Raw genomic sequence first — 57,671 nt, forward strand, 5'->3', positions numbered from 1 at the left:
ATCAGGCCGGCCTGGCGGTTCGTGTCGTAGTCCTCCAGCGGGGTCTTCTTCACGAGGCCGTTGCGGGTGGCGAGCACCAGGTAGGGGGCGTCGCCGTCGTAGCCGGCCAGCGGCTGGATCTGCGCGATCCGCTCATCCGGTTGGAATGCCAGCAGGTTCGCCACGTGCTGGCCCTTCGCGTCGCGGCCGGCCTCCTGCAGCTCGTACGTCTTGATCCGGTAGACACGGCCCAGGTTCGTGAAGAACAGCAGCCAGTGGTGCGTGGAGACGGTCAGGAAGTGCTCGACGACGTCGTCGCCGCGCAGCGCCGCCCCGCGCACGCCCTTGCCGCCGCGCGCCTGCGAGCGGTACTGGTCGATGCGGGTGCGCTTGACGTAGCCGCCGCGGGTGATGGTGACGACCATCTCCTCCTCGGGGATGAGGTCCTCGATGGACATGTCCCCGTCGAAGCCGGCCACGATCTCGGTGCGGCGCTCGTCCCCGTGCTTGGCCACGAGCTCGCCCAGCTCGTCCGAGACCACCTCGCGCTGGCGCTGCGGGGACTCGAGGATCGCGGTGTACTCGGCGATCCGGGCCATGAGCTCGTCGTACTCGTCCTGGATCTTCTGGGACTCCAAGGCGGCCAGCTGGCGCAGCTGCATCTGCAGGATCGCCTGGGCCTGCTCGTCGTCGATGTCCAGGAGGGTCTTCAGGGCCTCGCGCGCGACCTCGGCGGAGGCCGAGCGGCGGATGGTCGCGATGACCTCGTCCAGCATGTCGAGGGCCTTGAGCAGGCCCTGCAGGATGTGGGCGCGCGCCTCCGCCTTCTTCTTGCGGAACGCGGTGCGCCGGACGATGACCTCGATCTGGTGCTTCACCCAGTGATGCACGAACCCGTCCAGGGACAGCGTGCGCGGCACCCCGTCCACCAGCGCCAGCATGTTCGCCGAGAAGTTCGACTGCAGCTCGGTGTGCTTGTAGAGGTTGTTCAGCACCACCTTGGCCACGGCGTCGCGCTTGAGCACGATCACCAGGCGCTGACCGGTGCGGCCCGACGTCTCGTCGCGCATGTCCGCGATGCCGGCGATCTTGCCGTCCCGGACCATCTCCGCGATCTTCGCGGCCAGGTTGTCCGGGTTGGTCATGTACGGCAGCTCGGTGACCACCAGGCACGTGCGGCCCTGGATCTCCTCCACGTTCACCACGGCACGCATGGTGATCGGGCCGCGGCCGGTCCGGTACACCTCCTCGATGCCCTTGCGGCCCAGGATCTGCGCGCCCGTGGGGAAGTCCGGGCCCTTGATGCGCTGCATCAGCGCGGCCAGCAGCTCCTCGCGGGTGGCCTCCGGGTGCTCCAGGTACCACTGGACGCCCGCGGCCACCTCGCGCATGTTGTGCGGCGGGATGTTCGTGGCCATGCCGACGGCGATGCCCGAGGAGCCGTTGACCAGCAGGTTCGGGAACCGGGCGGGCAGCACGGTGGGCTCCAGCTGCTTGCCGTCGTAGTTCTCCTGCATGTCGACGGTGTCCTCGTCGATGTCCCGGACCATCTCCATGGCCAGCGGGGCCATCTTGGTCTCGGTGTAGCGCTGGGCGGCGGCGCCGTCGTTGCCCGGGGAGCCGAAGTTGCCCTGGCCCAGGGCCAGCGGATAGCGCTGCACCCAGTCCTGGATCAGGCGGACGAGGGCGTCGTAGATCGCCGTGTCCCCGTGCGGGTGGTAGTTGCCCATCACCTCGCCCACCACGCGGGCGGACTTGTTGAAGGAGCGGTCCGGTCGGTAGCCGCCGTCGTACATCGCGTAGAGCACGCGCCGGTGCACCGGCTTGAGGCCGTCGCGCACGTCCGGGAGCGCGCGGCCCACGATCACGGCCATCGCGTAGTCCAGGTAGGACCGCTTCATCTCCGACTCGAGGTCGACCGGCTCCACCTTGTCCGCGGCGCCCTCGGGCAGCACGTAGTGCTCGACGGCGACGTCCTGGCCGATCTGCGGGGTCTGATCGGCGTCATGGCCGTCCTGGGGGGTGCCGGGCGCGGTGCCCGGGGTGGTCTCGTCGCTCAACGCGATTCCTCTCCTGCTCCTGAAGTCTCTGGGTCAGCCGGTCCGGATCAGATGTCCAGGAAGCGGATGTCCTTGGCGTTCTGCTGGATGAAGTTGCGGCGCGACTCGACGTCCTCGCCCATGAGCATGGAGAAGACCTGGTCCGCGGCGGCGGCGTCCTCCATGGTCACCTGCAGCAGGGTGCGGTGCTCGGGGTCCATGGTGGTGTCCCACAGCTCCTGGTAGTTCATCTCGCCCAGGCCCTTGTAGCGCTGCACGCCGTTGTCCTTGGGGTAGCGCCAGCCGCGGGCCAGGCCGGCCTCGATCGCGGCGTCGCGCTCCTCGTCCGAGAACACGTAGTCGTGCGGGGCGTTGGACCACTTGATGCGGTACAGCGGGGGCTGCGCGAGGAACACGTGCCCGGCCTCGATGAGGGGACGCATGTACCGGAACAGCACGGTCAGCAGCAGCGTGGTGATGTGCTGGCCGTCCACGTCCGCATCCGCCATGAGCACGATCTTGTGGTACCGCAGCTTGGAGATGTCGAACTCCTCGCCGATGTTCGTGCCGAACGCGGTGATCATGGACTGGATCTCCGCGTTGCCGAGGGCCTTGTCCAGGCGGGCCCGCTCGACGTTCAGGATCTTGCCGCGCAGCGGGAGGATCGCCTGGGTGTCCGGGTTGCGGCCCTGCTTGGCGGAGCCGCCGGCCGAGTCGCCCTCCACGATGTACACCTCGCAGCGGGCCGGGTCCTTGGAGGAGCAGTCCGCGAGCTTGCCGGGCATACCGAAGGACTCCAGCGGGGACTTCCGACGGGCGTTGTCCCGGGCCTTGCGGGCGGCCATGCGCGCGTGGGAGGCCTGGACTGCCTTGCGGATGATGTCCTTGGCCGGGCCGGGGTTGCGCTCCAGCCAGTCCCCCAGGTGGTCCGTGACCACCTTGGACACGAAGCCGCGGGCCTCGGAGTTGCCCAGCTTGGTCTTGGTCTGGCCCTCGAACTGCGGCTCGGAGAGCTTCACCGAGACGACGGCGGTGAGGCCCTCGCGGATGTCCTCGCCGGAGAGGTTGTCGTCCTTCGCCTTGAGGATCTCCTTCTCCCGCGCGTAGCGGTTCACCAGCGCGGTCAGCGCGGAGCGGAAGCCCTCCTCGTGGGTGCCGCCCTCGTGCGTGTTGATGGTGTTCGCGTAGGTGTGCACCGACTCGGAGTAGGCGGTGGTCCACTGCATGGCCACCTCGAGGGCCATGCCGCGCTCGGCGTCCTCGGCGTCGAACGCGATGACGTCCTCGTGCACCAGCTCCGCGCGCTTGGAGGAGTTCAGGTGCTTGACGTAGTCCAGCAGGCCGTCCTCGTAGAGGTAGGTGACGCAGCGGCGCTGGGGCGTCTGCTCGTCGTCGAGCCCGTTCTCCGCGGCCGCGTCCTCGCCGGCGGTGCCCTCGCCGACGATCTCGTCCTCCTGGACCTCGTTGTCCTCCTGGACGCGCTCGTCCGTGAGGGTGATGCGCAGGCCCTTGTTCAGGAACGCCATCTGCTGGAAGCGGGCGCGCAGGGTCTCATAGTCGAACTCCACGGACTCGAAGATCTCGGGGTCCGGCCAGAAGGTCTGGACGGTGCCGGTCTCCTCCGTGGCCTCGCCCTTCACGAGCTCGCCCTGCGGGATGCCGCCGTTCGCGAAGGACATGCGCCAGGCGTGGCCCTGGCGCCGGATCTCCGTCTCCACACGCGTCGAGAGCGCGTTCACCACGGAGATGCCCACGCCGTGGAGGCCGCCGGAGACGGCGTAGCCGCCGCCGCCGAACTTGCCGCCCGCGTGGAGGATGGTCATGACGACCTCGACGGTGGGCTTGCCCTCGGTCGGGTGGATGTCCACCGGGATGCCGCGGCCGTTGTCCTGCACGCGCACGCCGCCGTCGGCCTGGAGGGTGACGTCGATGCCGTCCGCGAACCCGGCCAGGGCCTCGTCCACGGAGTTGTCCACGACCTCGTACACCAGGTGGTGCAGGCCGCGCGGACCCGTGGAGCCGATGTACATGCCCGGGCGCTTGCGCACGGCCTCCAGGCCCTCGAGCACGGTGATCGCGGACGCGCCGTACTCCTGCACCTGGTGGGCGGGGTTGGTGTCCGGTGCGGGGGCGGACGGCTGCTCGGGCTGCTCGGGTGCGGCGTCGACCACGGGGGTTCACTTCCTCGGAACGGGACGGGGCCGTCCCCGGGGACCTCGCGCGCACGCACGCGGGAGGACCGGCGCGGGGGCGGAGGCGGGAACGGACGGGAGCCCCGGACGGGCCGGGGCTCACCTTGTTCACCGCCCACTCTAGCGGAATCGGCGTGTGGGCGCGGGATTCCTGCGGTCCGCGGACGTGGATCATGCCCTGGGAGGTCGCACAGGCCTCTCAGGACGACCGCGGACGGGTGCGCCCCGGTCCCATGCCCTCCCCGGGGTCTTCAACGCGCCAGAGGGCGTCCACGCGGTCAGCGGCACGCGTCCACGAGCACCCGCCCGCCCGGGCCGGCGTCCCCGAGGTCATGGGCGCGGGCGGTCTCCCCCAGCGGCAGCACCTCGGCCACCGGGATCACCAGGTGCGCGGCCGCTACGGTCACCTCCCGCACAGCGGCCGCCTTGGACGGGGCGGGGACGTCGTCGCTGCCCACGAAGCGGATCACGTGGTTCTCGAAGAGCATGGGCCAGAACGGCAGGCTCGGGTGCTCCTTCCGGGAGGCGAACGCCGCGATCACGCCGCCGGTGCGCGGTGATCCCGGGGATCCCCAGGCAGGCGGCGGTCTCGTCCGAGACGTCCACCGGCAGGTCCACGGCCAGCTCCTGGGGCACGACGACGGCCTCCGCCGCCGTCCCGAACGGGCGTCCGGACTGGGCCCCCCACAGCCACACGCGGCGGCCCGTCCGTGCCGGGTCCACCCCCTCCCCGACCGCGTCCACCGTTCCGACGCCGTCGCTCTGGGGCACGACCAGCGGGCCGGCCATCGCGGAGCCCTGCCAGCCGGCGCGCTTCTTGGTGTCCCCGGGGTTCACCCCGGACAGACGGACGCGGACCCGGACCTCACCCGGACCGGGCTGCGGGTCGGGCAGCTCGCCCATCCGGATGACCTCGGACGCCGGGCCCTGCCGCTCGTATGCGCCCAGCATGGACCCGGGCGGGGAGCGCGTCCAGGGTTCGGCGGGTGGGCGGCTCAGCCGTAGGTGTCCCGCGGACCGCGCCCGCCGCGCACCGTGCGCGGGCCGTGCCGCCAGCTCGGTGCAGCCGGGCCCGCCACGTCGATCCGGGTCACGACGCCGGGCCCCAGCGCCTCGTCGAAGCGGCTCAGCAGCATGGGGCTCATCAGGCGCAGCTGCGTGGCCCACGCCGTCGAGCTGGTGCGCACCCGCACCACCGAGTCCTCGAAGCTCTCCGGGCGGCAGTGCAGCGCGATCTCCGGGCCCACCAGGTCCGCCCAGCGGGTGAGCACCGAGCCCACGGCCACCGGGGTGGACCAGCCGCGGTCCCGGATCAGCCGGCCGAAGACGCTGGAGACGACGGCCGGGTCACGGTCGGCCGGGGCGCCGGGGCGCCGGTGTCCCGACCGGGCCACGGCCCCGCCGGCCGCCGCGGCCGCCTCCGAGCCCGCCATGGACTGTGCGAGGCCGGCCGCGGTGCCCCGCCGGTTCAGCGGCGCCTCGCCGCGCTGCCGGGCGGCGTCGCGCACCCGGCGCAGCTGCACCAGGGCCAGGTCCGGACGGTCCGGCGGCAGCTCCGCCAGCGCGTCCGGCTCCGGCGAGCGCTCACGCACGGGCGTCGCCGTCCTCGGGCTCCTCGGCCTCCGACGCCGCCGCACCCGGCGCAGCGCCCGGGCGGGGCGCCCGGATGTCCCCCTCCACCGGCTCGGCCGCGGCCACGGCCTCGGAGCCCTCGGCGTCCTGGCGGATGAGGACCCGGTGCCCCGCGAGTGACGCGGGGATGTCCGCGAGCGCCGCCGCCGTCACGATCACCTGCTCGGCCCGGCCCACCAGCCCCGCGAGCCGCTCGCGCCGCGCGGCGTCCAGCTCGGCGAAGACGTCGTCGAGGATCAGCACGGGCCGCCCCTCCGGGTCCGAGTCGTCGGCGACGAGCACGTCGTAGGCGGCCAGGCGCAGCGCCAGCGCCAGGGACCAGGTCTCCCCGTGGGAGGCGTAGCCGCGCGCCGGCGCGGGGCCCAGGAACAGGGCGAGCTCGTCCCGGTGGGGGCCGACGAGGGTCAGGGCGCGGGCACGCTCCTCCTCGCGCTGCTCCACGAGCGCGGCGTGCATGCTCGCGGCGAGCTCGGCCACGGGTGGGGCCTGCACGTGGGTGCCGCGCGCGGCGGGCACGGTGGACTCGTAGGAGTACGTGGCGGTCTTGGAGCCGTTGGTCAGGGCCGCGTAATCCTCCTGGAGCGGATGGGCCAGGAGGCGCAGCACGTGCAGGCGGCCATGCAGCAGGCGGGCGCCGGCGGCGCACAGGTGCTCGTCCCACACGGCCAGCGTGGCGTCCTCCTCGGCGCCCCAGCGGCGGGCCTTCCGGGCTGACTTCAGCAGGGCGTTGCGCTGGCGCAGCACCCGCTCGTAGTCCGCGGCGGCCTGGCCCAGGGCGGGGCGCAACTGCACCATGAGCTGGTCCAGGAAGCGACGCCGGCCGCCCGGGTCCTGCGTGACCAGGCCGAGGTCCTCGGGGGCGAACACCACGGTCCGCAGGATCCCGAGGCCCTCCTTGGCGCGCACGGGGGCGCCGCGGTTGATGGCGACGCGGTTGGAGCGGCCGGGCAGGATCTCCAGCTCCAGCGCCACGGAACGGGCTCCGCGGTGCACGCGCCCGGCGATCCGCGCCCGGTCCTGGCCGAAGCGCACCAGCTGGGCGTCCTGGCTGACGCGGTGGGACTGGTGGGAGCCGAGGTAGCCGATGGCCTCCACCAGGTTGGTCTTGCCCACCCCGTTGGCGCCCAGCAGCACCGTGGAGCCCGGGCTCAGCTCGAGGTCTGCCCAGCGGTAGGAGCGGAAGTCCTGGACGGTGAGGTGGGACAGGTGCACGTCTGCGCTCAGCCCCCGCCCGTCAGGTCAGGCGGACGGGCATCACGAGGTAGCGGTGGTCCGAGACCGTGCCGTCCTCCTCGTGGACGCCGGTGAGCAGCGCCGGCTTGGGTGCGGCGGTGAAGGAGAAGCGCACCTGCGGCTGGTCGACCACGGCCAGGCCCTCGGAGAGGTAGGCGGGGTTGAACGCCACGGTGATCTCCTCGCCCTCGAGGGTGCAGGGCACGGACTCGTTGGCGGTGGCGTCGTCGCCGGTGCCGGCGTCGAGCGTGACCTGCCCGTCCGTGAACACCATGCGCAGCGCGGTGTTGCGCTCGGCCACGAGCGCGACGCGGCGGGAGGCGGCGATCAGCTCCTCGGTGTCCACTGCGGCCTGGATGGGGCTGGTCTCCGGGAACAGGGAGCGGATCTTGGGGTACTCGCCGTCCACGAGCACGGACGTGGTGCGGCGACCGCCCGAGGAGAAGCCCACGAGGTCGTGGGAGGAGCCGAACATGATCTCCAGCCGCCCGCCGCCGCCGAGGGACTTGGCGACCTCGGTGAGGGTGCGGGCCTTGATCAGCAGGGAGGTGGAGATCGCGGGGTCGGCCGGGTTCCAGCGGATCTCGGTCATGGCGAGCCGGTACCGGTCCGTGGCCAGGAAGGTCATGGTGTCGCCCTCGATCTCCACCTTCACGGCGGTGAGGATCGGCAGCGTGTCGTCCTTGGAGGCGGCCACGGTCACCTGGTTCACGGCGTGCGCGAAGGCGGCGCCGTCCACGGTGCCGGCGGGTTCGGGCAGCTCCGGGAGCGCCGGGTAGTCCGCCACGGGCATGGTGGCCAGCTGGAACCGGGAGGAGCGGCAGGTGACGAGGACCTTGCCGCCGTCGAGCTCCAGGGTGACGGGGGCGTTCGGCAGTGCCCGGACGATGTCGTTCAGCAGCCGGCCGGAGACGAGGACCTGGCCCTCGTCCTCGACGTCCGCCTCGATCTGGAGGCGGGCGGAGGTCTCGTAGTCGAAGCTCGCGATGGAGACGAGGCCGGCCTCGGCGGTGACGAGCAGGCCGGAGAGCACGGGCACCGGGGGCCGCGGGGACAGGGAGCGGGCCGCCCAGGAGACGGCGTCGCTGAGGATGTCGCGTGCCACGGTGAACTTCACGGTCTCTGCACTGCCTCTCTGGGGGTGTCGCGGTGGGAGTGGGGCCCTGGCCGCTGCCGGGTCGGCGCCCCGGACGGAGTCCGCCTCGAATCACAAGGATCTCCGAGAGGCAAGGAGGCGCGCGCACGTCAGCATATGCGGTCCGTGAGTCCGGTGTCAGGTCGAGGCGGGCGTCCTGTGGACGCCCGATTCCTGTGATTCGACCGGGTGTGCGGGCGTCGGGGTTGATGTTGCTTGGCGGGATGTCTTCGGAGGGATCAGAAGTGGTGGTAGCAGGTGTGGATTGTGTGGAGAACCGCCTTGAGCCCCGCCATTCCGCCGATGCCGCTGGGGGAGCCGTGTGGATTCCCGCCCGTGCGGCATGTGCATGGCCGGTGGACGACGCCGACGCCGTCACCGCGGTCTTCCACAGGCGTCGTCGGGCCGGTCCCCCGCGCTCGGCGCCTCATCCCCCGGTTGTCCACATTCTTGTCCACATCAGGGACTCCGATATGCCAGGATCCGCGGAATCATGCCGCTCAAGCCTGTGGACAACGGTGGAAATCGGTGGACAATCGAATCACACCGATGTCGTTCCTCCCCATGTGGACACCTCCCGTCCCCAGGTCTGTGGATCATCGGGGAGGGCGTCGTTCGGCGGATTCGAGTCATCCACAGGCCTGGAGATGTCCACAGTCGCCTGGGTTATCCACCGAGTTGTCCACATCGGTGGACAATGTGGACCGACCTTCGAGTGCGGGTCGAAGAATCGTGGCCGCTCAGGCCCCGCGCTGCTTGCGCTTGATCTCGTTGGTGAGCTCCGTCACCTGGTTGAAGATGGTGCGACGCTCGGCCATCAGCTCGCGGATCTTCCGGTCCGCGTGCATCACGGTGGTGTGGTCGCGTCCGCCCAACTCCTGGCCGATCTTGGGCAGGGACATCTCCGTGAGCTCGCGCAGCAGGTACATGGCGATCTGCCGCGCCGTCACCAGGGTCCGGGTGCGGGACTTGCTGGTGAGCTCGTCGATCGTCAGGTTGAAGTACTCCGCCGTGGTGTGGACGATCAGCTCCGGCGTGATCTCCTGCGTGGCGTCGTCCGTGATGAGGTCCTTGAGGACCTGCTCGGCCAGCTCGATGTCCACCGGCTGGCGGTTCAGGGAGGCGAACGCGGTGACGCGGATGAGCGCGCCCTCGAGCTCGCGGATGTTGGTGGAGATCCGCGAGGCGATGTACTCCAGCGCCTCCGGCGGCGCCACGAGCCCCTCCGCCTCCGCCTTCTTGCGGAGGATCGCGATGCGCGTCTCCAGGTCCGGCGGCTGGATGTCCGTGATCAGGCCCCACTCGAAGCGGGAGCGCAGCCGGTCCTCGAAGCCGGAGAGCTGCTTGGGCGGCAGGTCGGAGGTGATCACGACCTGCTTGTTGTTGTTGTAGAGGGTGTTGAAGGTGTGGAAGAACTCCTCGACCGTCGCCTCCTTGTCCGCGAGGAACTGGATGTCGTCGATCAGCAGGATGTCCACGTTGCGGTAGACGGCCTTGAACGAGGCGCCCTCGTCGTGGCGGATGGAGTTGATGAAGTCGTTGGTGAACTCCTCCGAGTTCACGTACCGCACCCGCAGGCCCGGGTAGAGGCGTCGGGCGTAGTGGCCGATCGCGTGCAGCAGGTGCGTCTTGCCCAGGCCGGACTCGCCGTAGATGAACAGCGGGTTGTAGGCCTTGGCCGGGGCCTCGGCCACCGCGTTCGCGGCGGCGTGCGCGAAGCGGTTGGAGGAGCCGATCACGAACGTGTCGAAGTGGTAGCGGTCGTTGAGCCGGCTGGTCTCCGAGGACGTCGACGGCGGCGCCGGGGTGGGCGCGCCCGCGGCGGGGGCCGCCGCGCGGGACGGGGCAGGCTCCTCGCGGGGCGCCGGCATCCCGGGCAGCTCCTCCGCAACGCCGCGGTGCATGCCGGCCGCGGGGGCCGGGGCGGGAGACGTCTCGGCACGGGCGGCGGCCAGGTCCGGGAGCTCCTCGGCGCGGCGGTCGTCGGCGGACGGGGTGCGCGGGGGCTGCAGGCTGGAGTCGATCGAGATGGCGAGGAGGATCTCCTCCCGGAAGACGGCGGTCAGCGCGTCTGTGAGGGCGTCCGCGACCTGGGCACCCTGGAGGGTCTCGCGCGTCGTCTCGTTGGGCACCGCCAGCAGGAGCGTGTTGCCGATCAGCCCCTGGGGCTGGGCCAGGTAGACGAAGCCCATGAGACGCGCGCTCACGCGGGGGTCGTCGTCGAGGGCCGTGACCACCTCGCGCCACCGGTCCAGCAGCTCCTGGTCCGCCGCCATGGGCACGTCCTTTCCCGGGGCAGCCGGCCGCCGGGCGGTCCGCTGCGAACTCGAACAATCGTGCTGGCGAGTCTAGCCGTTGTCCACAGGGTTGTGCACAAGGGGTGGACAACCCCTATCCTGCTGTGGACGACGCGCTCGGGGGTCCTCCGCGCGCGGTGCTCGCGCACCCGTTTGACCCCCGTGCGCGCCGACGACTACAGTTGCCTGGTCCCCCGGGCGTCGGCACCGCCGTGCCCGCCGGGGATTTCATGTCAGAGCCTCATCGGTCCTTCCCCCTGGTTGCACGTCCTCAGGTCGACGATCGCAAGGCACACCCAACACGTCGTGGAGAGATCACAGTGACCAAGCGCACTTTCCAGCCCAACAACCGCCGCCGCGCCCGCAAGCACGGCTTCCGCGCCCGCATGCGCACCCGCGCCGGCCGCGCCATCCTGTCCACCCGCCGCGGCAAGGGCCGCGCGGAGCTGTCCGCCTGATCCGCGCCGCGCAGGGCTGACGGGTCACCGTGCTGCCCCGTGACCGCCGGGTCCGCACCCCCGAGGAGTTCCGCCGCATCCGGCGGACCGGCTCGCGCGCGGGGCGGAGCACCGTCGTGGTCAGCGTGGCCGCGGACACCGACCCCGCCCGGCCCGGGGCGACGAGCCAGCCTCGTCGCCCGCGGGCCGGGTTCGTCGTATCCAAGGCCGTGGGCAACTCCGTGGTCCGCCACCGGGTCACCCGTCGACTGCGCGCCCTGCTGCGCGCCGAGCTGGACTCCCCCGCCCTGCGCGACCGCGCCCTGCTGATCCAGGTCAAGGCCCTCCCGGCCGCCGTCGACGCCGACCACGCGACCCTGCGGCGGGACGTCCACGGCGCCCTGGGCGCCGCCGTCCGCAAGCTCGACCAGGCCGACCGGAGTCGCTGAGATGCCCGCCTCCTCCCCGTACACGGTGCTCGAGCCCTCGCACGAGTGGGGCCCGCTGCGCGCGCTGCCCTCCACGCTGCTCGCCTGGCTCCTCACGGCCTACCGCGCCGTGGTCTCCCCGCTGTACGGGCCGGTGTGCCGGTTCTTCCCCAGCTGCTCGGCCTACGGGCTGGAAGCCGTCCACGTGCACGGCGCCGTCCGCGGCTCCTGGCTCACCGCGCGGCGCCTGCTGCGCTGCCACCCGTGGAACGACGGCGGCGTGGATCCCGTCCCGCCGGGGCGTCGCCGCTGGCCGCCGGGCCGCGAGCCGCGGATCTTCGCTCTGAACCACCCGCCCATCCCGCCTGACCCCTCGCAGGAGGACTGAACCATGTTCGACGCCATCCTCGCCCCGTTCCGCTGGATCATGTCCTGGCTGCTCGGCGCGTTCCACACCGTGCTGGACACGATCGGCCTGCCCGCGGACTCCGGCTGGACCTGGGCCCTGGCCATCCTGCTGCTGGTCATCCTGATCCGCACGCTGCTGATCCCGCTGTTCGTCAAGCAGATCAACGCCCAGCGCGCCATGCAGACCATGCAGCCGGAGCTGCAGAAGCTGCAGGCCAAGTACAAGGGCAAGAAGGACCAGCTCTCCCGCCAGGCCATGGCCCTGGAGCAGCAGGCCCTGATGCGGGAGCACAAGGCGAACCCGTTCGCCGCCTGCCTGCCCCTGCTCATCCAGATGCCGTTCTTCTTCGCCCTCTACCAGGTGCTCGTCGGCGCCCGCGGGGCGGCCGAGCGCGGCGAGAGCATGGACGCGCTGTCCGCGGAGACCATCCGCTCCTTCGAGTCCTCCCAGATCTTCGGCGCCCGCATGTCGGACACGCTGATGGGGTCGATCGGCCAGCCGGGCGGCGCCGCCGTCGTCGTGGTGGCGATCGTGCTCATCCTGCTGATGACCGGCTCCATGTTCTTCATGCAGAAGATGCTGATGACGAAGAACATGACCCAGACGGCCCTCGAGGGCCCGATGATGCAGACGCAGCAGATCATGCTGTACGCGATGCCCCTGATCTTCGGCATCGGCGGCATCAACTTCCCCATCGGCGTGCTCCTCTATTGGACGTACTCCAACTTCTGGGCCGTCGGCCAGCAGTGGTGGATCATCCGCCACAACCCGACCCCGGGGTCCCTCGCCGAGCAGGAGCTCAACGAGCGCCGCGCCGCCAAGGGCCTGCCGCCCGTCGGCAAGAAGGTCGCCTCCTCCGAGGCGAAGCCCGGCTCCGCGCACACCGAGGCCGCGCAGGGCGCCGTGGTGAACGGCGAGGTCCTGCGCGAGGGCGGCCAGCGCGTCCAGCCGCAGCGCAAGAACCGGAGGAAGAAGTGACCGCCGAGCACGAGGGCCCCCTGGCCGACGCCGCGGAGGACTCCCCCGCGGTCGAGGCCCCCGTGGAGGCCACGGCGCCCGACGCCGCCGTCGACGAGCAGGCCGAGGCGGTGCGCCGCCTCGAGGAGGAGGGCGACGTCGCCGCGGACTACGTCGAGGAGCTGCTGGACATCGCCGACCTGGACGGCGACATCGACATCGAGGTGCGCGACGGCCGCACCTACGTCTCCGTGGTGCCCGGGGAGGACGACGAGGACGACCGCCTGGCCGACCTCGTGGGCCCGGACGGGAAGGCGCTGGAGGCCCTGCAGGAGCTCGTGCGCCTGGCCGTGCTGACCGCCACGGGACACCGCTCGCGCCTCATCCTGGACATCGCCGGGCACCGTCGTCGTCGGGACGCCGAGCTGCGCACCCTGGCCGGCGAGGCCGTGGAGCGCGTCCGCTCCGGCGCCGGCGAGGTCCACCTGGACCCCATGGGCGCCTACGAGCGCAAGATCGTGCACGACGTGGTGGCGGAGGCCGGCCTGGCCTCCGAGTCCGAGGGCGAGGGCCCGCGCCGGCACGTGGTGATCAGCGGATGAGCGCCCCCCAGCTGACCGCGGAGCTGCGCCCGGCGGCCGAGGACCTGTTCGGGGAGGCCCTGCCCCTGGCCGAGCGCTACGTGGATCACCTGGCCACCACGGGCATCGAGTGGGGCCTGCTGGGCCCGCGTGAGGTGCCCCGTCTGTGGGGCCGGCACGTGCTCAACTGCGCCGTGGTGGCGCGTCTTCTGCCCGAGGGATCCCTGGTGGCGGACGTGGGCTCCGGCGCGGGCCTCCCCGGCCTCTGCCTGGCGCTGGCCCGGCCGGACTGCCGGTTCACGCTGATCGAGCCGCTGGAGCGGCGCGTGGCATGGCTGGAGATGGTCATCGCAGACCTCGGCCTCACCAACGTGGAGGTCGTGCGCGGTCGCTCGGAGCAGGTCGCCGACGAGATCCAGGTGGACATCGTGACCGCCCGCGCCGTGTCAGCATTGAAGACCCTGTTGCCCCTGACGATGCCGCTGCTGCGCTCCTCCGGCCACCTGCTGGCCATCAAGGGCCGCTCCGCCGCGGAGGAGATCACCGCCGCCCAGAAGCCCCTGCGCAAGTATGGTGGTGGCGACCCGGAGATCGTGACGGTGGGCGAGGGCCTGCTTCCCGAGCCGACCACCGTGGTGCGCGTGCCCGCACGCCGCGCCCGCTGAGCCCGCCCCTCCCCCGGGGCGGGCGGCCCGGCGGTCTCCCCTCGACGGAGCAGCCCGGCGCGTCCCGGGCGGGAGGAGCACCCATGGCCAAGGATCAGGACAGCCGCGGCGGGACCTGGAAGGCCCTCAAGCAGAGGTGGTCCGGCCGCGCGTCGGACAAGGCATCCCCCGAGGAGGCCGCGCGCCTGAAGGCGCGGCGCCTGCCCGTGCCGGACCGCACCCGCGTGTTCACCACGTCCAATCAGAAGGGCGGCGTGGGCAAGACGACGACGACCGTGAACCTCGCCGCCGCGCTCGCCCGTGCCGGCATGCGGGTCCTGGTGATCGACATCGACCCGCAGGGCAACGCCTCCACCGCCCTCAACGTGCCCCACGCCGGCGACGTCGCGTCCGTGTACGACGTGCTCCTGGACGAGATGGAGATCCACGAGGCCGTGCAGGACGCCCCGGACGTGGACGGCCTGCAGGTGGTGCCCGCGACGATCGACCTGGCCGGCGCCGAGATCGAGCTGGTGTCCATGGTGGCCCGCGAGCAGCGCCTCGCTCGCGCCCTGGACCGCTACATGGCGTGGCGTGCCGACCAGGGGCAGGAGCGTCTCGACTACGTGTTCATCGACTGCCCGCCGTCCCTGGGCCTGCTGACCGTCAACGCGTTCGTGGCAGCCGAGGAGGTGCTCATCCCGATCCAGGCGGAGTACTACGCCCTCGAGGGTCTCTCCCAGCTGCTCAAGAACGTGCAGATGATCCAGAAGCACCTCAACCCGAAGCTGCAGGTGAGCACCATCCTGCTGACCATGTTCGACGCCCGGATGAATCTGGCCGTCCAGGTGGCGGAGGAGGTCAAGGCGCACTTCCCGGAGCAGCTCCTGGAGACGGCCATCCCCCGCAACGTCCGCATCTCGGAGGCGCCGAGCTACCAGCAGACCGTGGTCACCTACGACCCGGCCTCCGCCGGCGCCGTGGCCTACCGCGAGGCGGCCGCTGAGATCGCCCGGAGGGGTGCCCCGCAGGCGCGTTGACCCGACGCAGGCAGACGGCCCCCTTTCCGGCGCGGGAGGGGGCCATCTGTTGTACCCCGCGGAGACGGGCAGTCTCCCCGTCCCCCATCGATCGACAACGGCAGTGCATTGATTTTGATTCTCTCTTGGGTGATCGCGGGGAATGGAGGGTTTCACGTGAAACGATCACCAGTCCTGCGTGCGGGGCTGGATGAGACGCGCTGAGGGGCGAATCCCGATGCATCTGTCGACTTCGTGAAGGGCGGGCGAGAGACTGTGCACGCGCACAGAGCCGCCCCTCGGAGTCGCCCAGGCGACAACGGGAGGAACCGTGGCACCGGTATTCCGGGCGACGAAGGAAGCGAGCTCGCTTGGCGTCCCATACCAGTATCAGCGTCGTTCCCCCCTGTACCAAGGCTGTGGGGCAAGGGGAATCCCGACCCGCCTGTGGAGAACCCCATGCCTCACGGGCAGATGAAGGCGAGGCGGGCGTGTTGATATGTGGATGGATCCTGTGGATAGAGTGACCTTCGGAGTCAGTTGACCGTCGGAGACCAGCAGCGTATGCCCGGATTCCGCCCCCGGGACATGCTGTGGTCTCTGCTGTGAGTCACATGTTCGCTGCGCCCTCACAGGAGAATCGAGGAACCTGTGATGCGAGTGGGTCGGCGTGGATTCGGCTGCTCCGCCGGCCGCTCGTTCGACGGACGCCTCAAATGAGTGACCTCGTGACCTTCCAACGCCCACACCTGCTCTTGGGGTCTCGAAACCCTCTCCCGCTGCACGACACGTGGTTGTCGTCGGTGGAGGCGACGGCGTGGAGGCAGCTTGTTGCCGGCATCGGAATGTTCACCGACGACGAGGGACTCCCAGAGGTGTTTCACGTGAAACCAACCAGCGTTCAGCGAGTGGCCAGACACTCGATCGCAGCGGTTCTCTATGCGACCGTCGCTTGACGTGAACCACCACCACTCTCAGCGAAGACGCACGTGGTCGATCCATCTGCGGTCACGTGAGCTGCTCGTCTTGGGAGGTGCGGTCCGATCGATCACCCAATCCCACCCCCGCCGGCTCATATCGGCGCTGTCGCCTCACGTTCAGTCAATGCCGGTGCGGCAGGTGCCGGCCCGCGCCCCCTCGGCGTCATGCCATGTTTCACGTGAAACGCACCACCTGAACCACCCCTCTACTGAGTATCGGGCGGAGCGGGGAGGGTAGAGGGTGTCACCCAGCCGTCCAAAGTCGTCGGCAGAGTCAGCGGATGGAACGGTCCCTATCCAGCGCCGTTGCGTGGAAAGCGGGATCGACGGGTGGAGCCCAACCCCACCCACGGCCTGGGTGATCCACCTGTATACCGCCCCGTTTCACGTGAAACAGGACCCTCCTGACGCGCTGGCCACCATGGGGTGTGTACCCCGGCAGGACGCCACAGCGACAACAATGCTCTCCGGTGACACGTTTCAGCAGAGGCGTTCAGTGACGTGACGGACCATGACGCAGTCCGCCCACACGCATGTCATTGAGAAGCATGTTCCCATGAGCCTGCCAGCGGTGAGCGTCACTCATTGCCCATGCGGATGCCCTCCTAGAGAGCAGTCACCACCGGCCCTCGAGGCATCCCCGGCCAACCCGCCTCGGCGCGGGCGTTTCACGTGAAACGACCCCCGGGCCACCGGGTACCGCCTAGAATGAGGGCACACCCGACCGCAGGAGGATCCATGAGCACCCGCAGGGGAGGCCTGGGCCGAGGGCTCGGAGCCCTCATTCAGAACACCGCCGAGATCGAGCAGCCGCCGACGAGGGAGGACTCCAGCCCCTCGGCGGCGTCCTCGAACAAGACCACAGCCGCCCCCGCGAAGCGGTCCACGCGCACGGCCAGGACCGCTGAGTCATCTCAGAACGGCCTGCCGGCATCGGACGGTGCCACCCAGCAAGACCACAGCTCCGACCGTGCGGAGAAGACCGCTTCTTCCGGGACCGGGTCACAGAAGACAAGTCGGTCCACTGGATCAAAGGGTGCCAAGACCCCCGAACCCACCGCGACACGGTCAGCGCAGGAGGAGGTCCCCCGCCCGGCGGACATCTTCTTCGGCGGTGGCGAGGGCACGTCGGACGAGCCCCCCGAGAGCGGCCGGCACCGCCCCACACGGTCCGCGCGCCCGTCGATGCCCACGGTCAAGGCTCCCTCCAAGCCCGCCCCGAAGTCCGAGACGGAGCAGGCAGCACCCGTCCGGAAGGACGAGCCCGAGGGCACGGTCTCTGCGGACATCGCCGTGCTGCGCGAGCTCCCCGTCGGAGACATCCACCCGAACCCGCGTCAGCCGCGCGAGGTCTTCGACGAGGACCACATGGCCGAACTCGTCGCGTCCATCACCGAAGTCGGCGTCCTGCAGCCGATCGTCGTGCGCGAGGTGGAGGGCGCCGCCACGCCCTACGAGCTGATCATGGGCGAGCGCCGCTGGCGCGCCACCCAGCGTGCCGGCCTCGCGACCATCCCCGCAATCGTCCGGCAGACCCCGGACCAGGACCTGCTGCGGGACGCGCTCCTCGAGAACCTCCACCGTTCTCAGTTGAATCCGCTGGAAGAGGCCGCCGCGTACCAGCAGCTCATGGAGGACTTCTCCTGCACCCAGGAGGAGCTCTCCCAACGGATCGGCCGGTCCCGCCCGCAGATCTCCAACACCCTCCGCCTCCTGAAGCTTCCCCCGCTGGTGCAGCGTCGGGTGGCGGCCGGCGCCCTGACGGCCGGCCACGCCCGCGCCCTCCTGGGCCTGACCGACCCCGCGGAGATGGAGCGGCTGGCCCAGCGGATCGTGTCCGAGGGCCTGTCCGTCCGCGCGACGGAGGACGCCGTGGCCCAGTTGCAGGGGGCCGTGCGCCCCGCCCCGAAGTCCACACGATCCCGCGAGGAGAGCACCCGGCACGAGCGGCTGGACTACTTCGCCACCGCCCTCACCTCCCGGCTCGACACCCAGGTGAAGATCACGCTCGGCGCCCGCAAGGGCAAGATCGCGATCGACTTCGCCTCCGTGGAGGACCTGAACCGCATCATGGACCTCATCCAGGGCGGCGGGGACTCGACCCCCGTGAAGGGCTGACGCGCCGGCGCAGACGCGACGAGGCCCCGTCACCGCATCGGTGACGGGGCCCCGTCGTCTATGGGGGAGTGGCCTCAGCCGAGCAGCGCAGCGAACTCCTTCTCCAGCTGGGCCTTGGGCTTGGCGCCCACCGACTCGGCGACCTTCTCGCCGCCCTGGAAGCCCAGGACCAGCGGGATGGAGGTCACGCCGTACCTAGCGGCGGAGGCCGGGTTCTCGTCCACGTTCAGCTTGGCGACGAGGACCTCGCCCTCGTGCTCGGCGGCCAGCTCGTCGAGCACCGGGCCCAGCATGCGGCACGGGCCGCACCACTCGGCCCAGAAGTCCACGAGGACGGGCAGCTCGGAGTCCAGGACCTTGGCCTGGAAGTCGGCGTCGGTGACGTTGATGGTGCTCATGGTGTTGCTCCTTGTCAGACGGGGTTCGAAGCGGTCATGTCAGTGTCGTTCGGCGTGTTGCCGCTGACACATGTCAGGGGTGTCGGGAAGGACGCTCAGGCGACGGAGTCGGAGTCCGGCGCCGCGGGGGCAGCCTCGGCCACGTCCGCGACCGTGGCCAGGTAGTGCTCCACGTCCTGGGCGGCCACGCAGCCGGAGCCGGCGGCGGTGATGGCCTGGCGGTACGTGTGGTCCGTGACGTCGCCCGCGGCGAACACGCCCGGCACCGAGGTGCGCGACGACGGGTGGTCGATGCGGATGGTGCCGTGCTCGGTGAGCTCCAGCTGGCCCTTCACCAGGTCGGTGCGCGGATCGTGGCCGATCGCCACGAACAGGCCGGTGACCTCGAGGGAGGACTCCTCGCCTGTCACGGTGTCCCGCAGGGTCAGGGTGCTGAGCTTGTCGTCGCCCTGGACCTCGGCCACCTCGGTGTTCCAGTGGAACTCGATCTTCGGCTCCTCGAGGGCACGCTGCGCCATGATCTTCGAGGCGCGCAACTCGCCCCGGCGGACGAGCACGTGGACCTTGGAGGCGAACTTCGTGAGGAACAGGGCCTCTTCCATGGCGGAGTCCCCGCCGCCGGCGACGGCGATCTCCTGCTCGCGGAAGAAGAAGCCGTCGCACGTGGCGCACCAGCTCACGCCGTGGCCGGACAGGCGCTTCTCGCCCTCCACGCCCAGCTCGCGGTAGGCGGAGCCGGTGGTCATGATCACCGCGTGGGCGCGGATCTGCGAGCCGTCGCCCAGGGTGAGCACCTTGGGGTCCGAGGTGAGGTCGGCCTGGACGACGTCGTCGTAGACGACCTCGGTGTCGAACCGGCGCGCCTGAGCCTCCAGGTTCGCCATCAGCTCCGGGCCCTGGATGCCCTCGGGGAAGCCGGGGAAGTTCTCCACCTCGGTGGTGTTCATCAGCTCGCCGCCGGCGGTCACGGACCCGGCCAGCAGCACGGGGGACAGGTTGGCCCGGGCCGTGTAGATGGCCGCAGTGTACCCGGCGGGGCCGGAGCCGATGATGGCGACGTTGCGGACCTGCTGGTCCTGCTCTGCGGTGGTCACGGGGACTCCTCGGATCGGGGGTGGTGTGCGCTCGTCGGGGACAACGGACGGCGCGGGGCGGCTATTCCGGCCGGCCCGCGCCGTCGTCGGGGGGAGGGGGTCAGCGGACCCCGATCTCCGTCAGCTGCAGGCCGTAAGGCCGCTGGCCGGCGCCCTCCAGCTGGGGGAGGCCCGTGATGGACAGGATCACGTACTGGCCCTGGTTCTCGGCGATGTCCACGGGGATCGTGATGGAGTCCTCGTCGAAGGTCCCCTGCCCGATCACCCGGGCGTCGCCTTCGCCGCCCTGGGCCGTGTTCGCGACGTACGCGATCCACTTGCCGCCGGTGGCGCCCCGGTTCTCCAGCTGGACCTCGCTGATCGTGGTGCGCTCCTGGAGTTGCACCACGAGGTTCATGCTGCCCACGTAGCCGCCGAAGTTCGGGCGGGCGTACGTGTAGCTCTGCCAGGCGGTGTTCGGGTCGCCGTCGATCAGGTTGGCCAGCGTCGCGTCGTTGGGGGCCTCGAGCTCGGGCATCTCCGGCACCTGGCGGGTGACGGCCACCGCCTGGGGCGCCGCGGTGGGGGCCGGGGCCGCCGCCGAGGTCGAGGGGGCCGGTTCCGTGCTCGGCGCGGCGGAGGACGACGCGGTGGGCGCAGCGGAGGACGACGCGGCCGGCGGGGCGGAGGAGGCCTGGGCGGTGGAGGGCGCCGCGGACGACGCCGAGGCGGACGGCGCGGGCTCGACGCTGCGGGTGTTCTGCCCCAGCAGGAACAGGCCCGCCAGTCCGGCGAGCGCCAGCAGCGCGAGGAGGCCGAGGACCATCAGCCAGCCCTTCCCGCTCGTGCTGCGGGCCGGGGCGGCGGTGGCGCCCGCGGCCGGGGCGCCGGCGCCCGCCCCACCCGCGACGGGGGCGGCGTGGGCCTCTTCGCGGTGCTCCGTGACGGCCGGCTCGGCCTCCGCCACGGCGATCGCGGCGGACGAGGTGGCGGTCGCCGTGGGCACGGCCTCGGGGGCGACGCTCTCCGCCGGGGCGGCCTCGGCGGCGGAAGCGCCCTCCTCGGCGGAGACGGACGCGGCCACCGCGGCGGCGGACGCCACCGCGGGCAGGGCGCGGCGCGGTGCCGGTCGGGGACGACGCACGGGCGCCGGGACGGCCTCAGGCGTGGAGGCCGGCTCCGTCACGGGGACGGCCTGCGTAGGGGCGTCCGCGGGATCGGCGTCCGCCGCCGGGGCCGCGGCGGCGAGGGCGGCCGCAGCGGCGGCCTCCTCCTCGCGACGCCGAGTCTCGGCCTCGGCGTGGCGCTGGGCCTCCCGCTCGCGGCGGGCGGCGGCCTCGGCCTCAGCGGCCTCGCGGGCGGCACGGTCCTTCTCGGCTTGCGCCGCGGCGGCGCGCTCCAGACGCTCCCGCTCCGCCCTCTCCTGGGCCTCCCGCTCGCGGCGCTCGGCCTCCTGGGCCTCCTCGCGCTCGGCCCTCTCCTGGGCCTCGCGGGCCTCCCGCTCGGCGCGCTCCTGCTCGGCGAGCTGCGCCTTGGTGGCGGCGTCGGCCGCGGCCAGGGCCGACGCACCGGCGGCCGCCTTCGCGGCCGTGCCGTCGGCCGGACGCACGCGCTCGTTGAGCTTCTCGGAGATGCGGTTCAGGAAGCCGGGGCGGCGCTGGGACTGCTTCTGGTCCGCGCGCAGTCGACGGTCCAGGTCCGCGTAGTAGGCGTCGTCGTCGTCGTACTCGTGGGCCTGCTCCGTGCGGGACTCCCCGAAGATCTCCGAGCCCAGGGAGTCCGTCTGGAAGGGCTCCACATAGAGCTCCTGGGCGTACGCCAGGCCCAGCAGGACGTCCGGGTCCGGGTTCCCGCCGGCGATCAGGTAGGTGCGGCCCTCGCTCAGGCCCAGGTCGAGGACCTGGACGTCGTCCTGCCGCTCGCCCGTGGCCAGCTCGCGCGCCGACGCCGCCACCTGCGTGGCGTTCTCCGGGGACGCCACGAGCACGGTCACCCGGCGGTTGAGCACCTGGTCCGCTCCCTGGAAGACCATGTTCTGGTCGGCGGAGGTCACCACATGGTCGGTGATGCGGTACCGGCCTCCCAGGACGGAACCGACGGCGAGGGGCTGGGGCACGGGCTCTTCTCCTGACGAACGGGCTACGGTCCCCGATGATACGCAGGCGGGAGGGCCCCCCGCTCGAGTCGGGCGGGCTGTGTTGTCGGGGCGGGTCCGCGGCCGGGCTCAGCGGGCGCCGAGCAGGCGCCCCAGGGCGGGCACCCGGCGGGCCAGCGGGGCCGCCGCGGACGCGAGCTCCGGGAAGCGCAGCACGCGCAGGGCGACCACGTACACGGGGGCCATCACCAGGCCCACCACGGCGCACGTGACCAGCGCCGACAGGATGGACCCCCACGCCCAGCCGCCGGAGTACGCGCCCAGCAGCCAGGCGACGACGGCGCCCGCCGCCCCCGCCACGACACCCGCCGCGCCCGTCGTCGCGTAGGCCGCGAGGACGTGCGTGAACCCGTAGTCGCCGAACCGGCGGACCGCGAGCACGTGCGCGAAGAAGAACTGGAAGGCGTGCGAGACGACCGAGGCCAGCGCCGCCCAGTACGTGATGGCCCACAGGGGCAGCAGGTACGCGCCCGCCGCGGTCACGGCCAGCGTGAGCAGGGACGTCGTGACCTGCACGACCATGGGGATCCGTGCGCTCTCCGCCGCGTAGAACACGCGCAGCAGGTAGAAGCTGCCGGAGCGGAACGGCATGGACAGGCTCATCAGCAGGATCACCGCGCCCACCGCCATGCCGGTCACCTGCGCGGACTCGGCCGTCGAGCCGAACAGGCGGCCCAGCGGACCCGCCAGCACGACGACGCCGGCCAGGCTGAACATGATCGGCGCGGCGAACGTGCGCAGGCCGCGCGCCGTGGTCTCCCGGACCGCCGCGTGGTCCCCGGCCGCCATGGAGCGGGCCAGCTTGTTGAAGAGCACCGTGGCCAGGGACAGGACGAACACCGAATGCGGGAGCACCGAGATGAGCATGGCCTGGTTGTAGGCCGTGAGGCCCGGGATGAGGGCGTCCGCCATGGCCGGGTCCCAGCCCTCCGTGCCCGGCACCCGCACGGACGGGTCCTCGCGGGCCGCGGAGGCGCCGTTGATGTACCGGTGGGAGAGCAGCAGCACGATGTTGCTGGCCGCCATGGTGAACAGCGTGTACCCGGCGATCCGCCCCGTGTGGCGCAGGCCCATGCCCCGCCAGCCGAACCTCGGACGCAGCCCCAGGCCCAGGCCGCGCAGCGGCAGGAACAGGATGAGCGCCTGCAGGATCACGCCGAGGGTGTGCCCGCCCGCGAGGACGAGGGTCTGCTCCGGCGTCCACCGGCCCAGCAGGTCCCCGCCGGAGTAGCGGCCGAACATCACCAGGTAGAGGCCGATCGCGGCGATCGCCACCACGTTGTTCAGGACGGGCGCCCACATGTACGCGCCGAACCGCCCGTTCGCGTTGAGGATCTGCCCCACCAGCGCGTACATGCCGTAGAAGAACATCTGCGGCAGGCACCAGAGTGCGAACACGGTGCCCAGCTGCAGCATCTCCGGGGACCAGCCGCGCGTCAGGGCCGCCATGAGGGGCGCCGCCGCCGCGGTGACCAGGACCGTGGCCGCCAGCATGACGAGCACGGCCAGCGTCATCAGCCGGGACGTGTAGTCCGCGCCCCGGTCGGCGTCCTTGGCGTGCTTGATCAGCTGCGGCACCAGGACCACGTTGAACACGCCGCCCACCAGGAGCAGGTAGATCACGTTCGGCAGGGAGTTGGCGACCTCGAAGATGTCCGCCACCGTGCCCACCGTGGTGCCGATCGCGATGGTCAGCAGCGCAGCCCGGACGAAGCCGAGCACGCGGGAGATCATCGTGCCGGCGGCCATGATCGCGGTGGACCGTCCGGCGCGGCGCTCGCCCTCCGGGACCTCCTCCTGCGCCTGGGCGGGGGCCTCGGGGTCCGAGGCCGGGAGGACGACGTCCTCGACCTCCTTCGGGCGCGGTGCGTCGTCGGCGGGGAGGGCGCGGCGGGGGGCGGTTCTGCTGCTCAAGGGTCACCCATCGGTCATCAGGGGGCCCGCGCCGGGCGCGGGTCGAGGGGGATCGGGACGTGCGGGAGGGTCAGGGGCGTCCCGGCGGGCGGCCCGTCGGGAAGTGCTGGGGGATGACCTGGCGGGCCAGGTCCACGATGCGGCGCTCGTTGGCGAAGGAGAGGCGGCGGGCGACGTCGTCGATGGACACCCAGGCGACGTCCACGGCCTCGTGGTCCGGGTCGTTCTCCGTGGTCAGCTCCCCGCCCGTGGCGCGCAGCAGGAAGTGGTGCACGGTCTTGTGGACGCGGTGCCGGGACACGGTGAACCAGTAGTCGATGGAGCCCAGCGGCTCGAGGATGCACCCGGCGATGCCGGTCTCCTCCTCCACCTCGCGCACGGCGGCCTGCCGGTGGTCCTCCGCGCCCTCCGGGTGGCCCTTCGGCAGGCACCACTCCAGGCGGCCGCCCCGGTTGTACCGGGCGATCACGGCGACCTCGAGGTCCCCGGCGTGCTCGCGGATCACGATGCCGCCCGCGGAGACCTCCTCCACGGTGGGCAGGCCCGCGCCGGACTGCGGCCGCGCGGCCGGCGCCCCGGGCGCGAGGGGGCGCGGCGGCTGCGGCGGGCGACGCCGCCAGGCGCCCAGCGCCGACGGCAGGGGGGCGCCCCGGTGCGCGGTCGGATCGGGGCTGGACATGACCTCCACTCTAACCGGCGTCCGCCCGCCCGGGTCCGGGGCCCGATCTGGCACCCTGGTGTGCATCATGGAACCCCGCACCGACACCCGCCCCCTCCCCGCCGGCTTCCCTGCGGACGCCGCCCTGCCCGCCGTCGTCGTGGAGCTGGGCCGCCGGTTCGAGGCGGCGGGGCACGAGCTGTCCCTGGTGGGCGGGCCCGTGCGGGACCTGCTGCTGGGCCGGCCCGTGGTGGACCTGGACTTCACCACGGACGCGGACCCGGACGCCACGGAGCGGATCGGCGCGGGCTGGGCCGAGGCCGCCTGGGACGTGGGCCGGCACTTCGGCACCATCGGCTTCCAGAAGGGCGGCTGGCAGCTGGAGGTCACCACCTACCGGGCCGAGCAGTACGACCCGACGTCCCGCAAGCCGCAGGTCGCGTTCGGGGACAGCCTCGAGGACGACCTCCTGCGCCGGGACTTCACCGTCAACGCCATGGCCCTGCGCCTGCCCGCCATGGAGCTCGTGGACCCCCACGGAGGCGTGCGGGACCTCGCGGCCGGCGTGCTGCGCACCCCCGGCGCCCCCGAGGACTCCTTCTCCGACGACCCGCTGCGCATGATGCGCGCCGCCCGGTTCGCCTCCCAGCTGGGCTTCGGCGTCGCGGACGAGGTCGAGGCCGCCATGACGGACATGGCCGAGCGCATCGGGATCATCTCCGCCGAGCGCGTCCGCGACGAACTGGTCAAGCTGGTCCGCGGGGACCGCCCCCGCGCCGGCCTCGACCTGCTGGTCCGCACCGGGCTGGCGCAGATCGTCCTGCCCGAGCTGCCCGCCCTCCAGCTGGAGACCGACGAGCACCACCGCCACAAGGACGTCTACGCCCACTCCCTGCAGGTCCTGGAGCAGGCCATGGGGGAGGAGGAGCGGTACTCCCCGGAGCGCCCGGACGTGGTGCTGCGCCTGGCGGCGCTGCTGCACGACGTCGGCAAGCCGGCCACGCGCCGCTTCGAGCCCTCCGGCGCGGTGAGCTTCCGGCACCACGAGAACGTGGGCGCCAAGCTGGTGCGGAGGCGGCTGAAGGCCCTGCGCTTCGACAACGACACGATCAAGGCCGTGGCCCGCCTCGTGGAGCTGCACATGCGCTTCTACGGGTACGGGGAGGCCGGCTGGACGGACTCCGCCGTGCGCCGGTACGTGCACGACGCCGGGGATCTCCTGCCCCGCCTCCACGCGCTGACCCGCTCGGACGTGACCACCCGCAACCGCCGCAAGGCCGAGCGCCTCGCCCACGCCTACGACGACCTCGAGCGGCGCATCGAGGAGATCTCCGCCGCCGAGGAGCTCGCCGCCGTCCGCCCCGACCTGGACGGCCAGCAGATCATGGCGCTGCTGGGCATCCGCCCCGGCCCGGTGGTGGGCCGCGCCTACGCGCACCTGCTCGAGTGGCGCCTCGACGAGGGGCCGCACGAGCAGGCCGCCGCCGAGGCCGAGCTCCGCCGCTGGTGGGCGGAGCAGCCGGAGGCCGCCGGGGCGTCGTCGGGAGGCGGAGCCCGGGACTGAGGTGACCGCGCCTCCGCGACATCGCCGCCGTGCAGGCCGGCGGAGATGTCGCCGCGGTGCCGACGGCGAGAGCAGGCCGGAGACCTGGGCGGCGATGGTCTGCTCCATGAGGTTCCGCTTCCGAGCGGCGGGAAGCTGCCGGAGGATGCCCCCGGCGCACAGCGTGGTGATGCCGTGCACGGACGCCCAGAGTCCCACGGCGAGGGTGAAGACCTGGTCTTCGGTGGCATCCGGCCGCGCGTCGGCCACGAGCGAGCGCAGGAGGTCGAAGGGCCCTTCGGGTCGTGGCTGCGGCCCCTCCGGCTCGATCGGGTCCTTGCGCGAGAAGGAATGGAACAGCTCGGGCTGCTCCATGCCGAAGGCGAAGTACCCGTGCCCGGCCGCCTCCAGGCGCTGCGGCGGCGCCGCGCTCGGCGGCGGGCTCGTCGCCGCGGCGCGTCGACCCTGACGCCGGACCCGGCACCGCTCCCCGTCCCCGGCCCACGGCGTCCCGCGACGCGGCCGGGCGGTGCCAGGATGGGGCCATGACCGAGGCCCCTCTCACCGACGCCCAGATCGCCGCCGCCCACCCGATCCGCCCCATCGCCCGGATCGCCGCCGAGGCGGGGATCGACGAGGAGCTGGTGATCCCCTACGGCCGGCACATGGCCAAGGTGGACGTGCACGCGCTCACCGCCCCGGAGGACGGGCGCGTCGTCCTGGTCACCGGCATCTCCCCGACGCCGGCCGGCGAGGGCAAGACCACCGTCACCGTCGGCCTCGCGGACGGGCTGAACCTGCTGGCCGGGCAGGAGGACGCCCCGGCCGCCGTGGCGGGGGCGCGCGCCGTCGTCGCCCTCCGCGAACCCTCCCTGGGCCCGGTGTTCGGCATCAAGGGCGGCGCTACCGGCGGCGGTCACGCGCAGGTGGTGCCCATGGAGGACATCAACCTGCACTTCACGGGCGACTTCCACGCCGTCACCTCCGCCCACAACCTGCTGTGCGCGCTCGTGGACAACCACATCCAGCAGGGCAACGTCCTGGGCATCGATCCGCGGACCGTGAGCATCAAGCGGGCCCTGGACATGAACGACCGCGCCCTGCGCCAGGTCGTCACCGGCCTGGGCGGGCGCGCCCAGGGCGTGCCGCGCGAGGGCGGGTTCGAGATCACCGTGGCCACGGAGACCATGGCCGTGTTCTGCCTCGCCGCGGACCTCGCCGACCTCAAGGCCCGCCTCGGCCGGATCACGGTGGGCCAGACCTTCGACGGCGAGCCCGTCACCGCCTCCCAGATCGGGCCCCACGGGGCGCAGGGCGCGATGGCCGTGCTCCTCAAGGACGCGATGCGCCCCAACCTCGTGCAGACCCTCGGCGGCACCCCCGCGCTCGTGCACGGCGGTCCGTTCGCGAACATCGCCCACGGGGCCAACTCCGTGATCGCCACCCGCACCGCCCGTCGGCTCGGGGAGATCGTGGTCACCGAGGCCGGGTTCGGCGCGGACCTGGGCGGGCAGAAGTTCATGGACCTCACCTCCGTGGCCGGCGGCTTCCCGCCCGCCGCCGTCGTGGTGGTGGCGACCGTGCGCGCCCTCAAGCTGCAGGCCGGGATCTCCCTGACGGACGTGAAGGCCGGCGTCGCCGCCGCGGCCGAGCGCGCCGGGCGCCCCGCGGCCGAGGTGGAGGCCGAGCACGTGGCCGCCCTCCGCGCCGGCACCGCGAACCTGACCCGCCACGTCGAGAACATGCAGTCCTACGGGGCCCCCGTCGTCGTGGCCGTGAACCGCTTCGCCCAGGACGCCGACGCCGAGCTGGACGCCCTGCGCGCCTGGGGCGCCGAACGCGGCGTGGCCGTGGCCGTCGCGGACGTGCACGGCGGCGGGGGCGAGGGCGCCCTGGAGCTGGCCCGCACCCTCGGCGAGGCGCTGCCCGCCCCCGGCGCGCCCCAGGCCGAGCTCACCCGGCTGTGGACCGAGGAGATGGACGTCGCCCAGCGGATCGAGGCCGTGGTGCGGCGGATCTACCGCGGCACCGGCGTCGAGTACTCCGCCGTGGCCCGCCGTCAGCTGCGCGACCTCGCGGACCGCGGCCTCGACCGCCTGCCCGTCTGCCTGGCCAAGACCCAGTACTCGTTCTCCGACGACCCCGCCCTGCTGAACGCCCCCGAGGGGTTCACCGTCCACGTCCGCGAGCTGTCCGCGAAGACGGGCGCGGGGTTCGTCGTCGTCCTCACGGGCGCGGTGATGACCATGCCCGGCCTGCCCGCCTCCCCGGCGGCGGACCGCATGGACGTCTCCGCCGACGGCGTCGTCACCGGCCTCTTCTGATCCCGGCCTGCGCGGAGGCCGGGACGGCGCGCGCGGGGGCCGGGACGGAATCGTGATCTCGGTGGCTTGGCGCCGCCGGGTGTGCGGATGGGATGATCGATGACCGTGAGCACCTCGGACCACCACGCCGCCCGCCCCGCCCCCCGCCATGCGCAGGCCGCGCTCGCGGACGGGCCGGCCCCGCGCACGGGGCTCCGCGTCAGCCGCGGCCCCGGTCGCATCACGGCCCTCGACGGGCTGCGCGGCATCGCCGTGCTCGCCGTGCTGGTCTTCCACGCCTGGCCCGAGGCCCTGCCGGGCGGGTTCGTGGGCGTGGACATGTTCTTCGTGCTCTCCGGCTTCCTGATCACCACCGGCCTGGTCCGCGGCGTGGACGCCGGCAAGGGGCTGCGGCTGCCGTCCTTCTGGATGCGCCGCATCCGCCGCCTGGTGCCCGCCATGGTGGTGGCGCTCGTGGCCTGCACCGCCCTGGCCTGGCTGGCCGTGGCGGAGTTCCCCACGGGGCTGGGGCGGCAGTGGCTGGGCGCCCTGACCTACACCAGCAACTGGCTGATGATCTTCGACGGCGGCGACTACTTCGACCGCGCGTCCCCGCCCCTGTTCGAGCACCTGTGGTCCCTGGCCATCGAGGAGCAGTTCTACGTGCTCTGGCCGCTGATCATCGGCGGGCTGTGCCTGGTCGTGCGTCCGAAGCGGGACACCTACGCCTCCGGGCGTGTGGCGGACCGCCGCCGGATCCTCGTGGTGCTGGTGGTGGCGCTGGCCTCCGCGGCGGGCATGGTGCTCGGCTCCCTCGGCGGGGCGGACCAGACCCGTCTGTACTTCGGCACGGACACCCACGCCTTCGGCCTGCTGCTCGGCGCGTGCGTGTCCATGGGCCTGGCCCACGTCCCGCGCCCCGAGCACGGCGGCCCCGAGCTCCGCACCGGCCCCGCGCGCACCGCCGCGGCGTGGCTGGCCGTCGTCGTGCTGTTCACCGGCTTCGCCCTCGTGGACGGCACCCAGGACGCCACCTACCGCGGCGTGCTCGTGGGGCTGGCCGCCGTCGTCGCGTTCATCGTGTGGCACGTGGCCCAGGGCGACCGACGCGACTCCCTCTCCCGTGCGCTCGGGAACCCGTTCCTGCGCTGGTGGGGCCGTCGGTCCTACGCGGCGTACCTGTGGCACTGGCCGCTGCTGGTGATCATGCGGATCGTGGTGCCGGTGGACGCCCCGTCCTGGGCCGAGCCCGTGGCGGCCGGCGCCGTGCTGCTGCTGACCGCCGGAATCGCCGACCTCTCCAGCCGGTACTTCGAGGAGCCCATCCTCCAGAAGGGCTTCCGCGGGGCGTTCGGCGGCTGGGGCGACGCGGCCCGGCGCGCGTTCGGCGGCGCCTTCGGCCCCGGCGGGCGCCTGGCGGCCGGGGCGACGGCGCTGGCCCTGGTGGCCGTGCCCGTCGCCGCCGTGGCGGCCGTGGCGCACTCGCCCGCGCAGACGCAGCTCCAGGAGGACATCCAGGCCGCCGAGCAGTCCCTGCAGGACGCGCAGGCGCAGCAGCAGGCCCAGCTCGAGGCGCGCCGCTCCGCGCAGGCGGAGAAGTCCAAGGACGCGGAGGCCGGCGGGGCCGAGGCGACGGGTTCGGCCGGGGCCTCCGCGAGCCCGTCCGGGTCCACGCTGGGCGACCCGCAGGTCACCCGCCCCGAGTTCACGCAGGAGGAGCTCACGGCCTCCCTGCCGCCCTCCGACGTGGGCTCTCGCACCACCCTGATCGGCGACTCCGTGGCCCTCTCCGCCGCCCCCGCGCTCCTCGAGGAGATGCCCGGGATCGTGGTGGACGCCAAGGTCGGCTTCCAGATCTGGGACGCCGCGGACAAGATCCGCGCCATGGACCGCGAGGGCACCCTCGGGGACGTCGTGGTCCTCTCCCTGGGCGCCAACGGCACCGCCGGCCGGGGGGACTGGGACAAGATCCGTCAGGCGGTCGGCCCGGACCGGCTGCTCGTCGTCGTCGTGCCCCACGGGCCGATGTCCTGGATCGAGGACGCCCAGCGGAAGGCCGTGGAGCAGGCGGAGGCCCACCCCGACCAGGTGGTCCTGGCCGACTGGGAGGCCGCCTCCACGTACGTCCCCGGCTGGTCCGCGGACGGCGTGCACCCGGGCCACGAGGGCCAGGGGATCTACGCGCAGCTGATCCGCCTGACCGTCGAGGAGCGCCTCGGCCTGCGCTGAGCCGCCGCGCCCGGGCACGGCGACGCCCCCACCCTCCGCGGGGAGGATGGGGGCGTCGCCGTCCGGGGCCGAGGGCCCGGTCAGCGCTGCGGCTGTCCGGGGCGCTGTGCCGCTCAGCGCTCGATGTCGCCGCGGATGAAGGCCTCCACGAGCTCGTGCGCCTCGTCGTCGGCGTGCTGCACGGGCGGGGACTTCATGAAGTAGGAGGACGCGGAGAGGATCGGGCCGCCGATGCCGCGGTCCAGGGCGATCTTCGCGGCGCGCACGGCGTCGATGATCACGCCGGCCGAGTTCGGGGAGTCCCAGACCTCGAGCTTGTACTCCAGGGACACCGGGGCGTCGCCGAAGTTGCGGCCCTCGAGGCGCACGAACGCCCACTTGCGGTCGTCCAGCCAGGCCACGTAGTCCGACGGGCCGATGTGCACGTCCTTCTCGGCGAGCTCGGCGGAGGTGTTGGAGGTGACGGCCTGCGTCTTGGAGATCTTCTTGGACTCCAGGCGCTCGCGCTCGAGCATGTTCTTGAAGTCCATGTTGCCGCCGACGTTCAGCTGGTACGTGCGGTCCAGGGTGACGCCGCGGTCCTCGAACAGCTTGGCCATCACGCGGTGGGTGATGGTCGCGCCGATCTGGGACTTGATGTCGTCGCCCACGATCGGCACGCCGGCCTCGGTGAACTTGTCCGCCCACTCCTGGGTGCCCGCGATGAACACGGGGAGGGCGTTGACGAAGGCGACCTTCGCGTCGATCGCGCACTGCGCGTAGAACTTGTCCGCCTCCTCGGAGCCCACGGGCAGGTAGGAGACGAGCACGTCCACCTTCGCGTCCTTGAGCGCCTGGACGACGTCCACGGGCTCGGCGGAGGACTCCTCGATGGTCTCGCGGTAGTACTTGCCCAGGCCGTCGAGCGTCGGGCCGCGCTGCACGGTCACGCCGGTGGCGGGCACGTCGGAGATCTTGATGGTGTTGTTCTCGGACGCGAGGATCGCCTCGGACAGGTCCAGCCCGACCTTCTTCGCGTCGACGTCGAACGCGGCCACGAACTCGAGGTCGGAGACGTGGTAGTCCCCGAACTGCACGTGCATCAGGCCCGGCACGGTGTCCGACGCCTGGGCGTCCTTGTAGTACTCGACGCCCTGGATCAGGGACGTCGCACAGTTGCCCACGCCGGCGATGGCGACGCGGATGGGGTTCTCGGCCACGATCAGGCTCTCTCCTCTTGTTCCGTGGGCGGGCGCGGGGCGCGGCGAGCGCGCGGGCTCCGCCAAGGGAGCTCGCACCCGGGTGTGGATCGGACCCAGCTTACGCCGCGTGACGCGGGCCGACCCGGCCGCGAGAGGGCCGTACGGAGTCCCGCGGCTTCCTAGGATGGGGGCATGTCCTCGTCCCCCGCGCCCGGCGCCGCCCCCGACGATCCGCCCGCTCCCGCCCCGCAGGCGCGGCCGGACGTCCCCGTGGGAGCGCACCGCGCGCCGCGGCACGCCCTCACGACGCCGCCCCCCGGTTCCGCTGAGGGCGCACCGTCGGCGGGGTCCGGGGCGGTGGAGTCCGACGAGGCGACCCCCGAGGGGGAGGTGGACCCGCGCGTCGTGCCGGCGCCGGGGGACCGGGGCGGACGCTTCGCGATCCCGGGGGGCCTGGCGGCCAACGGCCGGGGTCGCGGAACCGGCGCGTGGGCGGGGCCCGTGGCCCTGACGGCCCTGCTAGTGGCGCTGGGGGCGATCGCCACGGTGCTCCAGAAGTCGCCGTGCCTGCTGCACGGCTGGGGTGCGCCGAACGTCTACTACGCGGGCTGCTACTCGGACTGGGCCGCGCTCTACGGCGGGCGCGGGTTCGCCGCGGACCCCTGGGCGCCGTTCCAGGCCGGATCCACGTTCGAGTACCCGGTGCTGATGTCCCTGGTGGCCTCCGTGGGGGCGCAGCTCACGCAGTGGCTGCCGTTCCCGGCGAGCGTGGGCACCGTGGTGTTCTGGTGCGTGAACCTGCTGTTCGTCGTCGGGCTGTGGGCGGCCACCGCCGTGCTCACCGTGCGCACGGCGGGCCGGCGCTGGACGGACGGGCTCATGGTGGCGGTCGCCCCGGGGATCATCCTGGCGGGCACCGTCAACTGGGACCTGTGGGCCGTGGCGCTCATGGCCTGGGGCATGTGGGTGTGGCTCCGCGGGCGGCCCGGCTGGGCCGGCGTGCTGTTCGGCCTGGGCGCCGCCACCAAGCTGTACCCGCTGCTGATCCTCGGCCCCCTCCTCATCCTGGCCGTGCGCTCACGCCGCTTCGGGCCCTTCCTGAAGGCCACGGGGGGCGCCGTGGCCGCGTGGCTGGCCGTGAACCTGCCCCTGATGCTGACCCACTTCGAGTCCTGGAAGGTGTTCTTCACCTTCTCCGCAGAGCGCGGCCCGGGGCTCTCCAGCGTGTGGCACGCGTGGGACGTCGTCGCCGCGCAGGCCGGCTGGGCGGCGGTGCCCGACGAGCGGCTGGGCATGTACGCCTACGGCGCGTTCGCGGTGTGCTGCCTCGGGATCTTCGTGCTCGGCGTGGTCGCGAAGCGCCCGCCGCGGCTGGCGCAGCTGACGTTCCTGGTGGTCGCCGCGTTCGTGCTGACCAACAAGGTGTACTCCCCGCAGTTCGTGATCTGGCTGATCCCGCTGATGGCGCTGGCCCTGCCCCGCTGGAAGGACTTCTGGGTGTGGCAGACCGTGGAGGCGCTGCACTTCTTCGCCGTCTGGATGTACCTGGCCAAGGGGGCCTCCGGGTCCATGCCGCAGCACTCCATGGACGACTCTGTGTACGTGGCCGCGATCCTCGCCCACATGCTGGCCGTCCTCTGGCTGTGCGCCCGCGTGGTCCTGGAGATCCTCGACCCCGACGACGACCTCGTCCGCGGCCCGGGCGGCGATCCCGCCCGGGACCCCGAGGACCCCTCCGCGGGCCCGGCAGACCCGGGGATGACGGGCGTGCGCCCGGTGCGCGAGGCCGTGGCCGCCGGGGTGGGGGCGGCCTCGGCTCAGGCGTAGTCCCAGCGGTGCACGGGACAGTCGGGGTCCGGGACCGCGCCGTCCTCGCACGTGCAGCGGGCGCCCGAGGCCACGGTGGCGGCCTTCATCTGCTCCCGCCACGCCGCGTGCGGATCCTGCGCCGGGTCCGCGGGGAGCCGGCCGGGGGAGGGGGCGCCGTCGCCGTCGGGGAGCGCGGAGGCGTGCCCGGGGCCGTCCGGGAGGCGGTCCCGGTCCCGGGTGAAGCCCATCCGCACGATCAGCCACCCGCCCACGGCCCACAGCACGAACAGCGCAGCGCCGACGCCGGCGACCAGCAGGACCTCGTTCGGCACGGGCGGGCTCCTTCGGGAGGGGACGGGGTCCCTCCAGCGTAGGCGCGCGGTAGCGTCAGGACCATGAGCACCGTGACCTCCGAGAGCACCGTGACCGCCGCCGTTCCGGGCGCGCCCGCCCTCTCCGCGCACCTGCAGGACCTGGCCGCGTTCGTGCAGGCCTCCCCGTCCAGCTTCCACGCGGCCGCGGAGGTCGCCCGCCGCCTCGAGGCCGTCGGCTTCACCCGCGTGGACCCCGCGCAGGACCTGCCCGCCGCTCCCGGCGGCTACGTCAGCGTCACCGACGGCGCCGTCCTCGCCTGGATCCTCCCTGAGGCCCTGGCGGAGCGCGCCGCCGACGCCGTGCCCGTGTTCCGGCTGCTCGGCGCGCACACCGACTCCCCCGGGTTCAAGCTCAAGCCGCAGCACCTCACCGTCACCGCCGACGGCTGGGTGCAGGCCGGCGTCGAGGTCTACGGCGGGCCCCTGCTGAACTCCTGGCTGGACCGCGAGCTGCGGTTCGCCGGGCGGCTGGCACTCGCGGACGGCCGCCAGGTGCTGGCCGCCACCGGCCCCGTGGGGCGCATCCCGCAGCTGGCCATCCACCTGGACCGCTCCGCCAACGACGACCTCACCCTCGGCCGCCAGCGGCACACCCAGCCGATCGTCGCCGCGGTGGCCGGCGCCCCGGACGCCGCGGGCACGGACGCCGCCGACGGCGCCTCGGCCGATCCCGTCGTGCGCCTCACCGGCGACATCCTCGAGCTGCTCGCCGCGCAGGCCGGCGTCGACCCCGCCGAGGTGCGCGGGGCGGACGTCGTGGTCGCGGACGCCCAGCAGGGCGGCGCGTTCGGCGCCAACGGCGAGTTCTTCGCCTGCGGGCGGCTCGACAACCTCTCCTCCGTGCACGCCGGGCTCCGCGCCCTCGAGTCCCTCGCCGCCGACGCCGACCGGGCCGGGCGGGGCGTCGTCGTCGCCGAGGGCGTGGCGGGGGAGGCCGCGGGCGCCCCGGTGATCCCCGTGCTCGCCGCGTTCGACCACGAGGAGGTCGGCTCCGCGACCCGCACCGGAGCCGGCGGCCCGCTGCTGGAGGAGCTCATGGGCCGCCTGCTGTCGGCGTGCGGGGTGACCGGCCAGGGCGCGGCGCGCTCGCGGGCCGGCTCCTGGCTGCTCTCCGCCGACGCCGGCCACCTCGTCCACCCGAACTACACGGAGCGGCACGACCCCGTGAACCACCCGCGCGTGAACCACGGGCCGCTGCTGAAGATCAACGCGAACCAGCGCTACTCCACGGACGCCGCGGGGGAGGCCGCGTTCGCGCGGTGGTGCGCGGCGGCGGGGGTGCCGTTCCAGCGGTTCGTCTCGAACAACGACGTCCCGTGCGGGTCCACGATCGGCCCGATCTCCGCGACGCGCCTGGGCGTGCGCACCGTGGACGTGGGCATCGGCCTGCTGTCCATGCACTCCGCGCGGGAGATGTGCGGCGCGGACGACCCCGCCCGCCTGGCCGCCGTGGCGCGCGCCTTCTTCGCGGGGGTGTGAGGGGGCGGAGGCTGAGGGGGCGGGACCGCGCGGCGGAGCCCGGCCGCGTACCTCCCCATCGAGTGGCTTCGCGTTCCGCCTGATCGGCGCGATCCGGTGGAACGCGAAGCCACTCGACGTCAGCATGACCACCGGGCGAGGGCGGCGCCCAGCCGGCCCAGGAACACCTCCCACCCCTGCGGCGTCCAGACGTCGCGGTCCACTCGCAGCACCACCCAGCCCAGGGCGCGCAGCTCCTCGTCACGGCGCATGTCCCGCCGGTACTGGTCAGCATCCTCGAAGTGGTGGGCCCCCTCGTACTCGATGGCGACGCGCGCCTCGCGCCACACCAGGTCACGGGGCCCGTCCACCTCGTTGCGCCCGTCCGTCTGTCCGGGCCCAGGGGCACGCGCACGTTGAGTTCCGGCTCCGGCACTCCCGCCGCCACGAGCCGAAGCCGCAGGCGGGACTCCATCGGAGAGTCGGAGCCGGAGCGCGTGTGCTCGAGCGCCGCGAGGATCCGCCGTTTCCCGCGCAGGTTCGCCCTCCCCTCGACGACGGCGCGCAGCCCGGTGAGGTCGGCGAGCGGGTGCGCCACGGGGAGGGCGGCCTCGCCGCGGGGGCCGTCAGGCCGGCGCAGCAGGGAGTCCCCGGCGATGGTCAGCTCCTCCACGCCGAGACCGCCCGCTGCGAGATCGGTCCAGGTCCACGCCGGAGACGTCACTGACCATGCCGCCCGGCCCGCGCCCATCTCCCAAACATGCTCCGCCGCCAGTGTCATGCGGTGGCCGACGACGCCCGCGCGCAGGGGCCGCTGCCGCCCGCGCAGCCGAGTCACGTGGGCCTCCTGCGGACTTGCCGAAGGGAGCCAGATGCCCCACAGTGCGGCGGCGGTGGCGTGGGTGACGACGACGCTGCGATCCGCACGGGCCACCGCGACCGCCAGCTCGGCCGGGGTCGGCTCCTCGCCGCGGCGCCGCGCATCGCGGGGGTCGACGGGCCGGGCGTCCGGGGCACCCCGGCCCGGCCGGCCCGGGTGGCATAGTCCACAGCCCACCCGGTTGCCGCCGGTGGTAGACTTGCCAGGATTCCCTGCGTGCCGCCAAGAGTGTGGACTGACGCGCGGGGGACGAGCACAGAACCTCCTGCCACGGAGAGACCGTGGCCGCAAGCCCAGAGGAGGTGGGTTCGCATGCGTGCTTATGAGCTGATGGTGCTGATCGACCCTGAGGTCGACGAGCGCACCGTGGAGCCGACCCTGAAGAAGTACCTCGAGGTCGTCACGAACGCCGGCGGCACCGTCGAGAAGATCGATGTGTGGGGTCGTCGCAAGACCGCCTACGAGATCCAGAAGAAGTCCGAGGCCATCTACGTGGTCGTCGACTTCACGGCCGAGCCGGCCGCCACCCAGGAGCTGGACCGCGTCCTGAACCTGAACGAGACCATCCTGCGCACCAAGATCATCCGCCCGGAGGAGCAGAAGATCTCCGCCGAGTGATCTTCCCCCGGGTCGGGACACCCCCGCCCGCACACCCCACCCCGCGAACACAGGAGTGACCATGGCCGGAGAGACCGTCATCACCGTGGTCGGCAACCTCACCGCCGACCCCGAGCTGCGCTTCACCCCGAACGGCGCCGCCGTCGCGAACTTCACCGTCGCGTCGACGCCCCGCACGTTCGACCGTCAGACCAACGAGTGGAAGGACGAGGAGGCCCTCTTCGTCCGCTGCTCGGTGTGGCGCGAGGCCGCTGAGAACGTGGCCGAGTCCCTGACCAAGGGCATGCGCGTCATCGTCCAGGGTCGTCTCAAGGCCAACTCCTACCAGGACCGCGAGGGCAACAAGCGCACGTCCTGGGAGCTCCAGGTGGACGAGGTGGGCCCCGCGCTCAAGTTCGCCACCGCCAAGGTCACGCGCTCGCAGCGCGGTGGCGGCGGTGGCGGTGGGTTCGGCGGCGGCCAGCAGGGCGGCGGCTTCGGCGGCTCCCCGCAGGGCGGCGGCGGCTTCGGCGGCGGCCAGCAGCAGTCGGGCGGCTGGGGACAGCCCTCCGGTGGCGGCCAGTCGGCCCCGGCGCAGGACCCCTGGTCCGGCAGCGGCGGCGGTGGATGGGACACCCCGTCCAACGGCGAGCCCCCGTTCTGATCGACCCCGGCTCCCCCGGAGCCGTCGTCCCGACCCGGGACACCCGCAGGACACCCGTCCGGGCGTTCGTCGCCCGGAGGCCCGCCCCGGCTGGCCACATCCCCGCACCGCGGCACCGCCGCGGCGCACCCTCGCGCCGAGCGCGGGGATCCCATCCCGCAGAACCGTTCTGCGGGCTCCCAACAAGAAGGAGCACCACGATGGCGAAGGCTGAACTCCGCAAGCCCAAACCGAAGTCCAACCCGCTCAAGGCGGCGAAGATCACCGAGATCGACTACAAGGACGTCGCTCTCCTGCGCAAGTTCATCTCGGACCGCGGGAAGATCCGCGCCCGTCGCGTGACCGGCGTGACCGTCCAGGAGCAGCGCAAGATCGCGCAGGCCATCAAGAACGCCCGCGAGGTCGCCCTGCTGCCGTACGCCGGCGCGGGCCGCGGCTGATCGAGCGAGCGAAGGAGAGGAATCCAAGATGGCAAAGCTCATCCTGACCCAGGAGGTCCCCGGCCTCGGCATCGACGGCGACGTCGTCGAGGTGAAGAACGGGTATGCCCGCAACTACCTGCTGCCCCGCGGTTTCGCGACCGTGTGGACGCAGGGCGGTGAGAAGCAGGTCGAGTCCCTGAAGGCCGCCCGCGCCGCGCGCGCCACGGCGAACCTCGAGGAGGCTCAGGCCCTGGCCGCCAAGCTGCAGTCCGCCACCGTGCGCATCGACCGCAAGGCCGGCGCCGAGGGCCGCCTGTTCGGCGCCGTCCAGGCCGCCGACGTGGCCGAGGCGATCGAGGCCGCCGGCCTGGGCTCCGTGTCCAAGCGTTCGGTGACCCTGCCGAACCACATCAAGACCGTGGGCAACCACGAGGCCCAGGTCCGCCTGCACGACGAGGTCACCGCGACCGTCGCCCTGCAGGTCGTGGCCGCCAAGGGCTCCAAGAAGTGATCGTCCGCTTCTGAGCCGGCCCCCTCACCGGGGCCACGCCGACGCCGCCCCGTCCCCTCCGCGCGAGGGGGCGGGGCGGCGTCGTGCCCGGGGCCCGGGCCGTCCCCGCGGGATCGGGGCACAATGGCAGGCATGTCCCCGGCCGCGCAGCCTCCCGCGCCCTCCGGCGCCCACCCCGCCTCGCAGCGGCTGTGGACGCGCCCCTTCGTGTTGGTGGGGGTCACGTACTTCTTCCTCGCGATGATCTTCTACTCGCTGATGACCGCGGTGTCCGGGGGCGCGCGTCGGGCGGGCCTTCCCTCCGCCGCCGTCGAGGGGGATGATTTTCTTACAAAAGTGAAGGACCGTTCCGAGGAGGTTCGACCATGTCCGAGCAGAAGACCACCACCCCCGACCTGGACCCGACCGGCCAGGCCATCGCCACGCAGGCCCCGCTGGCCGAGCGCTACGACCACGTGATCGTGGGCGGCGGCATGGCCGCCGCGAAGGCCGTGGAGTCCATCCGCGAGCTCGCCCCCGAGGCGAGCGTCGCCGTCGTGAGCGCGGACACGGCCGCCCCGGTGTACCGGCCGGACCTGTCCAAGACCCTGTGGGCGGACGCGGACGCCCACGTGGAGGACTCCATCCTGGCCACCCCGGACTCGGAGGGCACGGCCCCGGGCGAGCGCACCGCGTACCGCCTGGGTGCCGAGGTCACGGCGATCGACCCGCAGGCCCACACGGTGACCGTGGACGGCCGGACGGTGGGCTACGGCTCGCTGCTGCTGGCCACCGGCGCGGAGCCCGTCGCCGCGGGGATCCCCCAGAGCGAGCGCGTGCACACCTACCGGACCGTGGCGGACTACCGGCGCCTCAAGGAGGCCTCCGGCCCGGGCACCACGGCCGTCGTGGTGGGCGGCGGGTACATCGGCACGGAGCTCGCCGCGGGCCTGACCATGGCGGGGACGGACGTCACCCTGGTGGTGCCGCACCGTCCGCTGCTGGCGCGCATGCTGCCCGCCGAGCTCTCCGCCGCGGTCGAGGCGACCTTCCAGGAGAAGGGCGTGCGGATCGCGGAGGGCCGCCTGGCCTCCGCCGCGGAGTCCGGCGACGCCGTCACCGCCCGCCTCGAGGACGGCACCGAGCTGCGCGCCGACCTGCTCGTGCTCGCCCTCGGCGTCCGCCCGCGCGCCACGCTGGCTGAGGCCGCCGGCCTCGCGCTCGCGGACCAGGGCGTGCGGGTGGACGACCGCCTGCGCACCTCCGCCCCGGACGTCTACGCGGCCGGCGACATCGCCACGTTCCCGGACGCCCTCCTGGGCGAGCGCCGCGTGGAGCACGCGGACGCCGCCGAGACCCAGGGCGCCACGGCCGGCCGGAACATGGTGGGCGCGGACCAGGCGTACACGCACACCCCGTTCTTCTGGGCCGACCTCTTCGACTACGGCTACGAGGCCATCGGCGAGCTGGACACCCGGCACCGCACGGTGGTGGACCTGGCCACCGGGGAGGACGGCCGGCCCGACCCCTCCACCGCGGTGGTGTACTACGCGGACGAGGCCGGCCACGTCCGCGGCGTCCTGCTGTGGAACGTGTGGGACTCCGTGCCCCAGGCCCGGGCGCTCATCGAGCGGACCGCCCAGGAGCCGGTCGCGGACCTCGGCTCGCTGAAGGGCCGCATCCCGCTCGGCTGACCGGACCCCTCCCGCGCACGACGCCGGCCGCCCCCACCCGGAGGCGGCCGGCGTCGTGCGTCAGGGCGTGGCCGCCGGCGGCGCCTCGGCCTCGGGATCGCCCTCGGCGACCGAGGGGGCGGTGCGCCGGCCCGGGGACGGGGCCGGGAACGTGCCGGCGGGGCGGCCGTCCAGCTCGCCGATGTGCACGAGCGCGTCGCCGCGGTGCACCAGCGGGGCCTCGGTGCGGCCGAGGACCACGCCGGTGAGCTCGGCCTTCACGTCCGACCGGCGCCGCCCGAAGGAGTCGTAGAGCGCGCCGATCCGGTCGCCGGCCGTCACCTGCTCGCCCAGGGCGACGTCCAGGTGGACCAGGCCGTCCGCGCGTGCGCGCACCCAGCGGGAGTGCCACACCCGGTGCGGGGCGGCCAGGTCCCCGTCCACCACGTCCGCGTGCACGCCGCCGGTGTCCCTGCCGGTCGCGTCGAGCGCCTCGGGCACCTCCGTGGTGCGGTCCTCGGGGACCTCGCCGGGCAGCGGAGCCGGGGCGTCCACCGGGGTGGCCAGGCCCACGTCCTCGGCGGCCACCATGCCCAGGGCGGCCAGCACGCGCAGCACGCCCTCCACGCCGGGGGAGATCGCGTACTCGTCGAACCGCCAGGCCTCGCCGGCCTCGTAGAGGAGCACGCGGGCCCCGGTCTCCCGGGCGGCCGCGCGCAGGGAGCCGTCCCGCAGCCGGGCGTGGAAGAGGACGGGGGCGCCGAAGGACTCGGCGAGGGCGCGGGTGCGCGGGTCCTCGAGGTCGCAGCGGATCTGCGGGAGGTTCGAGCGCCGGTCCGCGCCGGTGTGCAGGTCGATCCCCACCTCGCAGCGCCTCACCACCTCGCTCATCATCAGGTGCGCGATCCGCGCGGCCAGCGAGCCCCGCGCCGCGCCGGGGAAGGACCGGTTGAGGTCCCGGCGGTCCGGGAGGTAGCGGTCCCCGGTCATCACGCCGAGCACGTTGACGATGGGCAGGGCCAGCAGGGTGCCCCGCATCCGGGAGGGCTTCAGCCGCTCCAGCACGCGGCGGACGATCTCGATGCCCGCCACCTCGTCCCCGTGGACGGCCGCGGAGACCCAGACCGTGGGGCCGTCCTCGCGCCCGTGCAGCACGTGCACGGGCAGGGTGACCTCCGCGCCCGTGACCAGCCGGGAGACGGGCAGGGAGACCTCGTGGCGGCGGCCGGGGCGGACCTCCACGCCCGCCAGCTCGAAGGGCGCGCGGGACGCACGACGCCGGCCGGTCGCCTTCTCCGCGGCGGCCTCGTCCCCGGTTCGGCCGCCGCGGTCCGGGTCCTTCTGGGGGGCGCTCACGCGTGGCCCCGGTTGCGGCGGCGCACGCCGCGCGGGGGCTGGCCGCCCAGGTAGGAGGCGCCCGGGTCCACGAGGAAGCCCTTGGCGAGCGCGGTGCGGCCCACGAGCATGCGGAAGCCCATCTCGTCGCGGTGTGTGAGGGTGACCTCGGCGTCCACGGTGCGCCCGGCCAGGCGCAGCGGCATCATCACCACCACGCGCTCCTGGACCTCGCCGTTGGAGGAGCGGACGGCGCGCAGGTCCGCCACGGGCAGGTCCACGGTGCGGGCGTCGGCCGCGGAGGCCTGCCAGGGGTGCACCTCGAACCACACCCGCGCGGCCCCGTCTGCGCCCGTGTACCGCTCGATCCCGAACGCGTGCAGTGCCGACGTGCGGGCGCCCGTGTCGATCTTCGCCTTGATCCACGGCGTCATCGCCTCGGGCAGGCCCACCCACTCGCGCCAGCCCACCACGACGCCGGTCGCGGCCTCGCGCACGGGGCGCGCGTCGGCGTCGGCCTGCGCGGGGCGGGGGGCGGCGTCGTGCGCGTCCCCGTGGGGCGGACGAGCGGCGGCGCGGCCCGGGGTGTGGTTGGATTCCGTCACGTGACCCATCTTGGCAGGTGCCCCCGGTGAAGCTCGCGATCCTCTCCCGTTCCCTGCGGGCCTATTCCACGCAGCGTCTGAAGTCGGCGGCGCTGGACCGTGGGCACGACGTGAAGGTCCTCGACACCCTGCGATTCGGGATCGACCTGGCCGGCGACGAGCCGGACATGATGTTCCGCGGCAAGCCGCTCTCCAGCTACGACGCCGTGCTGCCGCGCATCGGCAACTCGGTGACGTACTTCGGCACGGCCGTGGTCCGCCAGTTCGAGCAGATGGACGTGTACACGCCCAACACGGCCGCGGGCATCATGAACTCGCGGGACAAGCTGCGCGCCTCGCAGATCCTCTCCCGGCACGGGATCGCCCAGCCGGCCACCGTGTTCGTGCGCAACCGCGGCGAGGTCTCCACGGCGATCGACATGGTCGGCGGCGCCCCCGTGGTCATCAAGCTGCTCGAGGGCACCCAGGGCATCGGCGTCATCCTGGCTCCCACCAAGAAGGTGGCCGAGGCCATCATCGAGACCCTCCACGGCACCAACCAGCAGGTGCTGATCCAGCGGTTCGTGGAGGAGTCCAAGGGCAAGGACGTCCGCGCCCTCGTGGTGGGGGACCGCGTGGTGGCCGCCATGCGCCGTCGCGCGCAGGGGGACGAGTTCCGCTCCAACGTGCACCGCGGCGGCACCGTGGAGCAGGTGGAGCTCAGCGAGGAGTACGCCGAGACCGCCGTGCGCGCCGCCCACATCATGGGCCTGCGCGTGGCCGGCGTGGACATGCTGGAGGGCGAGGACGGTCCCCTGGTCATGGAGGTCAACTCCTCGCCCGGGCTGGAGGGCATCGAGCGCGCCACCACGCTGGACGTGGCCGGGGCGATCGTGGACTACATCGCGGACCAGGCCGGGTTCCCGGAGGTGGACGTGCGCCAGCGCCTGGCCGTGTCCACCGGGTACGGCGTGGCGGAGATCGCTGTGCTGGCCGGCTCGGACATGGCCGGTCAGAGCATCGAGGACTCCGGCCTGCTGGAGAAGGACCTGCAGGTGCTCACGCTGCATCGCGGCGCCTCCGTGTTCCCCAATCCCGCGGACTCGAAGGTCCTCGAGGAGGGCGACCGCCTGCTCTGCTTCGGCAAGACGGAGAACATGCGCGCGCTCATCCCGGCCCGCTCCCAGCGCCCCAAGCGGGTGAAGAAGCTGCCGAAGAACCCCATCATCGAGGCCCCGCCCGCCGAGCCGGCGGTCCGCCCGGACGCGGAGTCCGGGGAGAGCTGAGCCCCGCCCCCACGGGCGACGGCGGGGCAGTGAACACCCGCGGCGGGGGCCGCGTCAACGCGGCCGTCCCCAGATCGAACGGATCTGTCCACAGAAGTTGTCCACACGTGTGGACGACGCGGGCGGCGGTGTGGAAAGAAGGCCTGTCAGACGGGTGGCGGTGGGGTTGTTCACCTCGAATCCACCATCTGTCAAGTCGTCGGAGCGGGCCGAGGCGGGGTGGAAAAACTTGGGTGCACCTTCCTTCCTGCTGCATCGTCCCATGTCAGAGTCGGATGGGCCGCGGATCCGAGGAGTTCTCCCCAGGGTTCTCCCCAGCATGTGCACACGACACGCCGCCGAATCCCCATGTTGTCCACACAGGTTGTGGAAAACGCGGTTGCCCGACCTCCCCGCCGCGCGTAGTGTCCCGTGGTATCCCCAACGCGAGGGCGGGTATTGGCCGCAGGTGACCACTGACAGGCGCGCATCCGTCCAGACCGTCGCCCCGGGGACCGCCACGTCCCCGCCTGCATGGGGGCGGGCGGCCGGGCGGGGATGCCGTCAGGAAGGTGAGCCGGGGGATCCCGGCCGTGGGTCGCCGTCGTGGTGGCCGTGGGAAGGGAGTCTCCGCACGTTGACTGAAGACTACGGAGACTCGGGCTCCTACGGCGGCGACCGCACCCCTGAGCGGTTCCTGCCGCCTCAGGATCTGGAGGCGGAGCGCTCGGTGCTGGGCGGCATGATGCTGTCCAAGGACGCGATCGCGGACGTGGTGGAGCTGCTGCGCGGGCACGACTTCTACCGGCCGAGCCACGAGATGATCTACGAGGCGATCATCGACCTCTACGGACGCGGCGAGCCCGCCGACGCCGTCACCGTGGCGGACCTGCTGAACAAGCGCCAGGAGCTCACCAAGGTGGGCGGCCCGGCCGTGCTGCACGAGCTCATCCAGACCGTGCCCACCGCCGCCAACGCCAGCTTCTACGCGGAGATCGTGGCGGAGAAGGCCGTGCTGCGGCGCCTGGTCTCTGCCGGCACCAAGATCACCCAGCTGGGGTATCAGGGCGACGGCGAGGTCGAGGAGATCGTCAACGAGGCCCAGTCCGAGATCTACAAGGTGGCGGAGAACCGCCAGTCCGAGGACTACGTGCGCCTCGCGGAGATCATGGAGCATGCCGTCGACGAGATCGAGGCGGCCGGCAACCAGGGGGAGGGCCTGACGGGCGTCCCCACCGACTTCTACGACTTCGACGAGCTGACGCAGGGCCTGCACGGCGGGCAGATGATCGTGATCGCGGCGCGCCCTGCTGTCGGCAAGTCCACGCTCGCGCTGGACTTCGCGCGGGCCGCGGCCATCCACCACAACATGGCCACCGTGTTCTTCAGCCTCGAGATGGGCAAGAACGAGATCGCCATGCGGCTGCTGAGCGCCGAGGCGACGATCGCGCTGCAGGACCTGCGCAAGGGCACCATCCGGGACGACCAGTGGTCCAAGATCGCCGCGACCGTGGGGCGGCTGAACGAGGCGCCGTTCTTCATCGACGACTCCCCGAACATGACCATGATGGAGATCCGCGCCAAGTGCCGGCGGCTCAAGCAGAAGAACAACCTCAAGATGGTGGTGCTGGACTACCTGCAGCTCATGAGCTCGGGCAAGAAGGTCGAGTCCCGCCAGCAGGAGGTTGCCGAGTTCTCCCGCGCCCTCAAGCTGCTGGCCAAGGAGCTCGACGTGCCGGTGATCGCGCTGTCCCAGCTCAACCGTGGATCGGAGCAGCGCACGGACAAGCGGCCGCAGGTGTCCGACCTGCGTGAATCCGGCTCGATCGAGCAGGACGCGGACATGGTGATCCTGCTGCACCGAGAGGACGTGTACGACAAGGAGTCCCCGCGCGCCGGCGAGGCGGACCTGATCGTGGCCAAGCACCGCAACGGCCCCACGAAGACCATTGTGGTGGGGTTCCAGGGGCACTACAGTCGGTTCAGCAACCTCGCACAGGATGGCGGGGGTTCTGGCGGGTTCTGACCCCATTTGATGCGGAGGTTGAGATGTTGAAAGTTAGCGACGTATTTGTGCCAGGAAAATTGCCCAAGTACACCTACAACCCCCGAGAAAATTCCAAGATTGAAGATCAGCTAAAAGATTACCTTGATGAGCTTGGGGCCATTCTCGCCATCTCTGGCCCCACAAAGACGGGTAAGACTGTTCTGGTGAGCCGTTTGGTCCAAAATCGTATTTGGATTGATGGTGGTCTGGTCGGGTCGATTGAGGATTTTTACAGACTTGTAGTTGATCGCGCGGGTGAATTTACAACCATCGAAGTGGCTGGCGCTGACGAATATACTGCCACCGATGAGACTTCTGGCGAGGCGAATCTGCTTGGGGCTGGAAAGTTTGCTGCTAAAGACGCCACTGGTCTCAGCACGACAAACTCGAAGAGTGCTTCGGTCAATCGCCCCGCAAGTCAGGTTGCGACCGATGCGCTTCGTGTCTCTGGTCACGTTCTCGTGATAGATGATTTTCACTACATCGAGCCAGCCGTCCAGACGGCAATTATTCGGTTTCTGAAGCCCTTAGTCATGAATGATGTTCCAGTTGTCCTGATGTCGACCTTCCATCGCGTTGGAGACGCGGTGCGAGCGGAGTCGGATATGAATGGAAGGCTGGCCACGATCAAGATTGACTTCTGGTCCACTGAAGAGTTGATGCAGATCGCCTCACTTGGATTCGAGAAACTTAAAATCATTGATGATCCGACTGTTTCGAGTATCCTAGCTGAGAATTCATTTGGAAGCCCCCAGCTGATGCAGACTTTCTGTCGCGAACTGTGCAAGTTCAATGGAATCAAGACGCAGCAGGAGCACCCCGTGCCACTCGCTCCACCGGAGCAGTGGCGCACATTTTTCGAGGCGGCGATCGATGTTGAAGAGTCGGCCGCATGGTTCGAAACGTTCTTGGCAGGCACAAAGCTGCGAGGCAAGAAGAGAAACATATATGACCTTGTGAATGGTCAGCGACACGACAAGTACGGTGTGATACTCTCCGGATTTAATTCCACACTTCCGCCCCTAACTTTTACAAGCGCGCGCTTAATGGAGGAGATTCAGGTGCTTGTGGCCGGTCAGGCCCCCCGGTCCAGTGACGTCTCTGCTGGTCTCTCCAATATCTCTAAAATGGCGTTTGGCGACTCCGAGGTCGTGGATGAGACCGACTTGAGCGAAGGTGTCGAGGAGGGTTTGACTACCTCAACCTCGCTGTCGTCCCTGGACCACGCTCCGGCGAGTTCCCCTCTAAGCGCGGATTCAAGGTCTAACCTGCGGTTTGCGAACGCCAAGAAGCGCCCCGTTCTGGAATATCTGGAAAAGGGAAACACGAGCTCGGTCTATATTCTCGACCCGTTCTTCGCATTCTATGTCAAATGGCACGCGCCCCAGGCTCTCTCGGAGCATGCTAAACTCCGTAACGTTGCGGCAATGGATTCACTGGAATCTTGAACTATATGGGATGAATATTGTTCGTTAGTTGAGTTGGGTACAGGCTCCACGTAGGGCTCATCGCACCGGAAGGATGATCAGGAGTCCTCGGCAGAATGGGGTCCCATGGAGTCCACCCAGCCCGTCCCCGAGCCCTTTGTCCTAACCCTTGGGGCCGTCCTCGCCGCCGCAGGCCTCGACCCGCACGACGTCCTGGCCATCCGCCACACCTACAAGGAGTCGGGGCTGCCATCGCGGGCGGCAGCCACGCCGGAGAGCGTGCTCGCCTACACGCGGGAGCAGCACCACGTGGGGAAGTTCCCGAAGGAGCCAGCCCGCCACTGGCTGATCTTCATGGGGAGGGCGGGCGTCGTTCTCGCCTCACCGCCGTGTACGAGAACCGCGGGGAGGACGTGGCTTAGCGCACGGAGCGGCACCGGTACTACGACGTTGCGCCGGTGCCGCTACTGGCCTCCCTGGAGGAGCGCCTGGTGGTGGAGTGGTCCGCAGACCCCGTGAACTGGGTCAAGCGCGGCCACCTGGCGGCGCGGTTCCCCGTCCTGGAGATCGCCGACTCCACCACCGAGGCGTTCCCCGGCTTCGACCACGTGCTGCTCAGCTACGGGGACCTGCAGTCAATGGTGACCGAGACCCGCTACGCAGGCTGGCGCACCGCCCTGCAGGCCGTACACGGGATCTACCTGATCGCCGACGACGCTGCCAGCCAGTGCTACGTGGGCAAGGCCGACGGTGAGCGTGGTGTGCTCGGGCGGTGGGAGGCCTACGCCCGTGACGGACATGGCGGGAACGTCGCCATCCGGGATGCCCTGGAGCTCGACCCCGCCCAGCCGGAGCGGTACACGTTCAGCCTGTTGCGCGTGTTCGGCTCCAATACCCCGCAGGCCCAGATCGACGCCGCGGAGAAGCACTACAAGGACGCTCTGATGACGCGCCGGTTCGGACTGAACCGGAACTGAACGGACTTCGTTGTCCGGGGGGCGAAGGGCAGACGGGGGATGGAATGCCCGCGCCGAGCCTCGGGGCATCTGCAAGCCGCCCGAGCGGCCATGCTCTCGAAGGCGCACCACGGGGCCGGTCACTGACCCCAGGGTCGGCCTTCGTCTTCCAGGATTGCCGGCCGGGGTCGGGAAGGTCTGATCCACCACTCAAACCGAGGCGCCCAGTTCCGCTTGAACTTGTTCCAGGACGCCCTCACCCGGCACGGGCTGCTCGGTTGGATGGGACAGGTCGGCTCGGCCGGGGAGAATGCGGCCATGGAGTCCTTCTTGGCGCTCGTGCAGAAGAACGTGCTCGATCGACGGCAATGGGCCACACGGGAGGAGTGACGCACGGCGATCGTGGCGTGGATCGAGAAGACGTATCACCGGCGGCTCCGGCAGGACCGGCTGGGTCGGTTGGCCCCGGTCGAGTACGAGTTGATCATGGACCCCACGACCGCGCACGCGGCGTGAGGCAAACTGTCACCTATCCATGCACCAGTCCCCGGCGCCAAAGCAGACAGCTGGTTCAGCCACGTCGCGTTCATCCGGCCCGGTGCCGAGCAGTCCAACGTGTGGCTCGAGCCCGTCGACGACGAGCAGTACGCCCGCCTCCGGGGCTGAACGACCTCCTCCATTTCGTCAGAACGGAAGACCCTGTGCCAACCACGTTCTCTGATCAGCGGAAGCTCTCCGTCGTGCTCTTTGAGGGGTTCGAGCTCCTCGACGTCTTCGGACCCGTTCAGCTGTTCGGCTCGCTGCCCGACGTGGCCATCGAGTACGTGGGGCCCCACACGGGGCCGGTGATCAGTTCCAAGGGCGCCCGGGTCGTCGCCGATCTCGCCTACGAAGACCTTGCAAGACCCGACATCCTCATGGTGCCGGGAGGCCAGGGCACTCGGACCCTTGTCGATGACGCAGGGTTCCTGGCATGGCTCGGCCAGGCGGGCAGCAGGGCGGACCTCGTCGCCTCGGTTTGCACGGGATCCGCCCTCCTGGCCGCGGCGGGCCTGCTGGAGGGCTATTCGGCCACCTCCAACAAGCGCGCCTTCACCTGGGCATCCGGCTTCGGTGACGACGTCGACTGGCGGCCTCGCGCCCGCTGGGTGCACGACCGGGACCGGTGGACCTCGTCCGGAGTCGCCGCCGGGATGGACATGGCCACCGGGATGATCGCCGACCTCTACGATGCGGACACCGCCCGCGCCGTCACCCTGCGCGCCGAGTACGAGCCCCACACCGACAGCACGCGGGATCCCTTCGCCGATGTCTATCGGCTGGGCTGAGGCCCACCCGCGTGCCCGTCGCCACGGGCTGGTCATCGGCCAGCGGACCATGCCCGTTGAGCGCCGTCAGCATGCCCAGCCACCCGGCGTGCACATCGTCCGGCCCAGGGTGGCGCCGGATGTGAGGATGGGTCCATGGGAGACACTCGGGGGAGAACTCAGCAGGACATCGTGCGCTTCTGGCAGCTGCAGGAGCTGTTCGACCCGCAGCCACTGCCGAAGCTGACCCCGCGGACGTCGCCCCCCTTCGGCAAGCGCGTGATCACGTGGCGGGCCGAGGACGGGGACGTCGCTCTGCCCTGGAACCGGCTCGCCCCGCCGCCCCCCACGACGAAGGGGGCGGCCCGCGAGTGGCGGCACACGCTCTATTTGCGGATCTACGCACTCGAGGACGCCTACCAGACACTGCACTCGGCGTTCCCGGCTGACGCTGACGCCTATGACGAGCGACCCGGTGGACGCAGCGCGGCCGCCGGCGCGCTCGTGGACGCAGACGGGCGACTGATCGGCGGCACGGGCGTCCTGTCCTCCGCGCTGTGGGGGATCGGCCGGCTCTGCCGAGGCGAGGGGTTCGATGACTCGCTGGTCGATGGCTTCGAAGCGGCGGGGGAGGCGTTCGTGGACGCCGCGGACCGAGCGGCGGGCGTACCCGACGACGACGCCTTCGGAGAACAGCCCGTGCTGACCGCCGGCATGCTCGTGGCGCTCATCCGGTTGGCCCAGCACAGCGCCGGCGTGGAGGGGATGCCCGCGTTGGCCGGCCACGAGGTCCGCATCGCCAGCCAAGTGGTCTCCGCGTCGTCCGGAGACGAGACCCCCGACATCGACTTCCTCAACAGCTTCTACCTGTCCGACCTGCACCGCGTGGGTGAGGCGATCGCCCGGGGCGACGTCGGACCCGCCCTCGATGCCTACCTCACACCGGATGGCGACGTCGACACCCAGCGACGGGTCGACGTCGTCGCCCGGCCCGACATCGTCGACGCCGGTGTGGAGCCCGCCCGCGTCCCGGCCGGTCGGTGGCCTGCGAAGACGTCGTATGCTCTGGCGCGCAGCCAGCAGTTTGCGGTCAACCGGGCCCTGAACGAGCTAGGAGCCGAGCCCGGGCTCATGGGGGTGAACGGGCCGCCCGGGACCGGCAAGACGACGATGCTCCGGGACATCCTGGCCGCCAACGTCGTCGAGCGGGCGCGCAAGCTGGCTGGCTTCGCGGATCCGTCCGGGGCCTTCACCGGACGGACCCTGGCATGGACGGGGGAAGGACGGAGGCACCGGACGGTGCACGAGCTACGGCCGGAGCTCACCGGATTCGAAATGGTGGTGGCCTCCGCGAACAACGCCGCCGTGGAGAACATCTCCGAGGAGATCCCCCACCGCGACGCCATCAAGGACTCCGGCCGTGCGGACGCGGACTACTTCGCCGATCTGGCGACCGCCGCCCTGGGACTCGGTGTGGAGAACGCGGACGAAGACGGGGCCCCGGGCGCCTGCGACGGCCCGGCAGCGGAGCAGCCCGCTGCCGCCAGTTCGGGCGCCTGGGGACTCGTGGCGGCGCGGCTCGGCAATAAGGTCAACCGCGCACGCTTCCGTGACGCCGTCCTCTTCGGAGGGGCAAGCGGAGGCCGGGGCGCACGGGGGCGGGGGCTGGACACTCTGCTGAAGGACTGGGCGGCGTCCCCCTCCGCCCCGGCCCAGTGGACTGCCGCCCGGGAGGCCTTCCATCGAGCGCTCCACGAGGTGGACCGCGGTCTCACCGAGCGCCGGGACGCCGCTCAGCGGACGGTGAGGACTGCCGCGGCACGGGAGGCCGTTCGGGCCGCCGAGCGGCGTCTCGCCGAGCTCAGCCGCCAGCGAACGGCGAAATGGGCGGGCGCCGAAGCGATCCGCCGCGAACTCTCCGCAGCGCAGGCGGAGGCCGGTCGGATCAGGGATGCACTCGACCTGCACCGTGACGCCAAGCCGGGGTTCTGGGAGACCATCACGAGCTTCGGGGTGGCCGGCCAGCAGTGGCGCGAGACCTATCAGCCCTTGCTGGAGGCGTGGAGCACGGCCGATGCCGGCCGGGCCGCCCTCGCTGCCGACACCGAGGCGGCCGAACGACGTCTCAGCGAACTGGAGGCGCAGATCGTGCACCTCGACGGCGAGTGCGCCCGGAGACGAGGGGATCTCGCGGACCTCGAGGCCGCCGTTCGCGCCGACGAGGAACGATTCGGCGGCCGGCACCCCTCCGCCGTCGTCGATGCGCAGACGCGCGAGACGACCACGCCGTGGCTGGACGAGGAGATGGAGAAGGCCAGGACGGAACTCTTCCTGGCCGCGCTCGAGCTCCACCGTGCGTTCATCGCGGCCGCGGCCCGTGACCTCCGGCCCTCCTTCCAGGCGGCCATGGAAGTCATGGCGGGCGCTGCGCCCCGAGACCTCGAGGCGGAGAAGCGTCGGGCAGCCTGGCAGGTGTTCTTCCTCCTGGTGCCGCTGGTCTCGACGACCTTCGCGTCCTTCGACCGGATGTTCACCGGCATGGGCCGTGAGTCCCTCGGCTGGCTGTTCGTGGACGAGGCCGGGCAGGCGTCACCCCAGTACGCGGCGGGGGCGATCTGGCGGGCGAACCGTGCCGTCGTGGTCGGGGATCCGCTGCAGCTGGAGCCCGTGGTGACGATCCCGGTGACCGTCTCCCGGAGCCTGGCCAAGGCGCACGGTGTCTCCTCGACGTGGATCGCACCGGAGGCGTCGGTGCAACGGCTCGCGGACCGCGTCTCCCGGTACGGCACCACTCTGCCGCAGGGTGAGGATGACGTCTGGGTGAGCTCGCCCCTGCGCGTGCACCGGCGATGTGACGACCCGATGTTCGCCTTGAGCAACGACCTCGCCTACGGCGGACTCATGGTCTCCGGGGTGCAGCGCAAGGGGCCGGAGGAGGACCCCTTCGAGAGGACCGGTGACGGGGAGATCTTCGCGAGTTCGTGGATGGACACCCCGGCGAGAACCCCCGGCACACACCTCCAGCCCAACCAGATCGAGCGCGTCAGGCGGGGCATTGAAGCGTGTCGTCGCTGGGGGATCCCCTGCACGGAGATCATCGCGATCTCTCCGTTCCGCGAGGTCGCGGATGCCTTGCGGGTGCTCTCGGACGAGTTCCCGGGCCTGACGGCCGGCACGATCCACACGGCTCAGGGCCGAGAGGCCGACGTCGTGTTCTTCGTGCTCGGGGGAGCCCCGGACAAGCCCGGTGCGCGGAACTGGGCGTCGAGCCGGGTGAACCTGGCCAACGTCGCCGTCAGCCGGGCGAAGCGACGGCTGTACGTCATCGGAGACCGCGAGGCATGGTCGCGGCACAACTACTTCCGACAGATCGCGGAGGCGCTTCCGCGAGCCGCGGAACCCGATGCAGGACGGGAAAGGTGAGCGGGGCATGACGGTGGATGCGGGCGTCCTGGTCGGCGAGAACGGGAGGGTGCGAGGCATCCGTGCGAGCTCGTGGACGCCGGAGCGGCAGAGACGGGTGGAACGGCTTCTGCGCGTGGTCGAGGCGGCGGCTCTGCTGCTCTTCGGCGTCTGCGCAGCCGTACTTCTCCTCACTGAGCCCAGGCTCTCGGGCACCATCCGCTCGGTCAGCGTGGAGGGTGTGGGGGCTCGTCTGTCCCGATACGGCCTCCTGTTCGCCGCGGCGGTGATCACCTACGTGCCACGGAGGTGGAAGTGGGCCTTGCCTGGGTATGCCGTCTCGGCGCTGTTCGTCGTCGGGATGGTGAAGATGCTGGAAGGCGCCCCTAGCGAAGGGTTCCCGGGCCTCCAGGTGTTCCGGACCGATCTGCCGTGGCTCATAGGCCTGCTCCTTGTGCCGCAGGTGGCGGGGGTTGCGCGGCGAGCTGGGCTGTCGGTCAGGCGCAGGTATGCCAGTGCCCTCGCATGGACCGCTTTCGTCGAGGGCGCGGGCGCGGGCCGGAACGACTGTGGCTGCGTCAAGAATCGCGTCGTCCAGAACGGTGCTCAAGAGACCCGCGTTCTGCTCCAACGGTTCGACGGCACACGACGTTCGGGCCAGGTCTGGGGAGTGGTGGAACCCTCTGAATGCATTGAAGTCGACGCTGCACGGGCCGTTGTCGCCAGGACGGACTGGCGGAATGCACTGAGCTGGGCGGCGTTGGACCGCTGGGGCCGGCGGCTTCCTGGGCGGGAAGAAGCACAGAGGTCGTAGCCGGTCGGGATCCGCGCGCTCGGAGGCGATGCCGTCCCCCGACGGCTCCGGCCGGCCCCGCCCCTCACGCCCAGCGCAGTGACGCCGCCCCGTAGCCGGCCACGTCCCGCTCGACGCTCGCCCCGTCCAGCGTGAGCGGCGGCGGCACGGTGTTCAGCGTGCCCGCGGCGGACCGCACCGTCACGTGCGGCACGCCCAGCTCCGCCACCCGTTCCTCCGGCGGGGCCGCGAACCCGAGCAGCGTCCGGGCCGCGCCCAGGAGGCTCGCCCACACCACGCCGGCCCGCCCCTCCACCAGCAGGCGCACCACCCCGGCCGCCAGGGCGTACCCGGTCGCGTGGTCGAGCGCCTGCACGGGCAGGGCGCCGGGGGTGGCGCCGTCGTCCGGGGAGCACGCCAGCGCGACGCCCGAGGCGGCCTGCACGATCGAGTCGAACCCCGCCCTCCGCGCCCACGGGCCGCGCTCGCCCCAGGCCGAGAGGGACCCGACCACCAGATGCGGGTGCCGCTGCGCGAGCGCGTCCGGACCCAGGCCGAAGCGGTCCAGGGACCCGGGCCGGTAGCCCAGCAGGACGACGTCGGCCCCCGCCAGCAGCGCCTCCAGCTCGGTGCGGTGCTCGGCCAGGTCCGCGGTGGCGGACCGCTTGCCCATCCCGTTCGAGAGGAACTGGGCGTCGATCTCGGGCCGCGCCGGCGGGTCGATGCGCAGCACGTCCGCACCGAGGCACGCCATGAGCTGCGAGCCGGCCGGCCCGGCGATCACGCGGGTCAGGTCCAGGACGCGCACGCCGTCCAGGGGCAGTGCCCCGCCGGAGAGCGGAGCGCGCTCGCGGCCGGCGTCCACCGAGACCCACGGCTCGCCGCTCGTCGCCACGCCCTGCGGGTGCGCGGCCCACTGCGTGGCGCGGCGGACGGCCACGGCGATCCCGCCGGCGTCGTGCACCGCCTCCTCCACGTCCAGCGCGGTTCGCCCCGCCACGGCCCGCTCCAGCGACGCGCGGTCCGTGGCCCCGAGCGCGCGGCCGAGGGCGGCCGCGTGGTGCGGATAGTTCGCGTGGGTGCGCACCCAGCCGTCCACCGCGCGGACGAAGCCGGACATCGGGGCCCAGGACGCCACGGGCTCGCCGACCACCCGCAGGTGCTCGATGGCGGCGAAGGAGGCGGCGACGAGCTCCGGCGACGTGCCGACCCGCCATCCCTGCCCCCGCGCGTCGACGAGCGCCTGGACCGCGTCCCGGGCGTCCTCGACTGCGCCCCAGGCCAGCTGTTCGACGTCCAGCGGGCCCGCCCACCAGCGGCGGGGGGAGGGGACGGGGGCGGAGACGCGCGGCATGCGGCGAGCGTAGCGGGGAGGTGCGGTCGAGCGACGGCCTCGCCTGCACCGTGTTCAGGCCTTCCGCGCCTCCACCCCCATCAGTCGGTCTGTGGCGTCGTCGAACGGCGTGCGGTGCCAGTCGCCGGAGATCCGCTCGACGGTCAGCCCCACCGCGTCCAGGTCGGCGCGCACCTGCGCTGCCGAGCGGAACTGCAGGCGCTGCTCCGCCTCGACGAGGGCGCCGTCGGCCAGGAATACGGTCCGTGACCTCATGAGCACCACGCCGTCCGCGTCCGGCGCGGTCACGGTCTCGGTTTCGAGGAGGCGACCGGCCGGCGTCGTGCGCTCGGTGGGGCCGTGGCTCCAGTCCTCCCATGCGCGCAGCACCGGGTTGCGGGTCTCGAACACGAGACGTCCGCCGGGAACCAGGCCGGTGGCGACGCGCCGCAGGGTGGCGTGCCAGACCTCCCCGATCAGGTGCATGGCCACGTTCCCGCTCATCACCACCAGGTCCGCCGACGCCGGCTCGATCAGCTCCGCCGTGCCCTGCCGCCACGTCACCGCGTTCCCGCCGGGGCGGGCGCGCGCCACGGCCAGCATGGCCTCGGCCGGGTCGATCCCGACGACGGCGCGCCCCTCGCCCGCGAACGTCACGGTCAGCGACCCGGTCCCGCAGCCGAGGTCCACGATGCGCCGCGCGCGGGACTCGTCGGCGACCTGCCGGAAGTAGGCGTGGTCCTCGCCGGGCGGATTGTCGTGGTCGTAGAGGGCGGCGAGGCGGGCGTCGTCGTAGGTGGCCCCGTTGGGGTCGGAGGGGGTCATCCGGGGAGGATAGCCCGGCGGGGAGGCCGGACCAGTCGCACCCGGCCCAGGAGCGTGGTACCGACCTCCCTCAGCTCCGGCTCCTCCTGCCGGTAGAGGTCGGCGAGGGTTCGGTTCGCTGCGGTGACCAGGATGGGTGCCCCTGCAGCGTCCGCGGCGTTGCGCAACGCGGGTGCGAGCGCCTCCCGCAGCCCACGGCCGTCGCCCTTCGCAGAACGTGTCGCGACGTGGTCGGAGAGCTCCCATCCCTGGCTGGTGGACCTGATCGTCAGGAAGGCGGTGCGACCGTCGGTGGTGTAGACGAGGTGACCGTGCCACCCCCGGCAAAGCAGGAGTCTGTGGAGGAAGAGAACAGCCCACAGGAGGGCCGAGAGGGCCAGCACCGCTCCTGCCGCGGCGGCGAGGACGTCCTGGAGTGGGAGGAGGGAGGTCGCCGCCGTGAGGACCGGCCGGGCCGCCTCCATGAGACGACGAAGCGGCAGTGATCCGTGGACGACGTCCGGCAGGCGGCTCATGCTGGCCCGCGTGTAGACGAGGGCATCCCGCAGGGTGGTCGCGCGGGGCAGGGGCAGGTAGGGACAGGCGGGGCGCTGGGACATGGAGGCCTCCTCGGGTCGATTCGGTGAGAGGCGGTTCTGGCCTCTCACTGGTTAAAAGGCCGATGTCGAAGCCACATGTCCCTCCGGTGAGCGGAATTCGTCCGAGCGTTTCCGATGTGGGGGGTGCGAGGTGGACGTGACGGCCTGCTTTACGTCGGCAAGGCCGAGCGGCGCCTGCGCGGTCGAGGCCTGTGGACGCTCTTCAACGTGGCCAGCTCGACCGCCTCGACGGACTCCCACACCCGCTTGGAGTGGATGAGCTCGGCCTTGTAGAGGCCGTTCACGCTCTCGGCTAGGGCGTTGTCGTAGGAGTCGCCCACGGTGCCCACCGAGGCGCTCACCCCCGCCGTGATGAGTGCATCCGAGTAGGCCAAGCTGACGTACTGGGCGCCTCGGTCCGAGTGGTGGATCAGGCCTTGGCGGCCACGGCTTGCACCAGTGCTCAGGAGAGCATGTTCAAGGGCCAGCAGCGGCAGCCCCTGGGTATGCAGACTGGCTGACACGGCCCACCCCACGATCCGGCGGGAGTACACGTCGGTGATGAATGGGACGTAGCAGAACCCGGTGATCGTGCGGACGTAGGTGATGTCAGCGACCCACAACTGGTGAGGACGCTCAGCGGCGAACCGGCGCTCGACCAGATCAGGACGCGCATCCGGTTCACCTGCCGGCCGCGTGGTGATCGGCTTGCGGCCCCGCCGAACTCCCTGCAGGCCCGCGGCGCGCATGAGGCGGGCGACCTGGTCACGGCCTACCTGCCAGCCGGCCCGGACCATCGCGTGGTGCATCTTCCGCACTCCGTAGACGCTGTAGTTCTCCGCGTGGATCCGGCGGAGTTCCTCCACGAGGATCTCGTCCCGCAGCGTTCTCGAAGACCTGGGGCGTGTCTTCGCGGCGCGGTAGCCGCGGGAGGTGATGAACCCACACTCTGTCGCACGCAGGGTGCGGCAGATGGCCTCGACCCCGAACTGATCGCGGTGTTCGTCGATGAACGCGATCATCTCGTCGTGGGGCGGTCGTGCTCCGCTGCGAAAAAAGCTGAAGCCTTGCGTAGGATCTCGTTCGCGCGGCGCAGCTCGAGGTTCTCCCGGCGCAGCCGGCGCATCTCTTCAAACTCGTCAGTGCTCACACCGGGGGTCTCGCCTCGGTCGACGTGGCTTTGCTTCCACCAGTTCCGCAGGGTGTGGGGTGAGATCCCGCCGAGGGCCTCGCCCACGGCCGCGCAGGCGGCCCAACCGGAGCACTGCTTGGCGCGGATGCGCTCCTCGATGAGCTGCAAGGCCTTCGCCTTGAACTCGGGGCTGTACTTCTGGGGTATGGTCCGATCCTCCTTGTGGAAGTAGGTCGGAACGAAACCCAGGGCGCTTGACCGGAGCGGCGTACCGCGTTTGAGGCGAAGGGGTGAATCGCATGTCAGGTCTGGGCCGTAGGTCTGCGGGCCCCGTCACCAGGGAGGACGGCACCCGCCTGCATGTCCTCGATTCCGGCGGCAGCGGGCCCGCGCTCCTCCTCCTGCATGGCCTGGCCGGATACGCGAGGGAGTGGGCGCAGGTCGCCGAGCGGCTGGCCGCGGCCTGCCGGGTCGTCGCGTTCGACCAGCGGGGTCACGGCTCCAGCACCCGGCGCCCCGCGGACCTGAGCCGCACGGCCCACGTGGGCGACGTCGTCGCCGTGGCCGATGCGCTGGGCCTGCAGCGGTTCACCCTGGTGGGCCAGTCCATGGGCGCGCACACCGCCCTGCTCGCCGCGGCCGCCCATCCGGCGCGTGTGGGGCGGCTCGTGCTGATCGAGGGCGGCGTCGGCGGGGAGGGGCCCGAGGCCACCGCCGGCGTCATCGACTGGTTCCGCGCCTGGCCCATCCCCTTCGCCACCGTGGACGACGCCGTCGCCCACCTCG

At 71.9% G+C, this 57,671-nt stretch carries 48 protein-coding genes, 4 pseudogenes and 1 other annotated feature (2 of these 53 running past the window's edge); of the genes and pseudogenes, 28 read left to right on the forward strand and 24 right to left on the reverse strand.

From position 1 onward, the window contains the following. From gyrA to dnaA, 8 genes and pseudogenes are all read right to left on the reverse strand, one after another. Positions 1 to 2,039, reverse strand: the 5' portion of a protein-coding gene (gene gyrA, locus KW076_RS01845) for a DNA gyrase subunit A (RefSeq protein ID WP_224355958.1). Its footprint begins 700 nt before the window's first position; the window shows 2,039 of its 2,739 coding nt (coding positions 1-2,039); its start codon is at positions 2,037 to 2,039; the stop codon falls past the left edge of the window. 47 nt (positions 2,040 to 2,086) lie between these two features. Continuing rightward, positions 2,087 to 4,189 carry a DNA topoisomerase (ATP-hydrolyzing) subunit B gene (gene gyrB / locus KW076_RS01850; protein ID WP_286670227.1) on the reverse strand — a complete coding sequence of 701 codons (2,103 nt, stop codon included), beginning with the start codon at positions 4,187 to 4,189 and terminating at the stop codon, positions 2,087 to 2,089. A gap of 299 nt (positions 4,190 to 4,488) precedes the next feature. Then, positions 4,489 to 4,752, reverse strand: coding sequence for an MDR/zinc-dependent alcohol dehydrogenase-like family protein (locus tag KW076_RS01855; RefSeq protein WP_224355959.1), 264 nt, complete (start codon positions 4,750 to 4,752; stop codon positions 4,489 to 4,491). 76 nt (positions 4,753 to 4,828) lie between these two features. After that, positions 4,829 to 5,161 (reverse strand): annotated as a pseudogene (locus KW076_RS12610) (alcohol dehydrogenase catalytic domain-containing protein); the annotation flags it as partial. A 44-nt stretch (positions 5,162 to 5,205) separates the two neighbouring features. Further along, positions 5,206 to 5,802 carry a DciA family protein gene (locus tag KW076_RS01860; RefSeq protein WP_224355960.1) on the reverse strand — a complete coding sequence of 199 codons (597 nt, stop codon included), beginning with the start codon at positions 5,800 to 5,802 and terminating at the stop codon, positions 5,206 to 5,208. After that, on the reverse strand, positions 5,795 to 7,054 hold the full coding sequence (recF, locus tag KW076_RS01865) for a DNA replication/repair protein RecF (RefSeq protein ID WP_224355962.1): 1,260 nt from the start codon (positions 7,052 to 7,054) through the stop codon (positions 5,795 to 5,797). The genes KW076_RS01860 and recF overlap by 8 nt, the downstream gene beginning before the upstream one ends. A gap of 22 nt (positions 7,055 to 7,076) precedes the next feature. Further along, the gene (dnaN, locus tag KW076_RS01870) at positions 7,077 to 8,192 is read right to left on the reverse strand and encodes a DNA polymerase III subunit beta (protein WP_224355963.1); all 1,116 of its coding nucleotides are present in this window, start codon (positions 8,190 to 8,192) and stop codon (positions 7,077 to 7,079) included. Between the two features lie 758 nt (positions 8,193 to 8,950). Beyond that, the gene (gene dnaA / locus KW076_RS01875; protein WP_224355964.1) at positions 8,951 to 10,486 is read right to left on the reverse strand and encodes a chromosomal replication initiator protein DnaA; all 1,536 of its coding nucleotides are present in this window, start codon (positions 10,484 to 10,486) and stop codon (positions 8,951 to 8,953) included. A 341-nt stretch (positions 10,487 to 10,827) separates the two neighbouring features. On the opposite strand from dnaA, the gene rpmH reads away from it, so the two are divergent. The 8 genes from rpmH (at position 10,828) to KW076_RS01915 (ending at position 18,080) form a co-directional block, all read left to right on the forward strand. Then, entirely contained in the window at positions 10,828 to 10,965 is a 138-nt protein-coding gene (gene rpmH, locus KW076_RS01880; RefSeq protein ID WP_224355965.1) for a 50S ribosomal protein L34, read from the forward strand. A gap of 29 nt (positions 10,966 to 10,994) precedes the next feature. Further along, positions 10,995 to 11,393 (forward strand): ribonuclease P protein component, encoded by a 399-nt coding sequence (gene rnpA, locus KW076_RS01885; protein ID WP_224355966.1) that lies wholly within the window; start codon positions 10,995 to 10,997, stop codon positions 11,391 to 11,393. Position 11,394: 1 nt separating this feature from the next. Next, complete coding sequence (yidD, locus tag KW076_RS01890) at positions 11,395 to 11,760, forward strand: membrane protein insertion efficiency factor YidD (protein ID WP_224355967.1); 366 nt, start codon at positions 11,395 to 11,397, stop codon at positions 11,758 to 11,760. A 3-nt stretch (positions 11,761 to 11,763) separates the two neighbouring features. Then, complete coding sequence (gene yidC, locus KW076_RS01895) at positions 11,764 to 12,759, forward strand: membrane protein insertase YidC (RefSeq protein ID WP_224355968.1); 996 nt, start codon at positions 11,764 to 11,766, stop codon at positions 12,757 to 12,759. Beyond that, complete coding sequence (locus KW076_RS01900; protein WP_370643445.1) at positions 12,756 to 13,340, forward strand: Jag family protein; 585 nt, start codon at positions 12,756 to 12,758, stop codon at positions 13,338 to 13,340. Before yidC ends, KW076_RS01900 begins: the two co-directional genes overlap by 4 nt. Further along, positions 13,337 to 13,984, forward strand: coding sequence for a 16S rRNA (guanine(527)-N(7))-methyltransferase RsmG (gene rsmG / locus KW076_RS01905; RefSeq protein WP_224355969.1), 648 nt, complete (start codon positions 13,337 to 13,339; stop codon positions 13,982 to 13,984). The genes KW076_RS01900 and rsmG overlap by 4 nt, the downstream gene beginning before the upstream one ends. A gap of 83 nt (positions 13,985 to 14,067) precedes the next feature. Continuing rightward, positions 14,068 to 15,003 carry a ParA family protein gene (locus KW076_RS01910; protein WP_224355970.1) on the forward strand — a complete coding sequence of 312 codons (936 nt, stop codon included), beginning with the start codon at positions 14,068 to 14,070 and terminating at the stop codon, positions 15,001 to 15,003. Between the two features lie 1,883 nt (positions 15,004 to 16,886). Then, entirely contained in the window at positions 16,887 to 18,080 is a 1,194-nt protein-coding gene (locus tag KW076_RS01915; RefSeq protein ID WP_224356756.1) for a ParB/RepB/Spo0J family partition protein, read from the forward strand. 74 nt (positions 18,081 to 18,154) lie between these two features. Here the strand turns inward: KW076_RS01915 and trxA are convergent, their stop codons facing one another. The 5 genes from trxA to KW076_RS01940 form a co-directional block, all read right to left on the reverse strand. Then, the gene (gene trxA, locus KW076_RS01920; RefSeq protein WP_224355971.1) at positions 18,155 to 18,478 is read right to left on the reverse strand and encodes a thioredoxin; all 324 of its coding nucleotides are present in this window, start codon (positions 18,476 to 18,478) and stop codon (positions 18,155 to 18,157) included. A 95-nt stretch (positions 18,479 to 18,573) separates the two neighbouring features. Beyond that, positions 18,574 to 19,572, reverse strand: a complete 999-nt coding sequence (gene trxB, locus KW076_RS01925; RefSeq protein ID WP_224355972.1) for a thioredoxin-disulfide reductase — start codon at positions 19,570 to 19,572, stop codon at positions 18,574 to 18,576. Positions 19,573 to 19,672: 100 nt separating this feature from the next. Beyond that, on the reverse strand, positions 19,673 to 21,667 hold the full coding sequence (locus KW076_RS01930) for a discoidin/SUN/FTP domain-containing protein (RefSeq protein WP_224355973.1): 1,995 nt from the start codon (positions 21,665 to 21,667) through the stop codon (positions 19,673 to 19,675). Between the two features lie 108 nt (positions 21,668 to 21,775). Then, positions 21,776 to 23,620, reverse strand: a complete 1,845-nt coding sequence (murJ, locus tag KW076_RS01935; protein WP_224355975.1) for a murein biosynthesis integral membrane protein MurJ — start codon at positions 23,618 to 23,620, stop codon at positions 21,776 to 21,778. Between the two features lie 70 nt (positions 23,621 to 23,690). Further along, positions 23,691 to 24,299 carry an NUDIX hydrolase gene (locus KW076_RS01940; protein WP_224355977.1) on the reverse strand — a complete coding sequence of 203 codons (609 nt, stop codon included), beginning with the start codon at positions 24,297 to 24,299 and terminating at the stop codon, positions 23,691 to 23,693. A gap of 67 nt (positions 24,300 to 24,366) precedes the next feature. On the opposite strand from KW076_RS01940, the gene KW076_RS01945 reads away from it, so the two are divergent. Continuing rightward, positions 24,367 to 25,842, forward strand: a complete 1,476-nt coding sequence (locus KW076_RS01945) for a CCA tRNA nucleotidyltransferase (protein WP_224355979.1) — start codon at positions 24,367 to 24,369, stop codon at positions 25,840 to 25,842. Between the two features lie 102 nt (positions 25,843 to 25,944). Here KW076_RS01945 and KW076_RS12615 read toward each other — a convergent pair. Next, positions 25,945 to 26,232: pseudogene (locus KW076_RS12615) on the reverse strand (TetR-like C-terminal domain-containing protein); the annotation flags it as partial. A gap of 134 nt (positions 26,233 to 26,366) precedes the next feature. Between KW076_RS12615 and KW076_RS01955 the strand changes: the two are divergent. Next, positions 26,367 to 28,145: a formate--tetrahydrofolate ligase gene (locus KW076_RS01955; protein ID WP_224355980.1), complete on the forward strand. Its 1,779-nt coding sequence runs from the start codon at positions 26,367 to 26,369 to the stop codon at positions 28,143 to 28,145. 99 nt (positions 28,146 to 28,244) lie between these two features. Then, positions 28,245 to 30,353, forward strand: a complete 2,109-nt coding sequence (locus KW076_RS01960) for an acyltransferase family protein (RefSeq protein ID WP_224355981.1) — start codon at positions 28,245 to 28,247, stop codon at positions 30,351 to 30,353. A 113-nt stretch (positions 30,354 to 30,466) separates the two neighbouring features. Here the strand turns inward: KW076_RS01960 and KW076_RS01965 are convergent, their stop codons facing one another. Continuing rightward, positions 30,467 to 31,552 carry an inositol-3-phosphate synthase gene (locus KW076_RS01965; protein WP_224355983.1) on the reverse strand — a complete coding sequence of 362 codons (1,086 nt, stop codon included), beginning with the start codon at positions 31,550 to 31,552 and terminating at the stop codon, positions 30,467 to 30,469. A 174-nt stretch (positions 31,553 to 31,726) separates the two neighbouring features. Here KW076_RS01965 and KW076_RS01970 point away from each other — a divergent pair, with 174 nt between their 5' ends. Further along, positions 31,727 to 33,361: a glycosyltransferase family 87 protein gene (locus KW076_RS01970; protein WP_224355984.1), complete on the forward strand. Its 1,635-nt coding sequence runs from the start codon at positions 31,727 to 31,729 to the stop codon at positions 33,359 to 33,361. On the opposite strand, the gene KW076_RS01975 is transcribed toward KW076_RS01970, so the two are convergent. After that, the gene (locus KW076_RS01975; RefSeq protein WP_224355985.1) at positions 33,352 to 33,675 is read right to left on the reverse strand and encodes a hypothetical protein; all 324 of its coding nucleotides are present in this window, start codon (positions 33,673 to 33,675) and stop codon (positions 33,352 to 33,354) included. The two genes, KW076_RS01970 and KW076_RS01975, sit on opposite strands and share 10 nt — an antisense overlap. 63 nt (positions 33,676 to 33,738) lie before the next feature. Between KW076_RS01975 and KW076_RS01980 the strand changes: the two genes are divergently transcribed. Further along, positions 33,739 to 35,196, forward strand: coding sequence for a M18 family aminopeptidase (locus KW076_RS01980; protein ID WP_224355986.1), 1,458 nt, complete (start codon positions 33,739 to 33,741; stop codon positions 35,194 to 35,196). A gap of 119 nt (positions 35,197 to 35,315) precedes the next feature. Here the strand turns inward: KW076_RS01980 and KW076_RS01985 are convergent, their stop codons facing one another. After that, positions 35,316 to 35,546: a DUF559 domain-containing protein gene (locus tag KW076_RS01985; protein WP_224355987.1), complete on the reverse strand. Its 231-nt coding sequence runs from the start codon at positions 35,544 to 35,546 to the stop codon at positions 35,316 to 35,318. An 821-nt stretch (positions 35,547 to 36,367) separates the two neighbouring features. Here KW076_RS01985 and rpsF point away from each other — a divergent pair. From rpsF to KW076_RS02010, 5 genes are all read left to right on the forward strand, one after another. After that, positions 36,368 to 36,673, forward strand: a complete 306-nt coding sequence (gene rpsF, locus KW076_RS01990; RefSeq protein WP_224355988.1) for a 30S ribosomal protein S6 — start codon at positions 36,368 to 36,370, stop codon at positions 36,671 to 36,673. A gap of 61 nt (positions 36,674 to 36,734) precedes the next feature. Then, positions 36,735 to 37,316, forward strand: coding sequence for a single-stranded DNA-binding protein (locus tag KW076_RS01995; RefSeq protein WP_224355989.1), 582 nt, complete (start codon positions 36,735 to 36,737; stop codon positions 37,314 to 37,316). Between the two features lie 200 nt (positions 37,317 to 37,516). Next, on the forward strand, positions 37,517 to 37,756 hold the full coding sequence (rpsR, locus tag KW076_RS02000) for a 30S ribosomal protein S18 (RefSeq protein WP_224355990.1): 240 nt from the start codon (positions 37,517 to 37,519) through the stop codon (positions 37,754 to 37,756). Between the two features lie 28 nt (positions 37,757 to 37,784). After that, positions 37,785 to 38,249 (forward strand): 50S ribosomal protein L9, encoded by a 465-nt coding sequence (gene rplI / locus KW076_RS02005; protein WP_224355991.1) that lies wholly within the window; start codon positions 37,785 to 37,787, stop codon positions 38,247 to 38,249. A 365-nt stretch (positions 38,250 to 38,614) separates the two neighbouring features. Continuing rightward, a complete protein-coding gene (locus KW076_RS02010; RefSeq protein WP_224355993.1) occupies positions 38,615 to 39,922 on the forward strand; it encodes an NAD(P)/FAD-dependent oxidoreductase in 1,308 nt (435 codons plus the stop codon). Positions 39,923 to 39,982: 60 nt separating this feature from the next. Here the strand turns inward: KW076_RS02010 and KW076_RS02015 are convergent, their stop codons facing one another. Together KW076_RS02015 and KW076_RS02020 are read right to left on the reverse strand one after the other, a co-directional pair. After that, positions 39,983 to 41,152 (reverse strand): succinylglutamate desuccinylase/aspartoacylase family protein, encoded by a 1,170-nt coding sequence (locus tag KW076_RS02015; protein ID WP_224356757.1) that lies wholly within the window; start codon positions 41,150 to 41,152, stop codon positions 39,983 to 39,985. A 101-nt stretch (positions 41,153 to 41,253) separates the two neighbouring features. Next, entirely contained in the window at positions 41,254 to 41,841 is a 588-nt protein-coding gene (locus KW076_RS02020) for an ATP-dependent zinc protease family protein (RefSeq protein WP_434084350.1), read from the reverse strand. A 26-nt stretch (positions 41,842 to 41,867) separates the two neighbouring features. Here KW076_RS02020 and rimK point away from each other — a divergent pair, with 26 nt between their 5' ends. The 9 genes and pseudogenes from rimK to KW076_RS02065 all read left to right on the forward strand — a co-directional run bounded on the left by rimK (position 41,868) and on the right by KW076_RS02065 (position 53,038). Beyond that, on the forward strand, positions 41,868 to 43,106 hold the full coding sequence (gene rimK, locus KW076_RS02025) for a 30S ribosomal protein S6--L-glutamate ligase (protein WP_224355994.1): 1,239 nt from the start codon (positions 41,868 to 41,870) through the stop codon (positions 43,104 to 43,106). Between the two features lie 616 nt (positions 43,107 to 43,722). After that, positions 43,723 to 45,111, forward strand: coding sequence for a replicative DNA helicase (gene dnaB, locus KW076_RS02030; RefSeq protein WP_434084351.1), 1,389 nt, complete (start codon positions 43,723 to 43,725; stop codon positions 45,109 to 45,111). A gap of 59 nt (positions 45,112 to 45,170) precedes the next feature. Further along, positions 45,171 to 46,580 (forward strand): P-loop NTPase family protein, encoded by a 1,410-nt coding sequence (locus KW076_RS02035; RefSeq protein WP_224355996.1) that lies wholly within the window; start codon positions 45,171 to 45,173, stop codon positions 46,578 to 46,580. Positions 46,581 to 46,685: 105 nt separating this feature from the next. Continuing rightward, positions 46,686 to 47,078, forward strand: coding sequence for a hypothetical protein (locus KW076_RS02040; RefSeq protein ID WP_224355997.1), 393 nt, complete (start codon positions 46,686 to 46,688; stop codon positions 47,076 to 47,078). Beyond that, positions 47,018 to 47,536 carry a GIY-YIG nuclease family protein gene (locus tag KW076_RS02045; protein WP_224355999.1) on the forward strand — a complete coding sequence of 173 codons (519 nt, stop codon included), beginning with the start codon at positions 47,018 to 47,020 and terminating at the stop codon, positions 47,534 to 47,536. Before KW076_RS02040 ends, KW076_RS02045 begins: the two co-directional genes overlap by 61 nt. 186 nt (positions 47,537 to 47,722) lie before the next feature. Next, positions 47,723 to 48,031: pseudogene (locus KW076_RS02050) on the forward strand (IS3 family transposase); the annotation flags it as partial. A 185-nt stretch (positions 48,032 to 48,216) separates the two neighbouring features. Then, positions 48,217 to 48,843: a DJ-1/PfpI family protein gene (locus KW076_RS02055; RefSeq protein ID WP_224356000.1), complete on the forward strand. Its 627-nt coding sequence runs from the start codon at positions 48,217 to 48,219 to the stop codon at positions 48,841 to 48,843. 135 nt (positions 48,844 to 48,978) lie between these two features. After that, a complete protein-coding gene (locus KW076_RS02060; RefSeq protein WP_224356001.1) occupies positions 48,979 to 52,245 on the forward strand; it encodes a DEAD/DEAH box helicase in 3,267 nt (1,088 codons plus the stop codon). Between the two features lie 7 nt (positions 52,246 to 52,252). Continuing rightward, positions 52,253 to 53,038, forward strand: coding sequence for a hypothetical protein (locus KW076_RS02065; RefSeq protein WP_224356003.1), 786 nt, complete (start codon positions 52,253 to 52,255; stop codon positions 53,036 to 53,038). Between the two features lie 64 nt (positions 53,039 to 53,102). Here KW076_RS02065 and KW076_RS02070 read toward each other — a convergent pair whose 3' ends face one another. The 5 genes and pseudogenes from KW076_RS02070 to KW076_RS12680 form a co-directional block, all read right to left on the reverse strand. Then, positions 53,103 to 54,371 (reverse strand): CoA transferase, encoded by a 1,269-nt coding sequence (locus KW076_RS02070; protein WP_224356004.1) that lies wholly within the window; start codon positions 54,369 to 54,371, stop codon positions 53,103 to 53,105. A 54-nt stretch (positions 54,372 to 54,425) separates the two neighbouring features. Further along, complete coding sequence (locus KW076_RS02075; RefSeq protein ID WP_224356005.1) at positions 54,426 to 55,175, reverse strand: class I SAM-dependent methyltransferase; 750 nt, start codon at positions 55,173 to 55,175, stop codon at positions 54,426 to 54,428. Next, a complete protein-coding gene (locus KW076_RS02080; protein ID WP_224356006.1) occupies positions 55,172 to 55,774 on the reverse strand; it encodes a hypothetical protein in 603 nt (200 codons plus the stop codon). Before KW076_RS02080 ends, KW076_RS02075 begins: the two co-directional genes overlap by 4 nt. A gap of 194 nt (positions 55,775 to 55,968) precedes the next feature. Beyond that, a pseudogene (locus KW076_RS02085) lies at positions 55,969 to 56,775 on the reverse strand (IS3 family transposase); the annotation flags it as partial. Then, positions 56,713 to 56,814 (reverse strand) — a sequence feature (AL1L pseudoknot). It overlaps the preceding pseudogene by 63 nt. Beyond that, positions 56,772 to 57,191 (reverse strand): transposase, encoded by a 420-nt coding sequence (locus KW076_RS12680; RefSeq protein ID WP_491562378.1) that lies wholly within the window; start codon positions 57,189 to 57,191, stop codon positions 56,772 to 56,774. (Overlaps the previous feature by 43 nt.) The pseudogene KW076_RS02085 and the gene KW076_RS12680, both read right to left, overlap by 4 nt. Between KW076_RS12680 and KW076_RS02090 the strand changes: the two genes are divergently transcribed. Next, positions 57,185 to 57,671, forward strand: the 5' portion of a protein-coding gene (locus tag KW076_RS02090; RefSeq protein WP_224356008.1) for an alpha/beta fold hydrolase. Its footprint extends 320 nt past the window's final position; 487 of the gene's 807 nt are visible here — the first part of the coding sequence; it begins with the start codon at positions 57,185 to 57,187; its stop codon lies beyond the right edge, outside the window. The two genes, KW076_RS12680 and KW076_RS02090, sit on opposite strands and share 7 nt — an antisense overlap.

Origin of the sequence: Micrococcus porci (genome assembly GCF_020097155.1) — a bacterium.
GTDB lineage: Bacteria > Actinomycetota > Actinomycetes > Actinomycetales > Micrococcaceae > Micrococcus > Micrococcus porci.

Coding starts and splice junctions, on each gene's coding strand:
- KW076_RS02060 (WP_224356001.1), top strand. CDS start 48,979: ATGGGAGACACTCGGGGGAGAACTCAGCAGGACATCGTGCGCTTCTGG.
- KW076_RS02075 (WP_224356005.1), bottom strand. CDS start 55,175: ATGACCCCCTCCGACCCCAACGGGGCCACCTACGACGACGCCCGCCTC.
- KW076_RS01960 (WP_224355981.1), top strand. CDS start 28,245: ATGACCGTGAGCACCTCGGACCACCACGCCGCCCGCCCCGCCCCCCGC.
- KW076_RS02010 (WP_224355993.1), top strand. CDS start 38,615: ATGTCCGAGCAGAAGACCACCACCCCCGACCTGGACCCGACCGGCCAG.
- KW076_RS02040 (WP_224355997.1), top strand. CDS start 46,686: ATGGAGTCCACCCAGCCCGTCCCCGAGCCCTTTGTCCTAACCCTTGGG.
- KW076_RS01995 (WP_224355989.1), top strand. CDS start 36,735: ATGGCCGGAGAGACCGTCATCACCGTGGTCGGCAACCTCACCGCCGAC.
- KW076_RS01910 (WP_224355970.1), top strand. CDS start 14,068: ATGGCCAAGGATCAGGACAGCCGCGGCGGGACCTGGAAGGCCCTCAAG.
- yidC (WP_224355968.1), top strand. CDS start 11,764: ATGTTCGACGCCATCCTCGCCCCGTTCCGCTGGATCATGTCCTGGCTG.
- rpsF (WP_224355988.1), top strand. CDS start 36,368: ATGCGTGCTTATGAGCTGATGGTGCTGATCGACCCTGAGGTCGACGAG.
- rplI (WP_224355991.1), top strand. CDS start 37,785: ATGGCAAAGCTCATCCTGACCCAGGAGGTCCCCGGCCTCGGCATCGAC.
- dnaA (WP_224355964.1), bottom strand. CDS start 10,486: ATGGCGGCGGACCAGGAGCTGCTGGACCGGTGGCGCGAGGTGGTCACG.
- KW076_RS02065 (WP_224356003.1), top strand. CDS start 52,253: ATGACGGTGGATGCGGGCGTCCTGGTCGGCGAGAACGGGAGGGTGCGA.
- KW076_RS02070 (WP_224356004.1), bottom strand. CDS start 54,371: ATGCCGCGCGTCTCCGCCCCCGTCCCCTCCCCCCGCCGCTGGTGGGCG.
- KW076_RS01945 (WP_224355979.1), top strand. CDS start 24,367: ATGGAACCCCGCACCGACACCCGCCCCCTCCCCGCCGGCTTCCCTGCG.
- rsmG (WP_224355969.1), top strand. CDS start 13,337: ATGAGCGCCCCCCAGCTGACCGCGGAGCTGCGCCCGGCGGCCGAGGAC.
- KW076_RS01970 (WP_224355984.1), top strand. CDS start 31,727: ATGTCCTCGTCCCCCGCGCCCGGCGCCGCCCCCGACGATCCGCCCGCT.
- trxA (WP_224355971.1), bottom strand. CDS start 18,478: ATGAGCACCATCAACGTCACCGACGCCGACTTCCAGGCCAAGGTCCTG.
- yidD (WP_224355967.1), top strand. CDS start 11,395: ATGCCCGCCTCCTCCCCGTACACGGTGCTCGAGCCCTCGCACGAGTGG.
- rpsR (WP_224355990.1), top strand. CDS start 37,517: ATGGCGAAGGCTGAACTCCGCAAGCCCAAACCGAAGTCCAACCCGCTC.
- KW076_RS02080 (WP_224356006.1), bottom strand. CDS start 55,774: ATGTCCCAGCGCCCCGCCTGTCCCTACCTGCCCCTGCCCCGCGCGACC.
- KW076_RS01980 (WP_224355986.1), top strand. CDS start 33,739: ATGAGCACCGTGACCTCCGAGAGCACCGTGACCGCCGCCGTTCCGGGC.
- KW076_RS01940 (WP_224355977.1), bottom strand. CDS start 24,299: ATGTCCAGCCCCGATCCGACCGCGCACCGGGGCGCCCCCCTGCCGTCG.
- KW076_RS01955 (WP_224355980.1), top strand. CDS start 26,367: ATGACCGAGGCCCCTCTCACCGACGCCCAGATCGCCGCCGCCCACCCG.